This window comes from Cytophagales bacterium (assembly GCA_019456305.1).
GTDB lineage: Bacteria > Bacteroidota > Bacteroidia > Cytophagales > VRUD01 > VRUD01.
In genome coordinates, this window is the sequence record VRUD01000021.1 from 1 (window position 1) to 54,624 (window position 54,624).

The following is a 54,624-nucleotide window of genomic DNA, read 5'->3' on the forward strand; positions in this document are numbered from 1 at the left end:
ACGCAAATATTGACCTGACGATCACCACCAACTTTTCAGACCAGGAAGTTTTCCTGCCTTTTCGTTTTTATGAAGGCCTTGCCCGGACGTTCCATTATTACAAGAGTTACTTCCTCCATCTCCACCCGTTCCGCCAGCGCCACCGGGATTACCTGCCGGAGAAAATCCACCGGCTCCTCCAGCCCTGCAGCAACTGCCATCCGGACTGCCACCCTGTCCATTAATACCAAGCGAGCCATTAGCGCCATCTACGCCACCAACTCCATCAGCGCCCGTACCTGCATCACCGGCAATTACGTTACATCTTACAATATCATAATCCGAACAATTGATCATGTGTATCCCATATACCGACATCCCTGTCCCTGCCGGAGCATCCTGTACCTGTATGGTAAGGTCCTGCATCCGGAAGTTTGAAACCGTATTCAGTTCAAAAGCTGTGATGCGCAACGGTGGGGTTTCAGGATTTGTATTATCCCTGTAAATGATAGTAGGAGCAGCATTGCTTTTAATATCCCAGTTTGTAGGATCATACCCACCTTCAATGGTAGTCGTGTTGGTGATGGAAATTGACTGGGAGATGTTGTAGGTACCCTGCCGCATTTTAATGGTGCTGTTGTTACATTGTGCCAGGTACAGACCTGTCAACAGGTCAGCAGGATTAGTACGTGTGCCATTACCAAAAGGACCCGAACCAGGAATCACCCACACGATATTACATATCGCAGCAGCAGGGGGTGGGTTCATCGTTACAAGGGCATAAGCTGTATCTTTACATCCAAAAGTATTTGTAACCTCTACCGAATAAGTAGTGGTAGAACCAGGAGAAACAATGATAGAAGTGGTAGTTTCGGTTGTGCTCCATAAGTATCCGGTTCCTCCTGAGGCAGTCAGGGTAACCGATGAGCCGTTACATAATACCGGTTCATCCGGAGTTATTGATGCCGTGGGAGTTGGATTTACGTTAATGGTATAAAATTCATGTCTTATACATGTTCCGGTTGCTGATTCTAAAGTGTATGTCGTGGTGGTGGCCGGGCACACATTGATAACGGTGGTTGTTTCACCTGTATTCCAGAGAACAGTATCAACCGAGTCGCCAACGGCAGTTAAAGTAACACATTCACCGGCACATATAGAACTCTGTGAAGCTGTAATAGTTGGGGGTGATGGACCGGGATTTACATAAATGGCATAGGAAAATGTTTGCTGCCCAATGATCGGGCAGGCGTCGTCAGCTACGGTTACGGTTAATAATATAGGCGATGCTCCTGTAACATTTCCATCATCAGGGCTTAAGCAGAAAGTTGCGACAGGATTTGGGGTGCCTTGTCCTGCAACGGTAAAAACTGCCCCGGCAATGCCCAGGTATGAAGCAGTTAAAGTCAAATTATTGGCATCAGGGTCATTGGCGTAAATATTAAAACAGGAAGTTTGGCAGGCCGTGACAGTAATATTGTAAACGGAGGTACTATCCACACCCGTAAGAACCGGAAGCGTATTGGAACAAGTCAAAATAGTAATCTGCATGTCTCTGACAACACTTCCAATAAGCACTCCATTGCGGTATTCTTCAATTAATAGCGCAAATACCCCATCAAATGGTGTAGAAGGTGCATTGGGAGTAAAAGTAATATCTCCCGTTACCGGATCTACTGTAAAAGGTATGCTTACAGGAAGTGGAGCAGTGGCCGTATAGGGACCTAAAAAAGAAACAGGTGTTGATACACTCTGCATAGGAGACACTAATGAATAAACTAATGAATCCCCGTCCGGTTCATAAGCACCGTTATTGAAAGTATATGACTGCCCGTTGCATGCAAACGGAACAGGCAGGTTGCTGAATACAGGGGCAGTATTGCACGGTGCGTCAATGCTATTCAGCATGGCTGCAAAATAAGAACTTTGGGATGAGGGACCGTTTAAATTATCAATGGCGGCATTCCTGCAGCAGGTGCTCCACGCAAAGATCCAGTCACTGCAGACAAATGGCAATATAGTAATTCCCTGGTAGACGTATTCCTCAATGCCTTTATCTGGTCCCCCGCTGCATGAAGAAGTACCCCCACAAGTCGGATCAATTACAGTGGGAGTTCCCGGTATTTTATTTAATGTAAATGCCGTGCCATTGCCACAAGACGAAGTGGGTGTAATGCTCATGGAGCCGGGGGCGTTAATACCATCACAGTCTCTGTAAAATTTTACGGTTACTAAGTAAGTACGGGTTACCGGGTCTAGACACTCGTAGCTGATATCAGCGCCTACGGAATGGGATGCAAAGGTCTTTGAAGCCTCTAACATTAATAATGTCAGCATGACTATTTTGGATACGATAAGTAGCGTTTTCATTTTTATTTATTTTAGAATTATATGAAAAACCATGCTATAAAATGTAAGTTGTAATTCAGTTGTAATTCAGTTGTTATACGATTGTATAACCATTGTATAACCATTGTATGACCATCAAATTACTATTGAATTACTATTGAATTACTACGAGTGACAATATTGTTTAATTCAACAAAGCATAATAACCCTTATTTATGCAACGAAATACTAGCTCAAACTATGGTAAACAGGTATGCTACTTCGCCTCAAAGATATATCTTTTTTGTTAATATTGATAGTTTTTCAAAAGTTTTTTATATTATTATTTATTTTAAATGAACACAAAATAACTGTTAGCAGACATTATTTTATTGTAAATTCACCTGATTATAAATCACCAATAGGGCAAAGATGATACCCGGGATCCAGAAGATTAAAGTTAATAACAGATCTACCCAGAAATTTATTGTAAGACTATTTTCGTATAAATATACCGATAAGGGTGGTAATAAAAAAGCTAATATTACACATAAAATGAATTTATCATCGTATTCAGGCCCGCTTTCTCTCCTTGCAACTTTTATGAGAGTTTTAGCCTGTTTCTTAAACTTTTTCTTTTCTTGTTTAGATAATTCAGGATCCGGTCTATAAGTAATATTTGCATTCGCTTTCACATTTGGAATTGTGGTCTTAATAAATGCAGGAGTTGTAATATCTCGCTTTGAGTTTGTGGTTTCAGAGATTGGTTGAGACAAACTGACTTCCAGAATGGGTTTTTCTATTTTTTGTTTTACAGGATAATGGGCTCTAACACTAAGTTGTGATTGTTTATGAGTATTACAAGCAAAAAGACACATTAGCGCTAAAAATAATAGTGGGATACTAATTAGTGTTTTCATATTCAAAAATAAATTCATTGCAAGCATGATAGTTTTTATCTGTTACCAATGTCATTTCCCTGCCATCAGATCCATCGGATGGCTCCAACCCTCATATCAGCAGAGCTATCTGATGGTATCCACCCCGCCTTGTCATTGTCTATTATCATGGTCATCATCTCATCCCAAACTCTTTGCGTATCCTATCCACGTAGTCCAGCTTCTCCCAGGTAAATGTTTCCACCTTTTTAATTATTTCTTTACCATTGACGTTGAAAGTCAAAGTTTTCTTCTGCGGCTCTCTTCCCATATGGCCATAAGCTGCGGTTTCTGAGTATATGGGTTCTTTCAATTTCAGCCTTTTAATGATGGATGCCGGTTTGAGGTCAAAAATATTTTCTACTTTTTTAGCTATTTCACTGTCTGCGATATTAACTTTTGAAGTGCCAAAAGTATTGAGATACAGCCTCATTGGTTTTGCTACTCCAATAGCATAAGATACCTGCACTTCTATTTCGTCAGCAATTCCTGCAGCGACTAAATTTTTTGCAACATGCCTTACAGCATAAGCAGCAGAACGGTCAACTTTTGATGGGTCTTTTCCTGAAAAGGCGCCTCCACCGTGAGCGCCTTTGCCACCATAAGTGTCAACAATGATCTTACGTCCTGTTAATCCCGTGTCGCCATGCGGTCCGCCAATTACAAACTTACCGGTTGGATTGACGTGGTAAACAATATCATCAGCAAAAAATTTCTTAAATTTATCAGGTACTTTCGCTTTTACTCTTGGAATTAATATCTGTATAACATCAGATTTGATCTTTTTAAGCATTGCTTCTTCCTCGTCAAAGTCATCATGCTGGGTGGATACTACGATGGTCTCAATTTTTACCGGTTTATTATTATCATCATACTGAATCGTAACCTGGGATTTGGAATCTGGCCTTAGGTAGGTCATTTGCCTGCCTTCTTTTCTTATCGCAGCCAGTTCCTTTAGCAGGAGGTGGGAAAGCTCAATAGGCAGAGGCATATAATTATCTGTTTCGTTGGTAGCATATCCGAACATCATGCCCTGGTCACCAGCGCCTTGCTCTTTGTGCAAACCTTTTCCTTCAACCACGCCCTGGTTAATATCTTCGGATTGTTCGTGTATTGCAGAGATCACCCCGCATGAGTCAGCATCAAACTGGTAATCTGATTTGTTGTACCCAATCTTATTGATCACCTCTCTGGCTATTTTTTGTACATCCAGGTAGGCCGTGCTTTTTACCTCACCGCTAAGTACGGTCAGGCCGGTAGTCACCAATGTTTCGCAAGCCACTTTTGAATTTGGGTCCTGGGCAATAAAATTGTCTACTAAAGCATCAGATATCTGGTCAGCGATCTTGTCCGGATGGCCTTCTGAAACTGATTCGGAAGTGTATGAATAAGCCATATTAATTTACGATTTACGATTTACGATTTACGAATTATAATTTACGATTGTCGCAATTTATTCTTAAATTTTGTATTATTAAGTAAGGATCATGTTTTTAAAACTCCGAAAGATAAATTCTTTTTTTTAATAAGAAAAATTTGATACCATATAAAATTAATATGTTTGAGTCCCTTCTAAAAAGTAAAAAATTGAAAAGAAATCGTTTCTCGTCCCGCAATATGCGGGACAAAGTTCGCAAAGGATTGAATATCAATTAGTTAAGTATATAACTTTGCGCTCTTTGCGCCTTTGCGAGAACCAAAAACACTTTTTAGAGTGGACTCATGTTTGCAATATCTAAATTAAAGAATTAATTTTGTGAAAATAAGCTATTAAAAAGTTTGATTGATATATTCCCCCTCCCCCAAAATAAATACTTTAAATGCACTTATCCACTGACTACCTATCGCTTTTCATAGTCTGCGCCATTGCCTGGCTTGTGCCTATGTTAAGCTCACAATTGAAACTTGACAAAATACCTACGGTGGTTGTAGAAATAATTGCCGGCTTTATAATAGGCTCAAACGTGCTAAACATCCTGCCAGATGAACCTTATCTACCCTTTCTCAGCTTAACAGGATTTATCTTTTTGATGTTTTTAAGTGGACTTGAAATTGATGTAAACCAGATATTTTCAACATTCCCAAGAAGAAAAATTACCTATACCCGGTTTTTAAAAAATCCGCTATTAGTTGGGACTACAATATATATTGTAACCCTGGTTTTATCTGTTGCAGCTGCAAAATTGCTTTCAAATTTTGTGGAAATTACGAACATCTGGTATTTCGCCCTGATCATGTCCACTTCATCGGTAGGTATCATAGTGCCTGTGTTAAAAAATCGCGGAGAAATAGGGCAGCATTTCGGACAAATGATCATTTTGGCTGCTGCTGTAGCTGATATCCTGAGCATTTTATTTTTCACCTTTACTGCTTCCTATTTGAAAAACGGATTTCATTTTAAGCTATTTTTAATTTTTATCCTGATCGTAGTATTCTTTCTTTCCTGGAGGATTGGAAAATATTTGGTAAGGATTCTCCCCATCAAACGACTCCTGTATCAACTTGCCCATGCAGCTTCACAAATACGGGTAAGAGGGTCAATACTTTTGATATTGCTCTTTGTCATTGTCTCTCAAAAGATTGATGCAGAAGTGATATTGGGTGCATTTCTGGCAGGAATAATTTTGTCAATATTTACTTCAAAAGACAGATCAACACTTATGATCAAGTTAGATGGGATTGGCTATGGTTTTTTTATTCCTATCTTCTTTATCATGGTGGGAGCAAACCTTGACATAAGTTCTCTTAAATCATTTGACAATTCATTTTTATTCTTAGGATTATTCCTGTTGTCACTCTATTTGGTTAAAGTATTACCCGCTTTTATTTGGACCAGGTTATTTGGATTTAAGAGAACGCTTTCGGGTGGATTGCTCCTATCTTCAAGGTTGAGCCTGATCATAGCTGCTGCTCAAATTGGCTTGCATCTTAACGTAATAACCCCGGCAATCAATGCTTCTATCATTATTATGGCGGTACTTACCTGCTTCTTTTCACCTATCCTCTATTCACAAATGAACCGTGGTAGAAAATTTAAAAATTACCAGGCAATTATAATTGGAGGCAGTAGTGTAGGCGTTTTGCTGGCAAGAAGAATGAATATGCACGGATTCTCTACTCCTATCATTGATTCCAATAAAGAAAAAGTTAAAGAATTATTATCCGAGGGATTTTATGCCATTCTTGGAAACGGAGCCGACAGGCATATTTATGAAAACCTGGACCTGAAACCTGAAAATTATGTGGTAGTGATGACCGATTCGGATAAAAAAAATCAAAGTATTTGCCAGTTACTCCGTAATGATCTGCAGCATGAAAATGTTATTACAAAAGTTAAGAGCGATAAATTAGCCGGCCGCTTAAAAAATCTCAACATTGAGACTTTAGACACTACCCGCATCATGGCGTCTACTATTGAGAACCTGATACTCCGCCCCACCACCTACCATGCCCTGGTTGATAGCTTTGAAACACTCACGGTAGAAGAAATTATAATCACCAATAAAGAGATTGATGGCACACAGGTTAAAGACCTTGCTTTCCACACTGATGGGCAATTGATGCTTGTTAGAAAAAATGATGAAGTGCACATTCCTCATGGAGAAACGTACCTGCATTTAGGTGATATCGTAACTGTTTTTGGTAATGATGAGGCGCTGGAAGATTTTAGGGGGAAGTTTGGGTAAAACGCATGGCCCCGCCAACTGGCGGGGCATAGAGCCCCGCCACAGGCGGGGTAAACATGGTGCATAGCGAAGATCCAGACGCAGCCGGGGGAGCAACCACAGATTAAAAAAAAGTAAAAAGTAAAAAGTAAAAAGTAAAAAGTAAAAAGTAGTATGATTATATGATTAGGAGGCTTTGAAAAACCTGGCTGGAATTCATCGTCAGACCACTAAGCCTGGGTTTGGGGTTGGAAAGTGGTCAGACGAATAGGACCACTAAGCTTGGGTTAAACTTCGGAAATCCCCACCCCCGCAGGCCAGTTGAGATTTCCGAAGGTTAAGCGGAACTACAAGAATGTTTTTTAAAAGAATTATTATTTTTATGATTGTAGATATTTTTTCTTTTAAATTAAACTTAATACAACTTACTGTAATTGAACTACACGAAGCTTTTAAGTAAAAAGTAAAAAGTAAAAAATATGAAAAATCTAAATTCAATTACTTAAAATGAAAAAAACTGCCTCCATATTTTTACTTTTTACTTTTATTCGTGTAGTTCTTTACCCCTAAATCCCCTAAAGGGGACTTGCCTACCCTCAAGCCATTCCCAAGTACTCGGGATAGGAGAGCGTGGGAATTCCCCCTTTAGGGGGTTAGGGGGTAGCGAAGAAAATAAGAAAAACATAAAATTCACTTTAGCTCATGAAAAAAACCCTTTTATCAATTACACTGTGTCTTTTATACACAGCAAATGGTTTAGCTGACAATAAAATTGACAGCTTAAAACATGCCTTCAAAACCGCCAAAGCAGACACCACCAAAATAGTTACCCTCAACCGCCTCTCCGAAGCCCTCTGGCGCACCGGTGAATACGACCAGGCGCTTGACTATGCCAGCCAGGCCCTCAATAAAATTGTCATCGCGTTGCGAGCCAGGGGCAGCCAAGGGGATGGAGCGAAGCAACCCTACAAAACACAACCAGGTGGAGCGAAGCGATCTCCTCAAATGTTAGGTTGGCTCAAAAAAGCAAAAGCCAGCGCTTACCACAATATTGGTGCAATTTACTATCTGCAGGGCAATTACCCCAAAGCCCTTGACCATTTCACCCAGAGCTTAAAGCTCAAAAGGCAGCTCAACGATAAAGCCGGCATTGCCAGCGCTTACAACAATATCGCTGGCATTTACGCGAAGCAAGGCAATTACCCCAAAGCCCTTGACCATCACACCCGAAGCTTAAAGCTCAAAAGGCAGCTCAACGATAAAGCCGGCATTGCCAGCGCTTACAACAATATCGCTAACATTTACTATAAGCAGGGCAATTACCCCAAAGCCCTTGACCTTTACACCCGGAGCTTAAAGCTCTCGAGGCAGCTCAACGATAAAGCCGGCATTGCCCGCGCTTACAACAATATCGCTAACATTTACTATGAGCAGGGCAATTACCCCAAAGCCCTTGACCTTCACACCCGGAGCTTAAAGCTCTCAAGGCAGCTCAACGATAAAGACGGCATTGCCCTCGCTTACAACAATATCGCTGTCATTTACGATGAGCAGGGCAATTACCCCAAAGCCCTTGACCATTACACCCAGAGCTTAAAGCTCTCAAGGCAGCTCAACGATAAAGCCGGCATTGCCCGCGCTTACAGCAATATCGGTACACTTTACACTACGCTTCCCGATAGCGTGCCGGGCATCGGCCGTGATTCAACAGAGCGGCTCTATGAAAGAGCGATGGAATTGCAGCAAAAAAGCCTGAATATAATGAAAGAGATCGGAGCTGCTGGGCTGATGACTCATGCGCTGAATGCCATCGGGGCGCTTTATATGAAGGTTGTAAAGTTGGAAGGTTTGGAGGTTAGAAGGTTGGAAGGTTGGAAGATGGCAGTAAAGTACTATGAGCAATCGGCACAGATAGCAGACTCAATAGGAGCAAAGCCGCAACTGATAGAGGCGTTTGAAAAGTTGGCAGTATGCAGTTGGCAGTTGGCAAGTCAGATGACAGCCGGCAATTGGCAATCTGCAAACAAGAGAGCGGATTTGTTGGAAAAGGCTTACGAATATCATGTAAAGTATGCGAAGGTAAAAGAGGAGGTGTTTAACGAAGATAAGAGAAAAGAGATGGGCCGCCAGGAGATGGCGCATGAGTATGAGCTTGAAAAGATAGACCAGCAGCAAAAAGATAAAGAAGCAGCAGCAGCCAAAGCCACCAAAGACAATATGCAATACATCGCCATGGTCATCGGGGTCTTTGCCATGTTTACCGCAGTTTTCTTTCTTGCCAATATACTCATGCCAGACTGGCTGGTAAATCTTGTAAGCTGGATACCTTTTGTAATGTTGTTTGAGCTTACACTTGTGTATTCAGACCCGTATATAGAAGTCCTCACAGGTGGTCAGCCCTTTTATAAGTTTTTGTTCAATACGAGTATAGCGGTTATACTGTTTTTTGTGCAGCATTACTTCCAGAATAAGCTGAAGCAGCGGATGTACAGGATCAGGAAAATGAAAGTAAAAAGTAAAAAGTAAAAAGAAATCCGTATTATTTGGTAAAATTAATCATTCTGTGAATTTCCGAAGTTTGCTTGTTCCCAAGAAGTTACTTCGGAAATCCCCACCCCCGCAGGCCAGTTGAGATTTCCGAAGGTTAAGCGGAACTACACGAATAAATTTAATTCTCAAATTCCAAGTGAGAAAAACACATAATACAAAGGGAAAGCGCCTTCATTTTTACTTTTTACTTTTTACTTTTTACTTATTTCTTGGGACTTGGGGCTTTTTCTTGCCTCATCTGCGGAAAGAAGATCACATCCTGGATTGAGCTGGAATTGGTCATGATCATGGTCAGCCGGTCTATGCCTATGCCAAGGCCTGCGGTTGGGGGCATGCCGTATTCCAACGCTTTTAAAAAGTCTTCATCAAGCACCATTGCCTCTTCATCTCCTTTTCCGGCAAGCGCTGCCTGATGTTCGAATCGTTTGCGCTGATCTACCGGGTCGTTTAATTCAGAGAAAGCGTTGCACAGTTCTTTTCCATTGCATATTACTTCAAAACGCTCTACCAGCCCCTCTTTGCTCCTGTGCTTCTTTGCAAGGGGTGACATTTCAATAGGATAATCCATGATAAAGGTAGGCTGGATAATGTTTGGCTCGCATTTTCCACTAAAAATCTCATCTATAAGCTTACCCTTACCCATCGTATTATCAACATCAATGCCGAGTTTGTCTGCAGTTTTTTTAAGCCCGGCTTCATCCATAGCTGAAATATCTGTGCCCGTATAATGCTCAATGGCTTCAAACATGGTAAACCGCTTCCAGGGGCGCTCGAAATTTAAAGTGGCAGTAAGCCCGCGCTGTTCCTCGCTGCTGCCACCGCTGCTACTACTGCCACTGCCACCGCTACTCGGATTACCCCCCCGCTGTTCCCCGCTGCTGCCACCGCTGCTACTACTGCCACTGCCACCGCTGCTCGGATTACCAATCCGAGCTACACCATGAAGGTCTATCGCCACCTTTTCTACCATTTCTTCTACAAGATCCATCATCCACAAATAATCTTTATACGCTACATACAGTTCCATTTGCGTGAACTCCGGGTTATGGGATCTGTCCATTCCTTCGTTGCGGAAATCTTTGCCAAACTCATAGACACCGTCAAAGCCGCCTATAATGAGTCGTTTAAGATATAATTCGTTGGCAATGCGCAGGTATAAGGTCATATCTAATGTATTGTGGTGGGTTGTAAAAGGCCTTGCAGCAGCTCCACCATAAAGGGGCTGCAAAATGGGTGTTTCAACTTCAAGATAAGCTTTATCATTCAAAAATTCTCTTATTGAATTGATAAGCCTGGTTCTTTTCACAAATACATCCCGCACATCAGGATTGACAATAAGGTCCACATACCGCTGCCTGTACTTACTTTCAGGGTCGGTGAAAGCGTCATGAACTTTTGCTTCACCTTCCTGGTCAGTTGATTCTTTAATAATGGGCAAAGGCCTGAGCGACTTGCTCAGCACTGTTAATTCTTTCACATGAATTGTGACCTCCCCAACCTGTGTTGTAAATACAAAACCCCTGATGCCGACCAGGTCTCCTATGTCAAGTAATTTTTTAAATACGGTATTGTACAAGCTTTTATCTTCTCCCGGACACAACTCATCCCTTTTTAAGTAGATCTGTATCCTGCCAGTTGCATCCTGGATCTCAGCAAAAGAAGCCGACCCCATGACTCTTCTGCCCATAAGCCGTGCAGCGATGGAGACGTTGCGCATAGCGCCTGGCCCCGCCAGTTGGCGGGGCATAGCGTTTGGCTCAGGACCCCGCCAACTGGCGGGGCTACGCTCTATGCGCTTTACACTTTGCGCTAATATCTCTTCTATGGTTACATTTACCTGGTATGTCTCAGGCGGGTATGGGTTTATGCCCAGTTTTATCAATTCCTCAAGTTCTGCGCGTCTTCTTTGTTGTTGTTCAGTTAATTGCATGGTGACAAAGTAAAGAATATTTTTCTTTAATTTATTAATATTTTATTTATTAAAATTGTACTTTTGTGCAAAACTAAAGGAGACCTTTGAAAAATCTACCAAAACTTGTCACAAAGACACGAAGACACTAAGTTTCACAAAAAATTATTAGTGTACCTTTGAGACTTTGTGGCATAAAATTTTAGAAAATGAATAAAAACATAATCTTCAGGAACGTGCTCATTGCACTATTAGCGTCATCAGGGATGACCGCCTGTGTCACTTCCAAAAAATATGATGATCTGTTGGCAAGAAAAATCAAATTAGATGAAGGCCTGCAAGGTTGTCAATCTGAACTTGAATCTCTGAATGTTAGTAATCAAAAATACAAGGACGAGATCAAAGAATTAAAAGGAGATAACAAGACGTTGAAATTAGATAATATGATCCTTCAAAAAACGCAAATTCTCTATAACGAGCTGAATGATACTTATGAAAAATTACTCAGGAATCATAGCGCATTAGTGTCACACAATACTTCTGAAACCGCCCAACTTTCTAAAGATCTGACTGGCCGGGAACAGGAGCTCCTGGATAGTAAAAGACAGGTCACAGAGCTGGAACATGATTTAAAACTTCGGGAAGAAAGAGTAAACGAGCTTGAAAAGATGATTGCAGATAAGGAAAAAGCTGTTAAAAAATTAAAAGATAAAGTAACTGGTGCACTTTATGGTTTTAAGGATAGAGATCTGTCAATAGAGGTTAAGAATGGTAAAGTTTATGTTACGATGGCACAGAATTTAATGTTCAAATCAGGCAGCTACCAGGTAGATCGTAAAGGGGAGGATGCGCTTCGAAAATTAGCCAGGGTACTCAGAGATCAATATGACATAAACATTATGGTAGAAGGTCATACCGATGATGTAGCAATCTCAGCAGGGACTTCCTGTATGGTAGACAACTGGGATTTAAGTGCGCTCAGGGCAACTGCAATTGTAAGAATACTCGCCAGCGAGGGTATCAACGCCAAAAGGTTGATCTCAGCTGGTAGAGGAGAATATATGCCTGTAGCCACAGGCACCTCTTCGGAAGCAAGAAGAAAAAACAGGAGAACTGAGATCATACTCACGCCCAAGCTGGATGAATTGTTCCGGTTATTGGAAATGAATTAAAGCGCAGAGAGTATAGCCCCGAGTAGTCGGGGTTCAATGCTCTGCCCTCTGCCCCATATCTATTGGTCAACTTCTTATGCTATAAGCAAATCATTTTTAATTTCCGAACAATATTTTAACCACATATAAAAACTTCTGAACTTTATAGACATAGAAAGTGTTTATATCTTGATTTTTAGTTATTTTTGAGTACTATTATTTGCATAATTATTTAAAATTTACTATATATAAAAATTCTACCAAACACCCAGAACCGAATACCAAGAACCCAGTAACTGGAAATAAAATGAAAACGACAAAATATATATTGTCTTTCATCTCTATTGTTGTATTGTATTTACCTATAGCCAATGCTCAATCAAAATTCATCCCTGATAAATATCATTATGACAAGGAATATACTTATGGTTTGAATGTTAACACCAATGGTGGGATTCTTGGGGGATTTACGTTCAAATATGCTAAATTTATTAAACCGGCAAGATATCATTCACTCTCTGTTGAAATTGTGAGTGTTAAGCATCCTAAGGAATTGAAAGATCTGGCACAGGCTACAGGTAACACATATATTCCAAAAAAACAAAACTATTTTTTTGTCATCCGGCCACAGTATGGAAGAGAATTTATCTTATTTAAAAAAAATAAACGAGATGATATTCAGATAGATTTTATTTGCTCATTTGGACCAGCCATTGGAATATTGAAGCCATATTATGTATTATATGACCTGAATGAATGTGATACCTTATTTTGTGAAAACAATGTTCAAAGTGTAGCTTATGTACCTGATTCTAATTATTTAAAACAATATATACATGGCAGTGGCGGATTTTTTAATGGTTTTGATCAGTCTAAGTTTAAATTAGGCGCTAATTTAAAAATATCCTTTAGCGTAGAATTTAGCAGCTACAAAAATAAAGTCAGCGGTATTGAAGCAGGATTTTTGTTGGAAGCGTATCCCTTTGATGAAGCCATAATAATTATGGGACTTCCCAACGAGAATGAAACATTGGATATCAATAAAAATTTCTTTTCATCTGCCTTTATTACAATTTATTATGGGAAAAGATTTCAGGCGCCATTGCCGGACTAAACCCTACGAATTACGAATATTGACCCCTAAATCCCCCTAAAGGGGACTTGCCTGCCCCGGGCCACTACGAATGATCAATGACAAATGATCCCGAGTACCCGGGATCAAATAACAAATGACTAATAATTCTATAGCGATCTCTCCTGAAAAAGAAAACATCACACGGTGTAAACCCAATTGGTTAAGGGTCAAGCTCCCCATAGGAGAGGATTACAGAAAAGTAAGAAGCATCGTAGATCAATATAAGCTTCATACAATTTGTGAAAGCGGCAACTGTCCTAATATGGGTGAATGTTGGGGTGCAGGAACAGCTACATTTATGATCCTGGGAAATATATGCACGCGTAGTTGTTCTTTTTGTGCTGTCGCAACCGGCAAACCGACAGAATATGATGAAAATGAACCTAAAAGAATAGCAGAAGCGATCAAGCTAATGGGTGTAAAGCACTGCGTTATCACCTCAGTTAACAGAGATGAGCTCAAAGATAAGGGTGCTGAAATTTGGTATGAAACGGTCGTTGAGATCAAAAAAGCGTCTCCCCTAACCACTATAGAGACTCTTATCCCCGATGTACAAGCAAACTGGGATGCGCTGAACACCATGATATGTGCAGGGCAGGAAGTAGTGTCTCACAACATGGAGACAGTAAAAAGACTTTACCGAAGTGTTAGACCTCAAGCCGACTATGAAAGAAGCCTTGAACAGATTAAAAGAATCAAAGAATATGGAAAACGAACCAAATCAGGCATGATGCTGGGACTTGGCGAAACTGATGATGAGATCCTGGAAGCTATGGATGACTTAGTCGCCAATAGCTGTGATATACTGACGCTGGGTCAATATCTGCAACCAACTAAAATGCACCACCCCGTGATAGAATTTATACCTCCTGATAAATTTGACCGTTTAAGAGAAACAGGACTTCAAAAAGGCTTGAAATATGTTGAATCAGGCCCCTTAGTTAGATCTTCCTATCATGCTGAAAGGCATGTTTATGTATAATGAGTACAGCGCATAGAGCAGAGCCCCGCCAGCTGGCGGGGTTCAACGCTTTGGCCTTTATTCCTATGCACTGCACCATGCGCTATGCTCATTTACTATTACTTTCTTCCCTTGTTTATATTAATCTATATCAAAAAAATAACATAATCGTTTTTAATCTGTGCCTGCCCCGATTTCTCGGTGGTAATCTGTGAAATCTGAGGTTTAAAACAATAAAAACGTCACCAACATAGTTGCAACAAAAAATATGAGCATCGTAAAGCCATATCCTAAAAACAATAAAAACATTTTCAGCGCTGTTTTAAACCAGCGCTGCTCATATACCTTTTTAAATGCAAATAATGCGTAAACAAATAAGATAAGCAATACGTAGAGTAGAAAAGATTTGGAAAATATAATATAAGCAAGCAAGCTCAAAAAAAGCATCAGGAATGTAAAAGAATGTAAGTGTAACGAAAAAATAAGATGCTCAATATAAAATTTACTCCTTCTGATATAAATTATTTTCAACAATAAGGCAAACAGGGGCAGCAGGAAAAACATCATTATAGAAATATTTTCAACCAGATCATTCATAAAACCTTCGCCTTTTTGCCTGATCAATTTCACTGCTTTATTTGCAAGAAGTAATGTATAGAAATTGCGTTCTATGCCAAGAGTATCCAAAAAAAACCCGGGATCAAAATTCTCATCATTGACCATATTTTCAAGATCACTGAGCTTAAAGTCAATATTGGCAGTATCACCCAAACTCAAAGTCAGTGTATCAGAAACCTGTTTTGTAGTATCACGCTGATCTTCGTCTCCAATACCAACAGCCCAACCCGTTATTTTTCTTGATTTATCATCATCATAAACAGTTTGTTGGCTGTAAATTGGCATACCTTCATTAAATGCAGCTTTTTTACTTTCAAATGTCAGCAAAAAAAAGTATAGTATGCTGATGGTCAGGTAGAGGCGTACTGGTGCGATGTATTCTACGCGCTTACCTTCTATGTAGGCTTTAGTCAGAAAACCCGGTTTGAACAGGAAAGGTACTACACTTTCTGAAAACCTTGAGTCAATTTCGAAATTATCTTTGATAAAATCTTTGAACAACAACCCGAATGAAACCTGTTTATCGGTATTTTCCTGTCCGCACTGTGGACAATAATTTTGTTTTGCCCGAAGCGAACGCCCACAATTCAAACATTTGGCTGATTTTCTTCTCTCTTTTGACATATCATTGATTCATTATCCTGGTTATCTAAACTTTGTAGTTGTAAATTAACATTTTTTTTGATACAATTCTAAATTTACTGAAATATACTACTATCTTTATAAGGTTTACCCTATGAAATCTCTTTCATTTAACAGGTTGACTCTGCTGTTTACATTTCTTTTTTATATGATTTATTCTTGTAATTATTCATCAGCTCAACAGTTAACCCAAACAATAAGAGGCAGAGTAGTCGACCAGCAATCTAAGTATCCCCTGCCAGGTGCAAATGTGATCATACTTAATTCAGAACCTATAAACGGTTCAGCTACTGGTATGGATGGCTATTTCCGCCTTGAAAATGTGCCTTTAGGCAGGCATACCATCCGGGTATCTTACCTGGGGTATAATGAAAGGGTCGTTCCAAATGTATTGGTAACATCGGGTAGAGAGGTTTTTCTCAATGTTGAGCTTGCCGAGCAGGTAATCGTTGGTGAGGAGGTAGTTATAACTGCCAAAAAAGATAAAACAAAGACCAATAACGAAATGACAACCGTGAGCGCCCGCGGGTTTACCATAGAAGAAACTCAGCGCTATGCAGGAAGCTGGAATGACCCTTCACGCATGGCTGCAAATTATGCAGGGGTGATGGCTAATGATGATTCAAGAAACGATATTATTATTAGAGGTAACTCGCCACTCGGATTGCTATGGAAGCTGGAGGGCATTGACATACCCAACCCTAATCACTTCGGCTTATTTGGTACCACAGGCGGGCCGGTGCCTATCCTGAACAATAACAACCTGGATGATTCTGATTTTATGACCGGTGCCTTCCCCGCTGAGTACGGCAATGCCCTTGCCGGTGTCTTTGACCTGCAAATGCGAAGCGGCAATTACGAAAAAAGAGAATATATGGGGCAGGTAGGTTTTAACGGATTTGAGTTCGGTGCCGAAGGACCCTTTGTAAGACAGATTGTAGATCACGGATTACCCGGGAGAAATCCCGCCTATGCTGATACAATCGGGAATAATACCGGGGGTAATCCATCCAGAAAAATTAAAGCATCCTATATGGCAAATTACCGTTATTCTACTCTTGCGGCTTTTGAACCCCTGGGCATCAGCTATGGTACGCTTGCTATTCCACAATACCAGGATATTTCGTTTAAGATAGATGTACCAGGTACCAAATATGGCAGATTTTCCGTTTTTGGTATAGGCGGTTTGAGCTATATTGAACTTTTAGGCGAAGATCTGGAGCCAAACGATCCCTATGGCGATCTGAATGAAAACCTCTATTTTGGCTCTGATATGGGGGTGATCGGACTAACCCACATGGTATTTTTAAATAATTCTGCCTATTCAAAAGTAAGTATTGCTGTTTCGGGTACAAATAATTCCATTGAAAATGATTCCATCCCCAGAGACTCTTTAGATATCGGTGATCCGTTTCCATGGTACAGGAATCATTTCAGCCAGGTAAAATATTCTTTGCATTACCAATTGAATAAAAAATTTAATGCCCGGAATAACCTCAATGGTGGAATTAATTTGAATTTTTACCAGGTAAAGCTTATTGACAGTGTTTTAGTGAATGGACAGCAATTCTTCAGACAGCATGATTTTGAAGGTGAAAGTCTATTCTCACAGGCTTATATACAATGGCAGCACCGGTTTACAGACAATCTGACCTTAAATACAGGTTTGCATTTTCAAAACCTGGAGCATAGTAACTCAACTTTTAAATTTAGATACGCTGTTGAACCCAGGTTGGGTATTAAGTATCAATTCAAACCCAACCAATCTGTCAGCCTGGGATTGGGCATGCACAGCCAGATGCAGCCTCTGCAGATCTATTTTGATGAAGATTCGCTTGGTGAAAAAACCAATATAGGCCTTGACTTCACAAAAAGCGACCACCTGGTAGTTGCCTACGATAACACGTTGAGTGAAAATATAAGGTTAAAAATTGAAGCCTATTACCAGCGCATCAGAAACGTTCCGGTAGAAAGCAAAAGATCTTCTTTTTCTATGCTCAATACAGGGGCTGATTTTGGAATATCTTCACGTGACAGCCTTATTAATAAAGGTACGGGCAGGAATTACGGAGTAGAATTGACCCTGGAAAAATTTTATTCCAATAATTACTATTTCCTGATTACAGCATCACTTTTTGACTCTAAATACAGAGCCAGCGATGACTTACTAAGAAATACGGCTTTTAATGGTAACTTTGCCTTGAATGCCCTTGCAGGTAAAGAGTTTAAAATAAGAAAAAACAATGTACTGGTTTTTGATTCTAAGATAGCCTGGGCAGGAGGGAAACGCCTTACCCCTATTGATACAACTGCTTCAAAAGTTGAAAAAACTACGGTTTTTATTGAAAATAAGGCTTTTTCCGAAAAGCAAAAAAACTACTTTCGCACAGATGCCAGGCTAAGCTACAGGTACAACGGCAAAAAAGTAATGCAGGAAATGGCCCTGGATATTTCCAATATTTTCGGTACCAAAAATATTTTCTCAAAATATTATGACAACAACTCGGGGGAGATCAAAGAGAATTACCAGATCAGGTTTTTTTGGGTGGTGCAGTATAAGATACAGTTTTGAATGTAGTACGGCTTTTAAGTTGCCAGGTTTGTGTAATTTTTTTTATTAAATATAACGGCTTAGGGTTAAAAAACGTGCGGGGTTTAGAACTTCGTACCTGTCCCCAAGCACAAAGGTAGCAAATTGCGATGAACTTTCAAATAGCAGTTACCCCCGCATGTTTTTTTAGCCAATGTAGCAGCATTATGCCCAATTTTTTTACACCGTTAAGCCCTTTAATCAAGGAATTGTTCTCTTGGTTGGGGTGGGGGCTGGCGCACTTTTGGCAAATTTTGGCTTGTATGGAATAAGCGTTCTTTAACGTACAAAAATCACCTTCTTTTGTAATACCTGAGATGGTGTTTCAAGGCGTATTAAATATATTCCATTATTTACACAATTGCCCGAATAATCTAAACAGTCCCATTTTGTTTTATGTTGACCTTGGTTTTGCACTTCATTTTCTATGAGCACTTTTGTAAGTTGCCCATTACTATTATATACTTTAATGCTTACTGATTCGCTTTCCTTCAGAGAATAATTTAAAGTAGTGGAAGAATTAAAAGGGTTTGGATAATTTTCCAATGATAAATCGCTTTCCTCAAAATTTCCTGATGGTTCTGCTATTTTTGTAATACTTTGATATGGCCCAAGCCAAGCGTAATTTACAATAGCATCATTATTATCATTGTTTTGGTCAAATAATATTGTATAGTAGTTGCTTGGATTTGCTGATATCCAACTACTAATATCAAAAGAAGCTAATGTACCGGCATTGTCTGCAACAACTTGACCAACATAATTTCCAAGATTTGCGCTATCCCCATTATACCACATAACATGATTATATGGATTATCAAGAGTCATAATCATTTGTAAGGAAGTTGCGATATAAATATCTATCGTAACAGTACCCGCAACTTGGGAATAACTAAGTGCTGCATTAAGATAAGCAGGTGAAGCAAGGGCATCAGTCCAAGTTAATTCAACCATTGATTCGGCATATCTTTTATCACGAGAAGTATTCGGCATCCACCAATCACTACCCCACGCAATATATTTTATACCTGTAGAAGAAGAACCAAGAAAATTCGGTACTTGGGCTTTTATGTTAAAACATAAAAACACTAATGATAATAAGATAATAAATCTAAGAGACGAAATTTTTTGCGGTATTTCTTTTTCCAACAAGCAGCAAGAGATAACCATTCCGAAAGTTGTTGTCGATAACTTTTTCCCCGATACCAATCCTTGATTGTATCGGGACTTCATTTTTTTTAACATAATTATTTGTTTTTTGTTGCCTTGAGGTTCAAAAGGCGGGTTTATTTAATTTTGAAAATTGGCAACAAAAAAGGGCATGAACCTCATACTTTCATTCAACTAATCGAGGTATCGCTAAACACCCTTGCATGGTTGAAGTCAGACGGAAATTACACACCCCGAAGGGCGCATTTCCTGACTTATCTCCATGCAATTGAAATTAGCGATTTTCGATTAGAGAAACATCAGTAACGCAACTTTTTTGTTATGTTTTACTTTGTCTTTATGTCATATTTTACAGTTTATTTAATAGACAAATACAAATTTTATATCAGGTGATTTGAATTTCGCAATATACAAAATTATTTTATTTCCAAACACTTTCAGTATTTTTTATATCCAGTTTGCCATAGGAATATTATTCCCTTTCGAACGGTATTACTTCTGATGCAGCAGTAATTTTTACTTTAATTCCTTTCCAAAATCGGTTAGGTATTATTTCAAGTAATTTTGCAGGAATGTTTTTAGTATCCAGAACAGCAATTTCAATTATTTTCTCGTTCTTTTCTTTAACAATACCGATTCCTCTTACTTCGGATAACGTAATTATCAGGGATTCCAGTTGTTTTTTTGCCTGTTGTATGGTAGACTTCATAGTTTTAGATGCCATTTTTTAATTACTTTACTAATTGAACTACTATGATTTGCAAGCGTGAATTGGTTGTTGCCTGCGAATAATATTCCTACAAATGAACGATCTTCTATGCTGAAAATTGCTGAGCCGGAATCTCCCGGTTGACTAAATGGGTTTCGGTTCTCAGAAACAATTTGAATTTGGTCCGTAAACACAGCATCAAAAAAGTCGTAACTTACCTTTTGAGTATAATCTAATGACCTAATTCTTCCATGTGTTGTTGCAGTTGTAGCTCCCACCTTAAAAACTCTCTCGTCTATTAATGCTTTTCTATATCTTAGGTCTGATGATAGATAGAAAACGAGCTCTCCATAATTGTCTAATTCCCCAATTGCCAAGTCCACTGAATTTATTTGATTTTTTTTTAAAGGAATATAACCTGTAAGGGTACCAATATCAATTATCTTTCTTTCATCTATTTTATAAATCAGGTCTCCTTCCTTTCCCTGATTGGTATTCGCAAGGACATGATTATTGCTGAAGATAAAAGCTCTTTTATCTTTCTTCGATGATAGAATAAAACTACCTAATGTGCCATATCCACCATAATTTACTAAATCTTGATGACCTACTTTATCTCCAATTCTCAAGCTGGTATATGCTTGAAGTTTTTGAGTCGAGAATACATTTAATTGCCTTGCATTGACGTTTAATTTCTTACTAAGATGTACTTTGAAATATTTACATACAGCATTTGGAATTATTCTATTGTCTAATGTTACTTCAAGGGCATTTTCTACAATTCCAACACCAGTCAGTGAAGTTGAAAGTTCAAATTCGTCAATGTTGCAAGATCCATAAATATTCTGATAGGATTTCTGAAGTGATTCACCCAGAAACCCATTAAAAGAATCAGTAGTGTTACCAAGCAACGATTCTTCAATAATTTCCTTTGCTCTAAATATGGTCGTTGACATAATGCAAAGTTACAACAATTTATGATGTTTTCTCGTTCCTTTTTTGATCATTTACAAAGATATGATTTAAACCAAATCACACCTTTACACATTGTAATTATATGGGTAAAGGTATGATCATACTTTTATTTATACAAATTTTATATCCATTTTTTCTGGTTTATTATTTTTGTTTTACTACTTTTATGACCTAATTAATTGTATCGGAATTTTAATGTTTAAATGAAATTTATATTCAATCTGTTATATGTGCTATTAATGAACAGCTACTGGGCTCTGGTTACTGGGTTCTGGGTTATTTGCTTTCGGTAGGCAGGTTGGTAATTCTTTCTAACATTAATTACTACCATTACCCAGTACCGAGTACCCAGTAACTTTATATTATTTTTACTTTGCTCAATTTTTAGTAATTTCATCCCGAGTACTCGGGATCAACTTGCGAAGTTATGTTCTGTTTTCTTCCGAAGCACTAAAAGTTGTATACCAATGTATTCCCCTAAAATGAAAATTTTGTTGATCGCCTGCCTGATTGGATCGTTGAGTAGCTGTATGACAAAAAGCAGCGAAAATAATCCAATAGGTGAACGGCTTTATTTTAAATTTGAGAAGCCTGTTACAATAGAAAAAATAAAATATGCGCATGGCGGTACCTGGTCAGGCAACTCATTCCAGGCTAATGCAAGACTAAAAGCCTTTAGCTTTGGCCTAAAAGGAGCAATTATTTTAAATAAATACCAGCTTGAAAATGAACCGTTCCCTATTACTATAGACTTAGCGAAGCCCTTAACGGGCAATGAATTTAAGCTTATTATTAACGATACTTATGCTGGTCAATTAAGCAATATCCTTTTTGTTGATGAATTGTCTTTTTTTGATGGAAAGAAGTGGTTCAATTTATACGCTTCAATTGTTCAGGAAAGTAAGCTGATAAGTTTTTACCCGACTATAGCTGCAGATACTGCTTTAATAGATCTGGCATTACTTCGGGGCGCCTTCAGATCCTCAGATCACGATAATGTGCATGATTTTGTTTTTGATATAAAATATGCAACAAAAGACAATTTTATGCACGAGCAGCTCTATGATTGTGACAAATGCCTGCTTAGAAAGCAGGTGGCGATGGCATTTTTAAAAGCCCGGGATCTTTTTAGTAACGATGGATACAGGATTAAAGTTTTTGACTGTTACCGGCCTCTTTCTGTCCAGAAAAAAATGTGGGAAAAAATAAAAGATATACGGTATGTTGCCAATCCATCAACCAGGTTCGGTTCTGCTCATAATCGTGGGATGGCAATAGACATTACCCTGATAGATAGGCAAGGAAGAGAATTAAATATGGGCACCAAATTTGATTTTTTCGGACTTGAAGCACAGCATAACTTTAAAAATTTCCCCCAGGAAGTTTTGAAAAACAGGAGATACCTTAAAGCTACCATGAAAAAAGCCGGATTTCAGCCAATCAGTTCAGAATGGTGGCATTATTCTTATAAGAATAGAGAATTTGATGTGTCAGATGTGAAAATTCCATGTGAGATGTATTAATAATAATCTTTCAATGTAGAAAATTGGAAGCTGCGGATTAATTTATTTTTAGAATTAATCAAAAATACGTAACTTTGAAAATTGATTTAACACTGGAATAACATTATAATCATGGCCGAATTAATCACAATGCCCAAAATGAGTGACACTATGACCGAAGGTGTGATAGTGGCATGGCACAAAAAAACAGGTGATAAAGTTTCATCCGGGGATCTATTGGCTGAAATAGATACCGATAAAGCCACCATGGACCTCGAATCTTACCAGGATGGCACCCTATTGTATATAGGTGTAAAGAAAGGAGAAACGGTGGCAGTGGATGGCATACTGGCTATCATCGGAGAAAAAGGAGAAGATTATAAGCAACTTTTAGCTGCCGGGCAATCTAAAGTTGAAAAGCAGGAACAGGAAATTGAAACTGTTAAAACCAACCAGCTTGAGGGAGATTCAGCGCAGGCAGGCCTGCCTGCCGTCCCGCCAAAGGCGGGATCAGCGAAGGCAGGAAGTCCTGTAAATGAAATTCAAGCTCCTCCCAAAGCAGGGATTGGTCTTTCTCAAAATGTATCGCAGATTGGGCAAACTAACGACAGGGCGCTCAAAGCTTCACCATTGGCAAAGAAGCTGGCTAAGGAAAAAGGATATGACCTATCACTGATCAGGGGGACAGGAGATGATGGCCGTATTACTAAAAGAGATATTGAAGAATTTATTCCTGGTGCCGGCCTGTCCCGTATCCCGGGTACTCTGGATCGGGGTTCAAAAGCGCCCTCCTTTACAATTCCTGAAGTTGTTGGGCAGGAAAGCTATGAAGAAGTTGTCATCACACAAATGAGAAAAGCCATTGCCAGACGGTTATCTGAAAGTAAATACACCTCTCCGCATTATTATCTTACCATGGAAATTGTAATGGATAAGGCAATGGAAGCAAGAAAAAGTATTAACGAAGTTTCACCTCTGAAGATTTCTTTCAACGACATCATTATTAAGTCAGTTGCCGCAGCGATACGGCAAAATCCTAAAGTCAACGCGTCATGGGTTGAAGAGGCAAATGGAGAAACAAAGGCAAGATACAACAAACATATCCATATAGGAGTGGCGGTTGCTGTGGATGACGGGTTAATGGTGCCTGTTATTCGTTTCGCTGATAATAAATCCCTCTCTCATATTGCTGCTGAAGTGAAACAATTAGCTGATAAAGCAAAAAACAAAGCTTTACAGCCCCCGGATTATGAAGGTAATACATTTACCATTTCAAACCTGGGGATGTTTGGTATAGAAGAATTTACTGCCATCATCAATCCTCCCGATGCCTGTATTTTAGCAGTTGGAGGCATTAAGCAAGTTCCTTTAGTGAAAGATGGAGAAATAAAGCCAGGCAATACGATGAAAGTAACACTTTCCTGTGACCACAGAGTCGTGGACGGGGCAACGGGATCGCAGTTTCTTCAAACGTTTAAAAGCTTATTGGAAGATCCTGTTAAAATTTTGGTTTAAAAAATAAACGTATAATATTAACTTAATTAAATCAGTGAAATTCGTGTCAAAAGATCCTGCTAATATCACACTCCCTTCAGAAAAAACAGAAAATATAATCCATAAAAGTTCAGTTGAAAACCAATTACTCCTTTTTAAATCTATTGTGATCAATATGAATGAGGGTGTTTTGATCAGTGAGGCAAATACTTCAGACCGGTCTGAACCCAAAATCATTTATATCAATAATGCATATACAAAAATAACCGGATATTCCTTAGAAGAGCTGGCAGGTCAGTCACTTCAAATTTTAAGAGGACCAAAAACTGACCCGGAAACAGTTAAAAAAATTGATAATGCTTTTTTTAAAGGGCTGCCTCTGCAGGCAGAAATTGTTAATTATCGTAAAGACGGTGCAGAATACTGGATAGAGCTTAACAGTGTTCCTGTAAAAGATGCAAAAGGGTTTCCCATCTACTGGATATCCATTCAGAGAGACATTACAGAGAGGAAGAAAGCAGAAGAAAAAATCAAAAGACTTTACAAAAGAATTCGTGAAAGTATAAATTATGCCAAACGAATTCAGCAATCCATCCTGCCCGGTATGCAATTAATAAGAAAATCTTTTCCGGACTCTTTTATACTTTTCAAACCCAAAGATGTGGTAAGTGGAGATTTTACCTGGTTTTATAAAAAGAACGATGATTACTTTATAGCCGCAGTTGATTGTACAGGTCACGGAGTACCCGGTGCATTTATGTCTATTATAGGTAATGACTTACTGAATGAAATTGTTATTGATAAAAATATTGATGATCCGGCAAAAATCCTGGGTTTTTTAAAAGAAGGTGTAAATCGTACTCTTCATCAATCAGAATTAGATACACAATCGGATGATGGATTGGAAATAGCTTTCTGTAGGATCAATCTTAATAAAAAACAAATAGTATTTAGCGGCTCCCATCGTCCATTATATTTTATACATAACGGGCAATTAACTCAATATAAAGGTGATCTTGTTACCATAGGGGGAAAATCAAGGTTACTCCAAAACAAAAAAGCATCCTTAAATTTGACATCCGAATACAATTCGGATTTCTCGAAATTCGAAATTCAAAATCCGAAACTCGAAATCCGAAATTCGAAATCCGAAATTCGAAACTCGAAACTCGAAATCCGAAAACTGAAGGGCCTCAAATTCTCAAATCATATAATTAAATTTAGAAAAAATGATGCCATTTTTCTTTTTTCAGATGGCTTGCAAGACCAATTCAGCGAAAACGGAGAGTCAAAGTATGGTTCAAAACGTCTTAGAGAAAATATAGTAAACAACCTCCATCTTACTATGGATGAATTATACAATCTGTTCAATAAAGATTTTGAACAATGGAAAGGAAGTAGTAATCAAATTGATGATGTGTTGTTGATAGGGATAAGATTCTAAGTTATTTTAAAATATTCTAAAAAATATCGTTAATTAAATTTTCAACTATGAGTAAAATAAGATCTACTACAGTTCTGGCTGTCATAAAAGATAATGTGGTTGCTATCGGTGGTGACGGGCAGGCAACAATGGGTGAAACCATCGCTAAAAGCAATGTCAATAAGATCCGCAAATTATTTGACGGAAAGATAATAACCGGGTTTGCAGGTTCAACAGCAGACGCATTTACGCTCCTCGATAAATTTGAGGAAAAACTGAAAGCCTATGGCGGAAACATGAAACGTTCTGCTATTGAATTGGCTAAAGATTGGCGTACAGACAGATACTTAAGAAGGCTGGAAGCAATGCTGATCACTGCAAACAACAAAGAATTGCTTGTAATTTCAGGAACAGGTGATGTACTTGAACCCGATAATCAGATAGCCGCTATAGGTTCCGGAAGTATGTACGCCCAGGCTGCAGCCAATGCTCTTAAAAAATTTGCCCCTAAGCTTACTGCAGAGGAAATTGTGAAAGAAAGTCTGAGTATTGCTGCTGATATTTGTATCTATACTAATCATAACCTGGTAATTGAAAAATTGAATTGAGATCTAAATGATAATCTACCACAACCCCAGATGCAGAAAAAGTCGTGAGACACTTCAACTGATAAAAGACAAAGGTGTTACTGTAGAGATTGTTGAATATCTTAATACCTCGCCTTCTGAACTTCAGTTAAAAGATATTCTGAGTAAACTTGGTATGAAAGCCATTGAAATTGTAAGAAAAGGTGAGCCGGTCTTCAAAGAAAATTTTAAAGGAAAGGATTTTAGTGAGGATCAATGGATCAGGATACTGGCTGAAAATCCTATACTTATTGAACGGCCGATAGTGGTTAAAGAAAATGAAGCTGTAATCGGGCGCCCTCCGGAGAATGTTTTGAAGTTATTGTAGACGCAAAGAGCATAAGCGAAAACCGCTACGCGCCTATTTCGCTGACAACGTATCAATAAATTCGTTTCCACCGGGAAAGCCATCCTTATCCTTATCAATAAACTCCATATCTGCTCCTGAGCTGTTTATAGCAGTAAACCAGCGGAATTTTATATCAGACTTCCCGTTTTTTTTCTCAACAACATCAAACCCTTTTACTGTTTTGTTGTTTACATACACACCATTACTTTCACCCAAAAGCTCAATAAAGATTGCATAAGGATTTTGATTATTTACCACAAGTGTATTTGATATTTCAGAATTGAGCTCAACATGCCGAAAACCCTTTATTAATTGTGATTCACCATAATCAGATAAAATGTTAGATGTCATATTTCTCTTGTTCTGGGCTTGCGAATTTGATATTGCTACAATTGCAATAATTACAACAATGATCAACCGTGTGATTTTGTTTTTGGCGTCCATTAAGCAAATATTTTATTATCTAAATTTATACCCATCCTTTCTTAATGCAGTAGGCATTTACAAATATAACGCTAATTATATTATATTTGCAAAAATAATACATCATAATAATAACTACAAGGCAAATATTTAATTAATGAAAAAGATCCTTCTCTCAATTATTGTTACTTATTTAGTTCATTTCAACCTGATCTCCCAGGAAACCTTCCCCCTAAATGGCGTAAAAGACAAAAGACCTGAGATCTATGCTTTTACCAATGCTACTATTTTTGTCGATTATCAGACAGTATTAAAAAATGCTACACTAATTATCAAAGATGGTATTGTAGAATCGGTTGGTGCGAAAATAACGATCCCTAAAGGATACATTGTTACAGATCTAAAAGGAAAATATATTTATCCCTCTTTCCTTGATATTTATACTGGTTATGGAATTCCTCAGCTTAAAAAGAGAAAAAGGTCCAGAAATTCAAAACCTCAGTTTTTATCAAATAAGAAAGGCGCCTATCATTGGAATCAAGCTATAAAACCTGAAATAAACGCCAAAGATCTGTTCGCAGCAGATACCGGTAAAGCCAAACAATTCAGGAATTTAGGTTTTGGAGCAGCGCTTACCCTCCAAAAAGACGGGGTTGTCAGGGGTTCTTCTGTGCTTGTTACTCTTGCTGATGCCAATGAAAATGATGTCATGATCCTGGATATGGCAGCAGCACATTATTCATTTGACAAAGGCTCATCTACCCAGAATTATCCCGGCTCATTGATGGGAACCATAGCGCTTTTGAGACAAACCTGGCTTGACGCCCGGTGGTATAAGCAGCGGAGCAAAAGCAATGCAGAATATAATATTTCTTTAGAAGCATTTAATAACCTTCAAAGCTTGCCACAAATCTTTGATATAGGGGCAAAGCTTGCCCCGCCCCTACAAGTGTTGAGAGCCAACAAAATCGGTGATGAGTTTGGCGTCCAATATATCATGGTAGGATCAGGGCTTGAATATCAACGTATTAATGATATAAAAGCTACAAGAGCTTCGTTTATCATTCCATTGAACTTCCCTTTAGCATATAAAGTAGAAGACCCACTCGATGCAACAAAGATAACGCTGTCGGAAATGAAACATTGGGAATTAGCGCCTGCTAACCCTTCAAAATTAGCAGAACATCAAATACAATTTGCAATTACCACAGCCGGTTTAAAGAATAAGAAAGATTTCTGGAAGAATCTTCGTAAAGCTATAGAATATGGCTTAGATGAGAAGGTAGCGCTCAAGGCATTAACCTATACGCCTGCAAAATTATTGAGGGTTGATGACCAATTAGGGAGCCTTAAAAAAGGCAAGATAGCCAATTTCCTGATCACTGCGTCCAATATTTTTGATAAAGAGAATATCATTTATCAGAATTGGGTCCAGGGCAAAAAATATGAGATCAACGACATTGAACTGACTGATATAAGAGGGACTTATGATCTTACGATCAATGAAAAACCTCCGCTCAAATTAAAAATTACCGGGAAATTGCAAAAACCCGAATTGAACATTCACATAAATGATACAACAAAGATAAAAATTAACTTTTCAAGGAGTAAAGATCAAATCACACTTTATTTTGATGTAGGCCGGAATGGTATTCCGGCAGACATCAAGCAGATTAAAAATGGTGACAGTAAGGGTAATATAAGGCTTAGCGGATGGATTGAAGGTGATATTTTGTCCGGCAAGGGCCAGCTACCTGATGGCTCTTGGATAAAATGGGACGCCAGGCAGACAGAGTCATTTAAGGAGGAACACACCCCTGCCCCCTCTCAAGAGGGGAATAAGAAAGATACTATTGCGGGACAGGGAGCAAATGACAGGGAGCCCGGAGCAGTGATCTATCCATTTACTGCTTATGGTTGGGAAAAGAAACCAAAACAGGAAACGGTTCTGTTCAAAAACGCTACGGTCTGGACAAACGAAAGAGATGGCATTCTGGAAAATACAGATGTATTAATACAAAACGGTAAGATCTCAAAAATTGGCAGGAGCTTAACTCCCCAAAATGCCAGGGTAATTGATGCGACAGGAAAACATTTAACTTCCGGCATCATAGATGAGCATTCACACATTGCAATATACAAAGGCGTGAATGAAGGAACACAAGCTGTTTCGGCAGAGGTTCGCATAGGAGATGTTATCAATTCAGAAGATGTAAATATTTACCGCCAACTGGCAGGGGGTGTTACTGCCGTGCAGCTTTTGCACGGTTCGGCAAATCCCATCGGTGGTCAATCTGCCCTGATAAAATTACGCTGGGGTGCGTTACCTTCAGCTATGAAAATTAAGGATGCTGATGGATTTATCAAATTTGCGCTCGGTGAAAATGTAAAGCAGTCTAACTGGGGCAATAACAGAAAATCCCGTTTCCCTCAAACCAGGATGGGCGTAGAGCAGGTTTATTTTGATGCCTTTACAAGAGCAAAAGAGTATAAGCAGGCAACCAAAAAATATAATTCATTGTCTGGGAAAGAAAAGGCAAGAACTATGCCCCCCAGGAAAGACCTGGAATTAGAGGCTTTGTCAGAGATATTAGATAGTAAACGCTTTATTACCTGCCATTCTTACCGGCAATCTGAGATCAACATGCTCATGAAAGTAGCTGATTCTATGGGTTTTAGGGTGAACACTTTTACACATATTTTGGAAGGATATAAGGTTGCAGACAAAATGAAGGCGCATGGCGCAGGAGCTTCAACATTTTCAGACTGGTGGGCATACAAATATGAAGTTATAGAAGCTGTTCCATACAATGGCGCCTTAATGCACCAGGTTGGCATTGTTACAGCTTATAACTCCGATGATGCCGAAATGGGCAGGCGGCTCAACCAGGAAGCAGCAAAAGCGGTCAAATATGGCGGGCTTTCAGAAGAGGAAGCCTGGAAGTTCGTAACATTAAATCCTGCTAAATTATTACATTTGGATAATAATATGGGAAGCATTAAAGCAGGGAAAGATGCCGACCTGGTGATCTGGTCTGACAACCCGCTTTCCATATACGCAAAAGCAGAAAAAACCTTTGTGGATGGCATTTGCTACTTTGACATGGAGCAAGACAAGCGATTGCGGGATGAAATAAAAAAGGAAAGAATGCGGCTGATCCAGAAAATGCTGGAGAAGAAGAAAGGGGAGAATATGCAGGAGGCGAAGAAGAAGAGAGAGGATATCTATCGGTGTGGAGATTAGTACTTAGTTGCAAAAGTAATAGTTATTATGACACAACAAAGCATAATAACCCTTATTTATGCAACTAAGTATTAGTCCTTACCAGTTGTGCCACTACTCCAACACTGCAAAACCTGCAGAATGGGGCACGACTTACATTTATGCTTTTAAAATCCAAAAGAAAAAATTAAAAAAGCCCGATTGCAGAGATTTTTATTTGATTTTCTGCCCGCCCACAGCCAGCACATTAAAATTTTGCTTTGAGAGTGTTTAATTTTATAAGGTAAAGTAAAATTTGAATGAGTTTGCTTTTGCCAACCCGCTTAATTAAATTCGATTGTTAATAAAAAATTTAAAAATATGTTTTGTATTTCAAAAAACATATCTATTTTTGGGACAAAATTTGTCCTGAATTATTATTTCAATGCAAAAAAAGGAAACATTCGGAGAGTATATTAGAAAACTTAGAGAAGAAAGCGGGCTACCTATCAGAAAGATAGCTGCAGAACTTGACATTGACCCATCAACTTTAAGCAAGATTGAAAGGAACGCAAGGTCGGCAAACAAAGACCTTATTAAGAATATTGCCAAAATATTTAAAGTTAGTGAGAAAGAATTGCTACTTTATTATTACAGTGATAAGATTGTTTATGAACTACGTGATGAAGATATTGGAATTGAGGCATTGAAAGTTGCAGAGCAAAGAATCAAATACATCATAAAGACCAGAAAATAAACAATTCTAAAAATGGAAATACTACATAAAATAGTACCAAACGCTGAAATCGATATTCCTATGTCAACTCGATACTTTGACAAGTTGGAATTTTATGAAAAGGAAAAAGGCAAGTGGTATCTGAAAAGTTTTGACAGTGAGGAGAAAGAAAAGCTGGTTCTTAATGAAGAAACCGGAAAGAAAGCCCCGGAAGAAATTGTGAGGCAGTTATTTCTATATGAACTAATCCAAAAATACGGCTATCCCAAAGAAAGAATTAAGATTGAGCAAAAGGTGGTAATGGGTCGGGACGAGAAGAAAAGAGCCGACATTGTAGTATATCAAAATGATAATGCTACACCTTGGATAATTTCAGAAGTTAAAGCACCGCATCAAAAAAATAATATCCAGCAACTTAAAGGATACTTAAATGCCGAAGGCTCGCCTATTGGAGCAGGATATAACGGAAAGAACCTTAGTATTTATGCACGTCCTTATCCTAAAGAGTTTGATGTTTTGAGGGATTTACCTTTTGAGCATGAATATCAAACTGCAAAAGATGATGATAACCTCATCCGGAAAATCAAGGAATTAATATCAGACAGAAAATGGACTTTAGATGAACTAAACAAGATTAACAAGGAAAAGCACTTTGACCTGAAAGCCATCATTGAAGAATTAGAAGAACTGGTATTGGCAAATTCAGGAGCCGACAGTTTTGACGAAATATTCAAACTGATTTACACCAAACTTTATGACGAGTTTGAAGCAGAAAATAGGGAAAATCAAACTCTATCTTTTCGGGATTACTCCAATCCTAAAATTACCCACGACCGAATTTCACAACTCTTTGAAGAATCCAAAGACCAATGGAAAGACATTTTTGAAGTATCAGACCGCATCAAACTAACGCCTGAACATCTTGAAATCTGCATTGGCAAACTAACAGAAGTAAAGCTCTATGGAGCCAATCTCAGAATTATTGATGAAGCATTTGAGTATTTAGTACCTGAAGTATCCAAAAGCAAGAAAGGTCAATATTTCACTCCGAGAATTGTAATTGACACCTGTGTTAAAATGCTCAATCCTACAAGAAAAGAATACATTTTAGACCCTGCTTGTGGAAGTGCCGGATTTTTAGTACACGCAATGGAATATATCTGGGACAAATATAAAATGGAGTCCTATAAAGTAAAAGCCAATTACGCAAACAAATACTTGTGGGGTGTTGACTTTGAAGAAAAAGCCACCAAAATAAGCAAAGCGTTGATGTTGATTGCGGGTGACGGCAAAACACACATTTACAAGCAAAACACTTTGGAATATTCCAAATGGAGCGAAAGTTTTAAAGTTGATTTGAAAAGAGAAGCCCTATTAGATAATGAAAACCCAAAAAACCTGACTTTTGATATTATTATGAGTAATCCTCCTTTTGCCTGAGATATTAAGGAAAAGGCAATAATCAATCAATACTTTGACCTGTTAGGATTACGGTACACTTTCAATATGGAAACAGGGAACATTAAATCAGTTCTGAAAAGTTTTGCTGAAGAATTTGACCTGGAATTCAAAAATGATGCAGAAAACATTATAAAAGATAAGATAAAAGAAATCAATCAGGATGGGGACATTGATTTGGAAAATAACGAAGATGTAAACAATGCCATTCAGGAAATTGCCTCATTGATGATACAAGTGGTTGACAGAGGAGACGTAAAAGAAAACTTACTAATACCAAGATTAAAAGTAGTAATCCGCTACAAAAAGAATGAAAGCAAATGGAATAAAGTTGATAGGCACATTCTTTTTATTCAGCGAATTATAGAAATGCTCAAAGAAGGCGGAAGAGCTGTAATTGTATTACCACAGGGCATTTTCAACAATTCCAATGAAAAATATGTTCGCAAATTCATAACAGAAAAAGCCAGAATTTTGGGAGTTGTTGGCTTGCATGGTAATAGTTTCAAACCCCATACTGGAACCAAAACCAGCTTGCTGTTTCTTAGAAAATTCACACAGGAAGAAATACGAAAAGCACAAAATCATACTGACTATCCCATCTTTTTTGCTGTTTCAAAAATAAGTTTTAAAGATAATTCAGGTATTTATCTCTACGCAAAGGATGAAGAAGGAAACAAGCTGCTGGATGACGATGGAAACCCAATTTATCAAACCGATTTGTACCATATAGCAGATGCGTTCAAAGATTGGGGTTTAAAGCAATTGGACAGAGGAGACCAAATGTATGAGTATTTGAAAAATTAAGCATGAAAATTCAGAAATACAAAGACATAGAATACTCTGAAGTACGATTTAACGAGCTATACGGTGATATGCGGGTTGATGCCCAATATTATGACCCATTTTTCATCAGAAATGAGCGCATAATAAAAAAGAAACCCACTAAGTACGTAAGCAGCTTTATGCACCAACCCCAATATGGCATTTCAATTGCAATGAATGAGGTCGGTATCGGATACAAAATGTTGAAAATGGATGATATTGTCGGCATCTTCGCCAGCGATGAAAATGCCAAATATGCCGACATCACAGAAGAAACCTTTGAAAATTTTGAACTCAAGAAGTTTGACGTATTATTCAATAGAGTTAATTCTGATGAGTTTGTTGGTAGAACAGGTATTTACTTATTGGATGGAGAACACACATTTGCCTCTTATTTGGTGCGTATCACATCCGACAAGACCTACGCCAATTGCTACCTGACTATTTTCTTAAACTGCAAATACGGATATAACTGTCTCCAAAGGGTAAAGCGCAGGGCAGTCAATCAGGCAAACATTAACGCACAGGAATTAAAAGCTCTGGAAATTCCTTTCCCATCTGATAAGCTACAAAAGCAAATAGAAAAACTGGTTGTTGAAGCATACAACCAAAAGCTACATTCTCAAACCATCTACCAGGAAGCTGAAACTACACTGCTAAAAGAATTGTGTTTGGATGATTGGCAACCGAAAACAGTAAAATTTAAAATAAAAAACGTTGAATACGAAACTGAGGATGCAATTACTGAAATTGACTTATACCAAGCATTACAAGCTGATAGAATTGATCCAGAGTACTGGGAACAAAAGTATTTGGAATTAGAATGTTATTTAAAAAGTCAACGACATTGCTATTTTGGAAATATCTTGAGCATAAGAAGAGGCGATTATATTGATACTTCATACTATAATGAATTTGAAGGTAATCCCTATCTAAGAATTAAAGAGCTTTCACTCGATGTTATTATTAACAAAAAAGAAATAATCTATTTGGAAGATTTTACTGGTTTAGAGGAACAGCATTTAAAGAATGAAGATTTCATATTTGCAGCAATTGGGGCTACATTGGGCAAAATAAATCTAATTAGGCAAGATTTGGATAGTTCTTATTACTCTAATAACACCGCAAGATTTAGATATATAATGAATGCTTATAAAAAGAAAGTTTTACCAAATTTTCTCATCATCTACTTTCAATCCTTTTTATGGCAGATGCAAATAACAAGAAGACAGAAACAAACAGCGCAAGCAAAGATTAACGACCGCGATATTAGAACCACTATAATTCCATTAGTCAAGGGTTCAATTCAATCTAAAATTGATAATTTGGTTAAAGAAAGTTTGGAAGCGATTAAAAAAAGCAAACAACTATTAGAAACCGCCAAAAGAGCTGTTGAAATATTTATTGAAGAAGATGAGCAACAAGCAAATAAATTCATTGATAAATCATTAAAAACATAAAACTATGTGGCACGTTTATAGAGCAATTAACCGAACAAAAAAAGAGATTTATCACGGAGTTTCAGAAGACCCTAAAGCTCGAAAAGAAGGAGCACATTGCAAGGGTTATACCAAGGCAATAAATCATTGGGATTGCGATAAAGATAAAATCAGATGGTATAAACTTACAAGTCATTTAACCCAAAATAAAGCATCTAATGTTGCACATAACCATGAAGTAGCTTATAAGTATCATAAGAAGGGGGTACAAAAACATTAAAACAGGTGGTATCTGATTTTTTTTGCATAAATTACTTGTTGGAATAACATACACCGAGAATAAGATTGACAATTTGGTGTATGGACTTTAGGGGTTGAGCAAAGAGGAAATTGAAATTGTAGTATGGAGCTAATGGATATAAAAGGAATCATATCAAAAAAAGTGTCATTTCAACCAAATGCTTGGAGTTCCATTGAAAAAGAAATCAGTATTGAGGAAGTCATTAAGGATACTAAAAGGGGGAGATATGCTGAAGAAGTAAATAAACTTAGATGGTATCTGCATAACGATGAAAAAGATAAATACGACATTCACAAAAAGAGACTTCCGGGTGTTACGTTTTGTGCTAATTTCAATGGTAACAGAAAAAAGGAATTAATCAGGACTTATCATAACCTTGTTGTACTTGATATTGACAAATTAGAGAATAAAGAATTAAGGAGAGTAAAAAACTTGCTTGAAAATGATAAGTATGCTTTTACATTTTGGGTATCTCCTTCGGAATACGGCATAAAAGGGTTGATATATTTAGAATACAAGTTTGAAATTAAAAAATACGGAATAGACCTTGCCCACAGACACGCCTTTGAGCAAATAACGGAGTATTTTAAAGATAAATATTCAATTGACCTTGACACAAGCGGCAGTGATACCACACGACTGTGTTTTTTATCTTATGACTCTGATTTATTGTTTAAGACCTCAATTATTCCCTTTCCTATTGTTGAACCCAATGAAGATACTTCACCATTATTCAATCAACCAAGTGAACCTAAAAAAAAGGTAACAAAAATACGGTATAGTAGCTCAAAAGATGTACTGAATAACCCCAAGGGAAAAAACAATCAAAGGGACAGAAGAACCCTTGTCAATATTATCAAGTTTCTGAAAAAGGAGAACATATCAATAACCAGCACTTATGAGAACTGGTATCGTGTAGCATACGCAATTGCAAATTCATTCACTCATGATATAGGCGAAAAATACTTTTTGAGTTTATGTGAATTAGATGGAGTAAATCATGATGAAAACCAAAGTAAAAACATGCTGTTATACTGTTATCAAAATAGTAATGGCAATATAAAATTTAAAACAATAGTGTTTTTGGCAACAATTAAGGGATATAAAATTAAGGGGAATAGTACCTAAACGGCATCATGCAAGTATTTTGCGTGTTTGGTCGTTAAATTTCGACTGCCACAAAGTTCACTTTGGCCAAGTGGGTAGTATGGAAAAAGGCTATGACTTTGTCAGTATTATGGTTAAACCAATACAGGTACTCCCTTCCCCTTTTTTACTTTCAAAGGTATGTTTGATAAATACTTTACAGATGGCAAGATAATTTATTACCTGTGCAAAATAAGGGCGAAGTATGCTAAACAAAGAAATAAGCAACACCTCCTACACTTGTTGTCAGAAGACTCGAAATTAAATCATCATCTCAATAAAAATAATGAAGAAATATTCCTTCGGAAAATATTGCCATCCCGAAGAAAATGGAACAAGCTCGGCAAAGAATATAGATATAAGAATAAATCGCAAAAAATTAACTCGATTGAATACAATGAAAAGTGCATATTCAAAACTATAAAGCACTACCAAAAAACGAACCCGGGAGAGCCATTTTTAATTGAACTGAATAAATTTATCTCTGAAATAAGAGATTCGGTAAATGACCCTGATTATCAAATAAAAACACCAAGAATATATCCCAGGTTAAAAGAAAAGAAAGGAGCTAATAAAAACGCTTGTCGCCCGATTTCACTTTTTGATTTAAAAGACAAAATCATTATTAGCCAGACAAACAAATATTTGACGGAAATATTTGATGCCGAGTTTTACAAATACTCTCATGCTTTCAGAGCACCAATTAAAAACCCAGGTAAGAAAAAGGAACTAATTACGCATCATAATTCCATTGACGCAATACTGAAATATAAATCACAATACAAAGGGAAACGGTTATGGGTAGCAGAATGCGATATGAAAAAATTTTATGACTCGGTAAATCATTCCGTAATTAAAAAACAATTTAATAAGTTGGTATCTCGGGTAAACCGGAAAAACAGTCAGCCTATTGATACAAGGGCGATAAAAGTTTTTAAAAAATATTTGGAAACGTACAATTTTGTCAAAGATGTCATTCCTAAAAATAAGGATGATGAATATTGGAAAAGTCACAAACTATCAAAGGAACATAGCTTTGGTTGGGTGGAAAGTGATTTCCTAAAGCTTGGATACTATAAAAGAATTAAAAATACCAAAATAGGAATCCCACAGGGTGGGGCACTTTCAGGATTAATTGCAAACCTCGTATTAGATTATGCAGATAATAAAGTAACAAAGGAAGCAGACAATCGGCTCTTATATATTCGTTTTTGCGATGATATGATTGTTATGAATCCAAGCAAGAAAGCATGTAAAGAAGCTGTTTATCGTTACGAAAGTGTCTTGAAGGAACTGAAGTTAGTACCACACCAGTTTAAAAATGGTTTAAAAAATAAGCCAGGTTCATTTTGGCATAAAAGCACCAAGTCCAAAGAGCCTTATAAATGGACAGCAGCATACAGAAATGATGAGAACTTTCCTTGGATAGGTTTTGTAGGGTACGAAGTCCATTATAGCGGCCACGTCAGGATTAGAAAAAGTTCCATGAGAAAAGAATTACAAAAACAAAAGGAAGTTGTATATAAGATTAATAGCGCCATTAGAGATGATAACAAAAGAGTTCGGAATGGAACGGTGTTAGAATCGGCCATAAATAGATTAACAGGAATGTCAATAGGCAGAGTACAGATGTGGAACCATAAAAAGATAGAACATGAAATGTGCTGGGTAAACGGTTTCCAAAAGCTAAATAATAATCCATTTTTAAAAAGACAATTGAAACAACTTGATAAAAACAGAAATCATCAAATGGCGTTATTGAAGAAATCTGTTGCTGAACATATAGATGAGGATTTTGAAGAAGAAGTACCGAGACCTCAAAGAAAACTCGTTTATTATGGCAAGCCTTATAGTTATTACTATCACGTAGTTGAAAAGAAAAACACCTTGTCTTAGTTGGGCATCAGAAACTTAAAGGAAGGTATTGTAATGAAATATCGGAATAGCAAAGCAACAACTCCTTGTATAAGCTTAAACAGGAAAAGCCAACCGCAGTTTTGCACATTGCCATCCTCGTACCTGCGGTGGCAAAGAGCAAAACCCCTCCGCATGACTTTTCGGTAGATAGAAACAGTAGTAGAAAATCAAATAAAAATCTCCCCTCCCTTGCTTTTTTAATTTTTTCTTAAACAAACATTCTGTTCGACAGACAAATAAGCATTTCCGTTTAACAGAAACATTTGTCTCCGATAGAGACAGGCGGGCTACAGTAGGTAACTGTCTATATGCCATTGCGGTTAACGAGAATATTCGTACTTTAGTGCTTTCAATAAGCGGTTGGTTTCGGGGTCGGGGATGTTGTTCTTAATCCGCAACGTATCATAGCCGCAAACCGTTAGTTTCAATCGAGAAAAGCAAACACTTTATTAAGCTTGAAAGCATCAGATTTATTCATTAAAGCGTTAGAAAACGAAGGTGTGGAATACATCTTCGGAATTCCGGGAGAAGAGAATCTTGATTTTTTGGATTCGTTGAAAGATTCCAAAATTAAATTTATACTCACCCGGCACGAACAAGGGGCCGGGTTTATGGCTGCAACTTAAACAATAATGACCCCCGAAAAACTCAAAGAAATAATACAACAGGGCGAAGGCATTGAAGTAGAGTTTAAAACCTCGCGGTCTCAACTTAGCGAAAATGCCTTTGAATCCGTTTGCGCCTTTCTGAACAGGCAGGGCGGTCATTTGATTTTGGGAGTGAAGAATGACGGAACGGCTCAGGGAGTGGATGATGGGCGGGTGCAGGATGTTATCAACAGCATCGTTACCAATGCCAACAACCCGCAAAAGCTGAACCCTACCTTTTACCTGTCTCCGCAAGTGATGGATTTTGAGGGTAAGAAGGTAATTTATCTGTATGTACCCGCAAACTCACAGGTACACAGCACCGCAGGAAGAATATTTGACCGCAACGAAGATGGCGACTTTGACATTACCAATAAGCCGGAACAAGTAACGCAACTTTACCTGCGAAAGCAAAACTCCTATTCCGAAAACAAGGTATTCCCCTACGTTGAGCTATCCGATTTTAAGCAGGAGCTATTTACCCGTGTACGTGCATTGGCGAGAAGCGAAAATACGGAACACGCTTGGCTTGAAATGAGCGATGAGGAAATACTCCGCTCTGCGAATTTATACCAAAAAGACCCGATAACCAGCAAGGAGGGCTATACATTGGCTGCGGTGCTGTTATTGGGCAACGACCAAACCATTATAGCTGCCCTGCCCCACCATAAAACCGATGCCATTCTCAGGGTGGAAAACCTTGACCGATATGACGACAGGGACGACATACGCACCAACCTTATTGAGAGCTATGACCGTTTAATGGCTTTCATCAAAAAGCATCTGCAGGATAAATTTTATCAGGAAGGGGTACAGCGCATCAGCATACGGGATAGGATTTTCCGTGAAGTGGTTAGTAATCTCTTAATCCACAGGGAATTTACCAACGCTTTTCCCGCCAAACTCATTATCGAGAAAGACAGGGTACTAACTGAAAACTGGAATCGTCCTCACGGTGCAGGGGCGATTGACCCTGCCAACTTTTCGCCATTTCCCAAAAATCCGAATATTGCCAAGTTCTTCAAGGAAATAGGCAGGGTGGATGAATTGGGGTCGGGAATACGCAATACCTTCAAATACTGTGGCATCTACACTGCCGGAACAAAACCGGAATTTATCGAAGGTGATGTATTTAAAACGATTATTCCTTTAAAGGCGGAAAAAGCTACTACCCAAAAGACTACCCAAAAGACTACCCAAATAACTACCCAAAACACACCGGAAAGGATTATTGAGTTGCTTACAGAGAATCCTGCTTTAAGTAGAAAAGAATTAGCTGATATTCTGGGAGATATTACAGAGGATGGCGTAAAATACCATCTTGAAAAGCTAAAAGAAGAAGGTAAAATAGAACGGATTGGCAGGACAAGGGGATATTGGAAAGTAATGCAGTAAGCTAAAAAACACATCAGGCATTATCGTAATATCCCCGTTGCTTTGCACATTGCCCCCCTCGTTCCTGCGGTGGCAAAGAGCAAAACCCCTCCACACGACTTTTCGGTAGATAGAAACAGTAGTAGAAAATCAAATAAAAATCTCCCCTCCCTTGCTTTTTTAATTTTTTCTTAAACAAACATTCTGTTCGACAGACAAATAAGCATTTCCGTTTAACAGAAACATTTGTCTCCGATAGAGACAGGCGGGCTACAGTAGGTAACTGTCTATATGCCATTGCGGTTAACGAGAATATTCGTACTTTAGTGCTTTCAATAAGCGGTTGGTTTCGGGGTCGGGGATGTTGTTCTTAATCCGCAACGTATCATAGCCGCAAACCGTTAGTTTCAATCGAGAAAAGCAAACACTTTATTAAGCTTGAAAGCATCAGATTTATTCATTAAAGCGTTAGAAAACGAAGGTGTGGAATACATCTTCGGAATTCCGGGAGAAGAGAATCTTGATTTTTTGGATTCGTTGAAAGATTCCAAAATTAAATTTATACTCACCCGGCACGAACAAGGGGCCGGGTTTATGGCTGCAACTTATGGAAGGTTAACCGGAAAGCCAGGTGTTTGTCTATCTACGCTCGGCCCGGGGGCAACTAACTTTACCACCCCTGCAGCATACGCTCAATTAGGTGCAATGCCCATGATGATGATCACCGGCCAAAAACCCATTAAAAAATCCAAACAGGGTCGTTTTCAGATTATAGATATTATTGATTTGTTTCGTCCCATTACCAAATACACCCGCCAAATAGTAAATGGAAACAACATTCCGGCAATGGTTAGAGAAGCTTTCCGTCTCGCAATGGAAGAACGACCCGGTGCTGTGCATTTAGAATTGCCTGAAGATATTGCTACCGAAGATTGTGATGAAAGAATTTTTAATACGGTAGGTTTCAGGAGGCCCGATGCCAATGAACTGGCAATTCAGGAAGCAGCAAAAATGATTGAAAATGCCAAAATGCCTTTGTTGCTAATTGGCGCAGGGGCCAATAGAAAAAGAACAAGCAAGGCATTAACTGACTTTATTGAACAAACCAGCATCCCATTTTTCAATACCCAAATGGGAAAAGGTGTTGTAGATGAGCGCCATCCCCGGTATTTAGGGACTGCTGCGTTATCTGATAATGATTTTATACACTGCGCTATCAATAGAGCCGATTTGATTATAAACATTGGACATGATGTAATCGAAAAGCCACCGTTTTTTATGGAAGAAGGCGGAGCCAAAGTCATTCATCTTAACTTTTTTCCGGCACAAGTAGATGAAATTTATTTCCCCCAGCTAAATGTGATAGGAGATATTGCTACTTCAGTAGAACAAATTGCATCACACATCACCGATAAAAGCAATTGGGATTTATCTTATTATCAAAGAATAAAAGAAGAGGTTGAAAGTCATTTAACCAAATATTCAGAAGACAGCCGTTTTCCTATCTTACCACAACGGTTAGTGCACATAATCAGGGAAGAATTACCTGATGACGGCATTGTAACTTTAGATAATGGAGTTTACAAAATTTGGTTTGCCCGGAACTATAAATCCTACCAACCCAATACATTGCTGTTAGACAATGCCCTGGCAACTATGGGAGCAGGCATGGCTTCAGCTATGTGTGCGAAACTAATTTATCCCAATAAAAAAGTGATCTCTGTATGTGGCGATGGTGGATTTATGATGAATTCGCAGGAATTGGAAACAGCAGTTCGTTTGGGATTGAATTTAGTGGTGATTATTTTAAACGATAGCGCTTACGGAATGATAAAATGGAAACAGGAAGAAATGGGGTTTGATAATTTCGGATTGGATTATAAAAATCCTGATTTCGTTATATACGCTGAAAGCTATGGCGCAATTGGTCATAAGCCAACAAGTGATGAAGACTTTAGGAAAGTATTAACCACTTGTTTAGATATGGATGGAGTTCACGTTATTGATTTATCCGTAGATTATTCACTAAATCATTCCATTTTAAATGTATTGTTAAAAGAAAAAACGTGTATCCTTTAAATATTGAAATAAACAACTATGCTACAAGTAACATCGCCTTACGATTTAAGCCTTATTAAAGAAATCCCATTAGTAGGGAAAGCAGAAGTGGAGAAAGCGCTCACCACTGCCTACGGTTTATTTCTTGACCAATCAAAATGGATTCCGGCACACGAGCGGATTGCCATTTTAGAGCGTACAGCAGAAATAATGAAAACCCAAATTGCAGCGCTAACCAAAACTGCTGCCCGGGAAGGCGGAAAACCCTATTTAGATTCTAAGGTCGAGGTTTTACGTGCAATCAATGGAGTGAAAATTGCCGCGGAACATATTGGGCAATTAAAAGGAGAACAAATTCCGATGGGTTTAACAAAAGCATCTGAAAACCGATTAGCTTTTACTACACGAGAGCCCATAGGGGTTGTTTCATCTATTAGCGCGTTCAATCATCCGCTCAATTTAATTGTTCATCAAACGGCAACTGCAATTGCAGCAGGATGTCCTGTAATAATTAAACCTGCCCTAACAACTCCTTTATCATGTTTGGCTTTTGTGGAAATACTTTCAGAAGCAGGATTGCCGGAAGGATGGTGCCAGGCAATTGTTTGTGAAAATGATGCAGCAGAACAATTGGTTACTGACCCAAGAGTAAATTATTTCTCTTTTATCGGTTCTGCAAAAGTTGGATGGTATTTACGTTCCAAATTATCTTCCGGAACACGATGCGCACTAGAACATGGTGGTGCCGCTCCCGTAATTGTAGAGAAAGATGCTGTTTTTAATGAAATGTTACCCGCTCTTTTAAAAGGGGGTTTCTATCATGCCGGACAAGTTTGTGTTTCCGTGCAGCGGGTTTTTGTTCATGAAAGTATTTGCGAAGAAGTTGCCAATCGGTTAGCAGAAATGGCACGTCAATTAATAGTCGGAGACCCAATGGATGAAAAAACAGAAGTTGGTCCGCTTATCTTGCCCGGAGAAGTTGACAGAGTGGAAGAATGGGTGAATGAAGCCGTTGATGGCGGGACAAAACTATTGTGCGGAGGAAAGCGAATCTCTGACACTTGTTATGAACCAACAGTCCTCTTAAATCCACCGACAAATGTTCGGGTATCAACACAGGAAATTTTTGGCCCGGTAGTCTGTGTTTATTCTTATTCAGACAGAAATAAGGCCATTGAAATTGCCAATAGTCTGGACGTTCATTTTCAGGCCTCTGTTTTTACCAAAAATATAGACGTAGCGCTTGACTGTGTAAAAAAACTTAATGCAACGGCTGTTATGGTAAACGACCATACTGCTTTTCGGGTGGATTGGATGCCCTTTGGAGGAAGAGATACTTCAGGTATTGGCATGGGAGGAATTCAATACTCCATGCAAGAAATGACAAGAGAAAAATTAATGGTGATAAAAGTAAAAGCCTAAAACTATTTATTCAAATGATTACAGTTTCGGATTTAAGAATTCAATTTGGTAAGAGAGTGTTGTTCCAGGATGTAAATATGAAATTTACAGCGGGAAATTGTTATGGAGTGATAGGAGCAAACGGTTCGGGAAAATCGACACTTTTAAAGGCAATTTCGGGAGAAATTGATACTGCTTCCGGACATATTATTTTGGGGTCTGGCGAAAGACTTTCTGTTTTAAGCCAGGATCACTTTGTCTTTGACGAATATTCAGTACTTAATACTGTTATCAAAGGGCACTCACAACTGTGGGATATCATACAAGAAAAAGATGCACTATATGCTAAACCCGATTTTTCTGATAAAGATGGTATTAAAACAGCCGTATTAGAAGAAAAATTCGCAGATATGGAAGGTTGGAATGCCGAAAGCGATGCTGCAACTTTGTTGAGCGATTTGGGAATAAAGGAAGAATTTCATTCTACTTTAATGAAAGATATGAGCGGGAAGAAAAAAGTAAGAGTTTTGTTGGCCCAGGCTCTTTATGGCAAGCCTGATAATTTATTGCTTGATGAGCCTACAAACGACCTTGACCTCGAAACTGTAATGTGGTTAGAGAATTATCTATCGAATTATGAAAATACTGTTTTAGTTGTATCCCACGACAGGCATTTTCTCGATGCAATAAGTACGCATACTGTTGATATTGATTTTCGGGAAATACAAATGTTTGCAGGAAATTACAGCTTTTGGTATCAAAGTAGCCAGTTAGCATTAAAACAGCAGCAAATGCAAAATAAAAAAACGGAAGAAAAGCGTAAGGAATTACAAGTATTTATTGCACGTTTTAGTGCAAATGCTGCTAAATCCAAACAGGCAACAAGTCGTAAAAAAATACTTGAAAATCTTAATATTGAAGATATTAAGCCTTCAACAAGAAAATATCCGGGCATTATTTTTAGTCCTGAGCGTGAAGTAGGCAATAAAATTCTTGAAGTTAGCGGCTTAAGTGCAAGTATTGATGGTAAAGTTTTGTTTAAGGATGTAGATTTTTATGCAAACAAAGGCGATAAAATTATATTCTTATCGAAAGACCCTAGAGCAATGACTGCTTTTTTTGAGATAATAAACGCTAAACAAAAAGCTGATGCAGGTACATATGAATGGGGACAAACTATTACCTCCGCATATTTACCTTTCGATAATTCAGAATTTTTTAGATCCAGGTTAAATCTATTCGATTGGCTTTGCCAGTTTACTACCGATACAACAGAACTTTATATTCGGGGTTATTTAGGAAAAATGTTATTTACCGGAGAAGATATTTATAAAAAAGTTGATGTTTTATCCGGGGGAGAGAAAATGCGTTGTATGATTTCTAAGATGATGCTTGTAAATGCCAATGCATTGGTGTTGGATACACCTACAAATCATCTCGATCTTGAGTCTATCCAGGCATTCAATAATAATTTAATTAAGTACCCGGGAAATATTTTTATGTCATCTCACGACCACGAGTTTATTCAAACAGTTTGTAACAGAATTATTGAACTTACTCCTAAGGGTATTATTGATAAAGTTATGGATTACGATGAATATATTGCGGATGAAAAATTAATGGTTTAAGAGAAAAAAGGTGCAAATAGCAGGAAAAGGAAACACTACGTGTTATATAGTTTATGATTATTCAAATAAATTTGATATATTTGCAAAGCAAATAGAACAGATATATACAAAGTTAAATAAATTATTTCACATATAAATCCAATTAAAATAAAACTACCATGGAACCTACAATAACTTACGTTACATTGATAGCAGGATTAGTTACCATTACCTGGTTTATTAGGGATGTGAGAAAACAAAACAGTAAATCGCTTAAATCAATAGACCAAACTCAGACGAGGCAAAGTGAAATATTGCTGAAAATAGAGGAAGGGCAAAGAAAGGGATTTGAAGTATTAGATCAAGGACAAATAACATTAGCAAAAATTCTTGAAAGAGTAGAAAAAAGCAGTGAAGCAACAGCTAGGATCCTTGAAAGAATAGAAAAAAAGTAAATTTTGAAACATTAATAAAAGATAAGGAAGAAGATTAAAATGGAGTACACATGGATTGAATTAATTGTTGGTTTTCTTGGTATAGCATTTTTGGTAGGTATTACCAGGTATTTCATCTGGGACTATCGTAAACATATCAAAAAATTGTTTCCTGATTTAGATGAGGAAGATAATTAAAATAATTCTTATATTTGCACTATGACTACATCTCAAACATACCATATGAAATGTACAGACACGGTGCACCGTGTCTCAACCACGCCCTCCTGAAACCCGCATGGGAGCAGAGAGAAGGATTCACCATTTCAACCTTAAAGACCATTTCAACCTTAAAGACCATTTAAAATGTTTAAAAACAGTATTTTTCTAATTATACAAACATTATTTGTCCTGCAATTATACGCCCAGGTACCTACCCCCGCAAAAGAACAAACAAAGCCAATGATCCTTACAGGAGGCACCGCCCATCTTGGCAATGGCAAGGTCATAGAAAACGCGGCAGTAGGATTTGAAAGAGGGAAAATTACAATTGTGGCAGACGCTGCCAAACTTCAAATTGACAAAAGCAAGTTTGAAGTTATTGACGTCACCGGCAAACATCTGTATCCCGGCTTTATAGCGCCCAACACAACACTGGGGTTAAGAGATATTGACCAGGTGAGGGCAACGCTTGATTTTGATGAGGTAGGCGATATTATTCCAAACGTACGTACAATAATTGCCTATAATACGGACTCGGAAATTATCCCAACGGTGCGGAGCAATGGCGTTTTATTAGCGCAGCCTACTCCAAAAGGTGGGCTTATTTCAGGCACTTCATCCATCGTTGAACTGGACGGCTGGAACTGGGAAGATGCAGCCTACCGGATAGATGACGGCATTCATTTGCAGTGGCCGAAAATGTTTACCAGTTCGGGCTGGTGGGCAGAACCAGGGCCTATAAAGAAAAACAAGAAGCGGGGCATGCAACTGGCTAAGCTTGAAAAATTTTTCCAGGATGCTGTGTCATATTACAAATCCAGACATGACATGTCTTCTGGAGTAAATTTGAAATTAGAATCAATGAAGGGTTTGTTTGATGGTAAAAAGACGCTGTTCATGCACACCAATTACAGCAAGGAAATTATTGAAAGCATCAAATTCGCTAAAAAATACGGTGTAAAGAAGATCGTCATTGTTGGCGGAAAAGATGCCTGGATGGTGGCTGATTTTTTAAAACAAATGGATATAGCGGTCATATTGTTTAGGATCCATTCCCTGCCTCCCAATAAAGATGATGATATAGACCTGTCTTATAAGATGCCTTATATACTTCATCAAAAGGGTGTTCTGTTCTGTCTTAATTATATGGGCGGTATGGAGGCAATGGGTCAGCGCAACCTGCCTTTTATTGCCGGTACTGCTGCGGCTTATGGGCTCACCAAGGAAGAAGCATTGATGCTGATCACCTCCAATACGGCTAAAATATTGGGCATTGACAAGCGTGTTGGCACAATTGAAGAAGGAAAAGACGCCACCCTCATCGTTTCAACCGGGGATGTATTAGATATCCGCACCAACAACATTGAGTATGCTTTCATCAGGGGCAAAAAAATTGATCTTGATAATAAGCAGAAGCGGCTTTACAGGAAGTTTAAGGAGAAATATATAAAATAATTTTAGTGGAGAATACCGGATTCGAACCGGTGACCCCCACGCTGCCAGCGTGATGCTCTAGCCAACTGAGCTAATTCCCCGGGAATAAATCTTGCAAATATAGCAACTAATTTTTACTAAAACATCTGTTCATGAGAAAGCGCTTATTTCCAATAGCGATCATCACATGTATGATAATACAAGCAGACGCACAGAATGAGTTGAAATTAGAGAAGAAGTATAATATTAGAGGCAATACAGGGATCAAGGGATATGACCCCGTGGCTTATTTTGTTAGTGATAAAGCGCAAAAGGGCTCGAAGAAGATTCAATATACCCATGATGGAATTATATACCGGTTTACTTCAGAGAGCAATAAACAATTGTTTATAGGCGATCCTGAAAAATACCTACCTGCTTATGGAGGATTTTGTGCCTATGGGGTAGGGCATGATGGTAAGAGATTTAATGTGAATCCAAAGGCATTCAAAATTATTGATGGGAAGAATTATTTGTTTTGGAGACGGTTTATTTATGATGCCATTAAAAGATGGGATAAAGATGAGGAGCAATTAAAAATAAATGCTGACCGGAATTGGAAGAAACTGTAGGAGCCCCCCTAAATCCCCCCAAAGGGGGGACTATTCCATCGCTTTTGCCAGCCCCTTTCCCTTTGGGAAGTGTGGTGGGAAAGTCCCCCCTTTGGGGGGATTTAGGGGGGCTGTTAGGGGGGCTCCAATACTCAATCAAAACGGTCTTATCGCTTTCACAAAAATTTCAAGCCAATATTTTGTAAACAAGCCGGCTTCTATTACACCACGACTGGTTGAGGCATGAATAAATTTTGCGTTATTATTATCCCTGACTTCAGTAACTAATCCAACGTGTGTGATCCTTTTGCTGTTTTTGCGAGCAGAAAAGAATACAATATCACCAGGTTTGATGTTTGTAATATTTACTTTTTTACCTGTCTCTTTCAGTTGAACTGAAGTGCGGGGCAGCTCTATATCTGCAGCCTTATATGAGACCCATACCAATCCTGAGCAATCCATTCCGGCTCTTGTAGTTCCGCCATATTTATAACCGGTGCCAATGTAAGAACGGGCGGTTTCTATTACTTTATTGATTTTTTCTGACGATTTATAAGATGATATTTTTATCTTTTTTTCACCTGGTGCACTTTTGCCGGAAATCGTAGATGGACTTTTACAGGCAAAAGTTAAAAACAATAGTAACAGGAAAATGAAAAATTGAAATAAATTCATAATTTTATACGAACTTAATCAATTAAATATGGAATTCAATAAACCTGCCCCTAAAATTATAGACAAGTTTAAAGAAATTGTTGGCAAGCAGTATGTTTTTACAGATGAGGAGCAACTTTTTGACTATTCCCATGATGAAACCGGAGACCTGTCCTTTCTGCCTGACGTGGTGATAAAACCACGTACATCACAAGAGATCAGTGAAATATTAAAAATTTGTAACGAACATAAAATTGCCGTGACACCCCGGGGAGCGGGTACAGGCTTGAGCGGAGGAGCATTGCCGGTACACGGTGGTATTTCTCTCTCTATTGAACGATTTAATAAGATCATTCATATAGATGAACAAAATTTCCAGGCAATGGTGGAGCCAGGCGTTATTACACAGGTATTTCAGGAAGCCGTTATTGAGAAGGGATTATTTTACCCACCCGACCCGGCCAGCAGGGGCTCATGTTTCCTGGGGGGAAATGTAGCTGAAAATTCCGGAGGCCCGAAAGCTGTGAAATATGGTGTAGTTAAAGATTATGTGTTGAACCTGGAAGTCGTATTGCCCAATGGAGCAATTATCTGGACAGGCGCCAATGTGCTTAAGAATGCTACCGGCTATAACCTTACCCAACTGATGGTGGGAAGTGAAGGTACATTGGGAATTATTACCAAAATAGTATTTAAGCTCATTCCCCATCCTAAACAAGATCTATTGATGTTGGTGCCTTTCCGTTCGGCTGAAAAAGCATGCCAGGCCGTTGCTGCGATTATGCAGTCAGGTATAACACCTTCAGGGCTCGAATTTATGGAACGTGACGCTATTATGTGGTCATTGAGATATGTAAAAATTGAAAACATTCCCACAAAAGATCACATACAAGCCTGGTTATTAATAGAAGTAGATGGTAATGAGCTCGAAATGTTATTTAAGGATTGTGAAAAAATTACAGAAGTAGTTGAGCAATTTGATGCCGGTGAAGTTTTATTTGCTGATACATCAGGCCAGAAAGAGGAATTGTGGAAAGTGAGACGCTGTATTGCAGAAGCTGTGAAGTCACGTTCTGATTACATTGATGAAGATACGGTTGTTCCCCGTGCCAAGCTCCCTATGCTGTTAAAAGGCGTCAAGGAAATTGGTAAAAAGTATCAATTTAATACCGTATGCTATGGACATGCCGGTGACGGTAACTTACACGTTAATATATTGAGGGAAAACATAAGTCAGCAGGATTGGAAGCAAAAAGTGCCTGAAGGCATACGTGAGATTTTCCAACTATGCAAATCTTTAGGCGGTACGATCTCAGGAGAACACGGTATAGGTTATATACAAAAGCCATATATCAATATCGCTTTAGATGATGTGCAGCTTGGTTTGATGCGCGGGATCAAAGAGCTGTTTGATCCAAAAGGGGTATTGAATCCGGGGAAGATATTTTGATTGGGGTAACGGTTTGCCGCTAAATACAGTGCGGATTTTAATCCTTCGTTCCTGTTTGTCAGCACATAATCGCAAATATACCAATTTTTCTTTATTTAAGATTTTCAAGATCGTTTAAATCTTTCAATCTGCCACTTGTTTTTTTATCAGTAAAACTAAAAGTTTTTTGTAGTCTTTGTCTATTACCATTGCTATCTGTTAGATATAAATTCCTGAGATATTCAAGGGCAGCAATTCTTTCTTCAGGTGTTTTTGTCTTCCAAAAGGCAAAATCTGAATTTTTATCTTTTAAAGAAAAGAAAACGATTTGTTTCTTTTTAGATTTCATTAACGTCCATGGCTATGTGCAGTTGCGGTTTAATTGCTTCGTACTTTTCCCCACTACAAAGATAAATAAAAAGTACAAACACTTGATGTTATTACGTCCACCGCAATTGCATATAGCCGATGTTAGCAACTGTAGCCTCCTTTCTACTATCTTTCAAAAACATTTTTCTTTCTCTTTTTTTATTCTGTTTTCTTGCCTAACGAAAAGTAGGGCAGGCAGGTTTTTCTTTTTCGGGAGGGGCAGCTATGCTCTTTTGCAATTTTGGGCTGTGGGTGGGCTTGAGCGAATTGCAAATGTGCATAGCTGCGAAGCGTATAATTGGTGATTAATTATTTTACCTTTATGTAGATATTGGAAAATAGGTAGTCGTATTTTACTTTACTGATAGTGATATTATTACGATTAACAACACCATTTATTGAATAGAACTTATCCAAAGAGTACTTATTCAACTTGATAGAAGAAACTCTTTCCGTGATCTCAGATTCGTTTAATGTAATGATATTTGGCTGAACCTTTGCCTGATGTATTAGAGAATTTAGTGCATCATCCGTAAGGTCAGTTATTGGCCTTATCCCATTCTCCACAACATACAAATCAAATCTGGCACCTGATCTATTTATTAGAAGATATATAAACGAATTAAGATTGGTTGCGTTGATATGTTTGATAATTTGCGAAGCGACTTTTAGTTTTCTTAGTTTTTGGTTTGTTGATTTGAAATTTTTAATCGCGTCCGTATTGTAGCTCAACTCTTCTATTCTTCGAGACCAATAGTTCTCCGCACCTTTAACAACTTCCTTTAAAAAGCGAGTTTTATACTCCTTACTGATATCGATTCCATATGCCTTCCTACCCATGTTACTTGCCAAAGCTATAGCTGAACCCGAGCCTGCAAAGGGATCCAACACGATATCACCTTTATTGGATGCAATAGATATGATTTTTTCAGCCAAGGCAAATGGAATGGGACAAAAATGGTCTTGTTTTCCATTACCCCACCCCCTGATTGGAGTTGTGTAATGCCACACATTGCTTGGAGCTTTACCACTAGGATTGTATCTCTCCGGGAATGAAAGCCACCATTTTTTCAGATCATTTATTTCACGAACACGGTCAATATTAAAAGTATATTTTTGACCCTTCTTAAAGAATAGAATATATTCAAATTGATTTTTGAACCTTCCTTTAGAATTCCAAGGCAAGTTCTTTTCTTTATCCCAAATTATCACTTCTTTTAAGTTCCATGTTTCCCCGTAAAGTTCTTGAAGTTTTCTATGTAGGTCAAAAGGGAGTGGTCTTATTTCGCCCTTTTTTTTGATAGTGTCTATAATTAGCCAGAACGTTGCGTTTTCATTCGCAAGTTCGTAGCACTGTTGAAAAACTCCTGCCACATCTTGAAGATATTCTTCATAGTTACTAGTGCCAAAACCGATTTGATCTTTCATCCCTTCGTAATCAAGCATGTCAAAGTATGGAGGAGAAGATATAATAAGATCAAGTGAAGGAATGCGGTAACGCTTTACTAAACTTGTCAAGTTTCGAGAGTTTCCAATGTAATATTTTGCCAATCCATTCATATTACTCCTTCGTAATATTGAGGGTAGTATTTATAAAATTGTACGTAAGACTTAATATCGGCTAACGATAGTTCTATCTTTAGGTTAAGCTCTTTAGAAACAAAGATTTTTTCCTTATCACTATTTGAATCATAATTCTTGTCACTTAATTTTGATTCTACATTACTAATTTCATTTTGTAGCATTTGAATCTTTGAATCCAAATAATGTTTCTCTTTATAAGTAATAAGTGGAATGTCAATATCTATAATCTCATCATTTATCCTTATGAACTGATTCTGCAAGATAGGAGTATTTTTAGGTTTGCAAAAAATACCTCCCAAAGTATACATTTTTGCACGATCAGAATATGTGAAACTAAATAGCTTATTAAAAGCTAGTTTCTCATATAACATTCTTTCCTTGAAAATGTTAATACATATGTGTTCAAGAAGTTTGGGGTAAAGAAGTGGCTCAAAAAATATTTCTTTTTTGTATTCGGGTTCAATATACTCACTGAACTGATCATTAAAAGCAATTTTTTCATCTTCGTCAAGTTCACCTTGAGCATCAATAGTAAAAACTAACAGGTCATTTCCCTTACAATGTTGGCTAAGAATCCCGAAATCTTCTAATACAATATCATTAAGTTCCAGATCATAGTCCATCCAAATTATACTATTGCTATTCCATGATCGACTGGATAAATATTTAGTAGAACGTTGATTATGAAATTGAATAAAGTCATAAGGTTTATTAAACTCAAATCTTTTTGGTGTGATTTTGTCATCAATAGAAATAAGTTTTTCTAAGTCCAAAAATTTGTGGAATAAAATGAAATCATAGTAGTAAATTGATCCCATTCCAATGTATTCATGGTCTTGAAGATTGTTAAAACCACTATATCCTTTAAGTTCCTGAAGTATTTCAATGATGATTTTTCTCTCTATCTGTTTCCTTGGCCGAAATAGATAATTGACTTTTTCAAAACTGGGTATTGTTTCTTTTGCAATCGCCATTATTTAATCTCTTTGAGTTTTACGTAATAATCGAATGACTCAATGCCTACCTGTCCATTGGTTGTTGCTTTCATGTGTCGTTTTACTTTTTCAACTAGTTCTTTGGGCTTTTGATAATTAATTATTGTTGTTGTTTTAGCCTTTTTAATTGGAGCAACAAATTCTATATTTTCGTTCCCAAGTTCTTCTAATGAGACTTTTCCTGTTTCTTCACTGTCATCTTTGATACTTTTTTCGAGACTATCACTACGTGATTTCTCATCTTTATATTTTGTCGAAAGATGGTCAATGACAGGTCTAGCTGTTTTAACCATTTCCTTGAGAACATGATTATAAATTTTGCTTTCTTCGTTTAATCCATTTTTGGAAGTATTTAAAGGGAGCATAGAGGGGTCATCAGCTTCTAAAAATACAAATCCTCTAAAATCATTATATATGGGGTGGTAATCTGGCAGCATCCCCTTACCAGCTTCCCAACCAGTAGCTGGCGTAGTGTCATCAACTAAAATTAGGCGATCATTAGTAAATATATTCCAGCCTCTTCTTCCTGAATGTTTTGCTTCAGTTCTTCCATGTTTTGGCTCTATACCACATATTATGTCAATACTCACATCTCCATATTGTTCCTTATATCGAGCTGGCTTGTATCTATCATCAGAGATGAACTCAATATTAAATGGTTCAATTTTTCCCCCATTTAAATAAATGGTTACATATTGTTCAATGATTCTTGTATACACTATATGAATTAATCTTTTTAATCGATCAAGGAATACATTGCTATCAAACTTCAATTTAATTTCTTCATTTAAATCTGTTATACTTATTCTAGTATAATTTTTCTTATTGTTTGGTTTTGATTTAACTGAATTTATTTCAAAATCCCAAACCTTATCCTTTTTCCATTCGTCTACATCAATATAGATCGTATTGGTGTATTTGCCATCATCAGTGATTATTTCAATTTTCTTACCTATTTTAAAGATTGAACGCTTCATTCCAATACCGTATAATCCAATCGATTTTTTTTCTCGCTTCAGTTCATCAACTCCGAATATGAATACGCGTTCTTTGAGTAATTCTTTTTCAATTCCTCCACAGGTATCATAAATCTCAAACTTGTTCTTATTAATAGTTAGCTTAATTTCTTTGCGGTTTGATATTTCATGACGTTTATAGCTGTCAATGGAATTATCCAACAAATCCATAATACAATCTTTTACATCAATATCTTGAGTCAAAATATCTATAAAAAAAGTTTTTGTCGTATATGATTTAGCTACTTCTTTGGCCATAGGTATGTAGTTTTATTTGAGATTTCAAAGATAATGCATTAATTCAATTTTTATCGGTAGGCAAACTGCAAGCTCTTTCAAATTTTGCTTTACCATTAAAAAGGGTGAACACTTCAAAGCAAAATTTGAATGTGCTTGCCTGCGTTGGCAAGAAAAACCTGCCTGCCCGGATTCTTTTGTACTAATGTCTTTTTATAGTCGTCTGTCATTTTTTATTTTTTTTGTCCCCCGCTTATAAAGAGCACTACAGTGTCAAGGGGGCTATTGTTGCTAACCAGAAGAATTAAATATAAAAGATGATGTTTATAAGTTAGTTTATGGGCATCTCTAAAAACTACATATTTTTTAAAACACACCCCTTGCCCCTCTTGATAGAGGGGAATGTATGGTG

The 54,624-nt window shown here is 37.9% G+C and carries 41 protein-coding genes, 1 tRNA gene and 1 pseudogene; 28 read left to right on the forward strand and 15 right to left on the reverse strand.

What is annotated here, in order from left to right:
- Nucleotides 1-21 precede the first annotated feature (21 nt).
- From FVQ77_06205 to FVQ77_06215, 3 genes are all read right to left on the reverse strand, one after another.
- Entirely contained in the window at nt 22-2,349 is a 2,328-nt protein-coding gene (locus FVQ77_06205; GenBank protein ID MBW8049920.1) for a hypothetical protein, read from the reverse strand.
- Nucleotides 2,350-2,696: 347 nt separating this feature from the next.
- Nucleotides 2,697-3,185 carry a YqaE/Pmp3 family membrane protein gene (locus FVQ77_06210; GenBank protein MBW8049921.1) on the reverse strand — a complete coding sequence of 163 codons (489 nt, stop codon included), beginning with the start codon at nt 3,183-3,185 and terminating at the stop codon, nt 2,697-2,699.
- Between the two features lie 196 nt (nt 3,186-3,381).
- Nucleotides 3,382-4,641: a methionine adenosyltransferase gene (locus FVQ77_06215; GenBank protein ID MBW8049922.1), complete on the reverse strand. Its 1,260-nt coding sequence runs from the start codon at nt 4,639-4,641 to the stop codon at nt 3,382-3,384.
- Nucleotides 4,642-5,065: 424 nt separating this feature from the next.
- On the opposite strand from FVQ77_06215, the gene FVQ77_06220 reads away from it, so the two are divergent.
- The gene (locus FVQ77_06220) at nt 5,066-6,931 is read left to right on the forward strand and encodes a hypothetical protein (GenBank protein MBW8049923.1); all 1,866 of its coding nucleotides are present in this window, start codon (nt 5,066-5,068) and stop codon (nt 6,929-6,931) included.
- Nucleotides 6,932-7,612: 681 nt separating this feature from the next.
- Entirely contained in the window at nt 7,613-9,436 is a 1,824-nt protein-coding gene (locus FVQ77_06225; GenBank protein MBW8049924.1) for a tetratricopeptide repeat protein, read from the forward strand.
- Nucleotides 9,437-9,662: 226 nt separating this feature from the next.
- Here FVQ77_06225 and lysS read toward each other — a convergent pair whose 3' ends face one another.
- On the reverse strand, nt 9,663-11,390 hold the full coding sequence (lysS, locus tag FVQ77_06230) for a lysine--tRNA ligase (GenBank protein MBW8049925.1): 1,728 nt from the start codon (nt 11,388-11,390) through the stop codon (nt 9,663-9,665).
- A 200-nt stretch (nt 11,391-11,590) separates the two neighbouring features.
- Between lysS and FVQ77_06235 the strand changes: the two genes are divergently transcribed.
- From FVQ77_06235 to lipA, 3 genes are all read left to right on the forward strand, one after another.
- Nucleotides 11,591-12,541 carry an OmpA family protein gene (locus tag FVQ77_06235; GenBank protein ID MBW8049926.1) on the forward strand — a complete coding sequence of 317 codons (951 nt, stop codon included), beginning with the start codon at nt 11,591-11,593 and terminating at the stop codon, nt 12,539-12,541.
- Nucleotides 12,542-12,827: 286 nt separating this feature from the next.
- Nucleotides 12,828-13,634, forward strand: coding sequence for a hypothetical protein (locus FVQ77_06240; GenBank protein MBW8049927.1), 807 nt, complete (start codon nt 12,828-12,830; stop codon nt 13,632-13,634).
- A gap of 115 nt (nt 13,635-13,749) precedes the next feature.
- The gene (gene lipA / locus FVQ77_06245; GenBank protein ID MBW8049928.1) at nt 13,750-14,637 is read left to right on the forward strand and encodes a lipoyl synthase; all 888 of its coding nucleotides are present in this window, start codon (nt 13,750-13,752) and stop codon (nt 14,635-14,637) included.
- Between the two features lie 204 nt (nt 14,638-14,841).
- Here lipA and FVQ77_06250 read toward each other — a convergent pair whose 3' ends face one another.
- A complete protein-coding gene (locus FVQ77_06250) occupies nt 14,842-15,858 on the reverse strand; it encodes a DUF3667 domain-containing protein (GenBank protein ID MBW8049929.1) in 1,017 nt (338 codons plus the stop codon).
- A gap of 112 nt (nt 15,859-15,970) precedes the next feature.
- Here FVQ77_06250 and FVQ77_06255 point away from each other — a divergent pair, with 112 nt between their 5' ends.
- Nucleotides 15,971-18,448: a TonB-dependent receptor gene (locus FVQ77_06255; protein MBW8049930.1), complete on the forward strand. Its 2,478-nt coding sequence runs from the start codon at nt 15,971-15,973 to the stop codon at nt 18,446-18,448.
- Nucleotides 18,449-18,745: 297 nt separating this feature from the next.
- Here FVQ77_06255 and FVQ77_06260 read toward each other — a convergent pair whose 3' ends face one another.
- From FVQ77_06260 to FVQ77_06270, 3 genes are all read right to left on the reverse strand, one after another.
- Nucleotides 18,746-19,711, reverse strand: coding sequence for a T9SS type A sorting domain-containing protein (locus FVQ77_06260; GenBank protein MBW8049931.1), 966 nt, complete (start codon nt 19,709-19,711; stop codon nt 18,746-18,748).
- Between the two features lie 397 nt (nt 19,712-20,108).
- Complete coding sequence (locus FVQ77_06265) at nt 20,109-20,360, reverse strand: hypothetical protein (GenBank protein ID MBW8049932.1); 252 nt, start codon at nt 20,358-20,360, stop codon at nt 20,109-20,111.
- Entirely contained in the window at nt 20,342-21,301 is a 960-nt protein-coding gene (locus tag FVQ77_06270; protein ID MBW8049933.1) for a hypothetical protein, read from the reverse strand. The genes FVQ77_06265 and FVQ77_06270 overlap by 19 nt, the downstream gene beginning before the upstream one ends.
- A 486-nt stretch (nt 21,302-21,787) precedes the next feature.
- Between FVQ77_06270 and FVQ77_06275 the strand changes: the two genes are divergently transcribed.
- The 5 genes from FVQ77_06275 to arsC all read left to right on the forward strand — a co-directional run bounded on the left by FVQ77_06275 (nt 21,788) and on the right by arsC (nt 26,693).
- Nucleotides 21,788-22,843 (forward strand): hypothetical protein, encoded by a 1,056-nt coding sequence (locus FVQ77_06275; GenBank protein ID MBW8049934.1) that lies wholly within the window; start codon nt 21,788-21,790, stop codon nt 22,841-22,843.
- 111 nt (nt 22,844-22,954) lie between these two features.
- On the forward strand, nt 22,955-24,337 hold the full coding sequence (locus FVQ77_06280; GenBank protein ID MBW8049935.1) for a pyruvate dehydrogenase complex dihydrolipoamide acetyltransferase: 1,383 nt from the start codon (nt 22,955-22,957) through the stop codon (nt 24,335-24,337).
- A gap of 43 nt (nt 24,338-24,380) precedes the next feature.
- Entirely contained in the window at nt 24,381-25,760 is a 1,380-nt protein-coding gene (locus FVQ77_06285) for a PAS domain S-box protein (GenBank protein ID MBW8049936.1), read from the forward strand.
- Nucleotides 25,761-25,807: 47 nt separating this feature from the next.
- On the forward strand, nt 25,808-26,347 hold the full coding sequence (gene hslV / locus FVQ77_06290; protein ID MBW8049937.1) for an ATP-dependent protease subunit HslV: 540 nt from the start codon (nt 25,808-25,810) through the stop codon (nt 26,345-26,347).
- A 7-nt stretch (nt 26,348-26,354) separates the two neighbouring features.
- Entirely contained in the window at nt 26,355-26,693 is a 339-nt protein-coding gene (gene arsC, locus FVQ77_06295) for an arsenate reductase (glutaredoxin) (GenBank protein MBW8049938.1), read from the forward strand.
- 33 nt (nt 26,694-26,726) lie between these two features.
- On the opposite strand, the gene FVQ77_06300 is transcribed toward arsC, so the two are convergent.
- Entirely contained in the window at nt 26,727-27,158 is a 432-nt protein-coding gene (locus FVQ77_06300; GenBank protein ID MBW8049939.1) for a hypothetical protein, read from the reverse strand.
- Between the two features lie 136 nt (nt 27,159-27,294).
- On the opposite strand from FVQ77_06300, the gene FVQ77_06305 reads away from it, so the two are divergent.
- The 15 genes and pseudogenes from FVQ77_06305 (at nt 27,295) to FVQ77_06375 (ending at nt 47,359) form a co-directional block, all read left to right on the forward strand.
- Nucleotides 27,295-30,381 carry an amidohydrolase family protein gene (locus FVQ77_06305; GenBank protein ID MBW8049940.1) on the forward strand — a complete coding sequence of 1,029 codons (3,087 nt, stop codon included), beginning with the start codon at nt 27,295-27,297 and terminating at the stop codon, nt 30,379-30,381.
- Nucleotides 30,382-30,784: 403 nt separating this feature from the next.
- Nucleotides 30,785-31,096, forward strand: a complete 312-nt coding sequence (locus FVQ77_06310; protein ID MBW8049941.1) for a helix-turn-helix transcriptional regulator — start codon at nt 30,785-30,787, stop codon at nt 31,094-31,096.
- Nucleotides 31,097-31,108: 12 nt separating this feature from the next.
- Complete coding sequence (locus FVQ77_06315; GenBank protein MBW8049942.1) at nt 31,109-32,515, forward strand: N-6 DNA methylase; 1,407 nt, start codon at nt 31,109-31,111, stop codon at nt 32,513-32,515.
- Between the two features lie 66 nt (nt 32,516-32,581).
- Nucleotides 32,582-33,340, forward strand: coding sequence for an N-6 DNA methylase (locus tag FVQ77_06320; protein MBW8049943.1), 759 nt, complete (start codon nt 32,582-32,584; stop codon nt 33,338-33,340).
- 2 nt (nt 33,341-33,342) lie between these two features.
- Nucleotides 33,343-34,818, forward strand: a complete 1,476-nt coding sequence (locus FVQ77_06325; GenBank protein MBW8049944.1) for a hypothetical protein — start codon at nt 33,343-33,345, stop codon at nt 34,816-34,818.
- A 4-nt stretch (nt 34,819-34,822) separates the two neighbouring features.
- A complete protein-coding gene (locus tag FVQ77_06330; protein ID MBW8049945.1) occupies nt 34,823-35,077 on the forward strand; it encodes a hypothetical protein in 255 nt (84 codons plus the stop codon).
- A 123-nt stretch (nt 35,078-35,200) separates the two neighbouring features.
- On the forward strand, nt 35,201-36,226 hold the full coding sequence (locus FVQ77_06335; protein MBW8049946.1) for a hypothetical protein: 1,026 nt from the start codon (nt 35,201-35,203) through the stop codon (nt 36,224-36,226).
- A gap of 159 nt (nt 36,227-36,385) precedes the next feature.
- The gene (locus FVQ77_06340; protein MBW8049947.1) at nt 36,386-38,140 is read left to right on the forward strand and encodes a hypothetical protein; all 1,755 of its coding nucleotides are present in this window, start codon (nt 36,386-36,388) and stop codon (nt 38,138-38,140) included.
- A 476-nt stretch (nt 38,141-38,616) separates the two neighbouring features.
- Nucleotides 38,617-38,784 (forward strand): annotated as a pseudogene (locus FVQ77_06345) (acetolactate synthase large subunit).
- A gap of 9 nt (nt 38,785-38,793) precedes the next feature.
- The gene (locus tag FVQ77_06350; GenBank protein MBW8049948.1) at nt 38,794-40,203 is read left to right on the forward strand and encodes a winged helix-turn-helix transcriptional regulator; all 1,410 of its coding nucleotides are present in this window, start codon (nt 38,794-38,796) and stop codon (nt 40,201-40,203) included.
- Between the two features lie 417 nt (nt 40,204-40,620).
- A complete protein-coding gene (locus FVQ77_06355; protein ID MBW8049949.1) occupies nt 40,621-42,261 on the forward strand; it encodes an acetolactate synthase large subunit in 1,641 nt (546 codons plus the stop codon).
- 18 nt (nt 42,262-42,279) lie between these two features.
- Nucleotides 42,280-43,662 carry an aldehyde dehydrogenase family protein gene (locus tag FVQ77_06360; GenBank protein ID MBW8049950.1) on the forward strand — a complete coding sequence of 461 codons (1,383 nt, stop codon included), beginning with the start codon at nt 42,280-42,282 and terminating at the stop codon, nt 43,660-43,662.
- A 14-nt stretch (nt 43,663-43,676) separates the two neighbouring features.
- Nucleotides 43,677-45,269 (forward strand): ATP-binding cassette domain-containing protein, encoded by a 1,593-nt coding sequence (locus FVQ77_06365; protein ID MBW8049951.1) that lies wholly within the window; start codon nt 43,677-43,679, stop codon nt 45,267-45,269.
- 158 nt (nt 45,270-45,427) lie between these two features.
- A complete protein-coding gene (locus FVQ77_06370; GenBank protein MBW8049952.1) occupies nt 45,428-45,703 on the forward strand; it encodes a hypothetical protein in 276 nt (91 codons plus the stop codon).
- Between the two features lie 345 nt (nt 45,704-46,048).
- Nucleotides 46,049-47,359: an amidohydrolase family protein gene (locus tag FVQ77_06375; protein ID MBW8049953.1), complete on the forward strand. Its 1,311-nt coding sequence runs from the start codon at nt 46,049-46,051 to the stop codon at nt 47,357-47,359.
- A 6-nt stretch (nt 47,360-47,365) separates the two neighbouring features.
- On the opposite strand, the gene FVQ77_06380 is transcribed toward FVQ77_06375, so the two are convergent.
- Nucleotides 47,366-47,439: transfer RNA gene (locus FVQ77_06380), tRNA-Ala, on the reverse strand.
- 51 nt (nt 47,440-47,490) lie between these two features.
- Between FVQ77_06380 and FVQ77_06385 the strand changes: the two genes are divergently transcribed.
- On the forward strand, nt 47,491-47,949 hold the full coding sequence (locus FVQ77_06385) for a YHS domain protein (protein MBW8049954.1): 459 nt from the start codon (nt 47,491-47,493) through the stop codon (nt 47,947-47,949).
- A 135-nt stretch (nt 47,950-48,084) separates the two neighbouring features.
- Here FVQ77_06385 and FVQ77_06390 read toward each other — a convergent pair whose 3' ends face one another.
- Nucleotides 48,085-48,603, reverse strand: coding sequence for an NlpC/P60 family protein (locus FVQ77_06390; GenBank protein MBW8049955.1), 519 nt, complete (start codon nt 48,601-48,603; stop codon nt 48,085-48,087).
- A gap of 28 nt (nt 48,604-48,631) precedes the next feature.
- Between FVQ77_06390 and FVQ77_06395 the strand changes: the two genes are divergently transcribed.
- A complete protein-coding gene (locus FVQ77_06395; GenBank protein MBW8049956.1) occupies nt 48,632-50,032 on the forward strand; it encodes an FAD-binding protein in 1,401 nt (466 codons plus the stop codon).
- A gap of 91 nt (nt 50,033-50,123) precedes the next feature.
- Here FVQ77_06395 and FVQ77_06400 read toward each other — a convergent pair whose 3' ends face one another.
- The 4 genes from FVQ77_06400 to FVQ77_06415 form a co-directional block, all read right to left on the reverse strand.
- Nucleotides 50,124-50,360 carry a hypothetical protein gene (locus tag FVQ77_06400; protein ID MBW8049957.1) on the reverse strand — a complete coding sequence of 79 codons (237 nt, stop codon included), beginning with the start codon at nt 50,358-50,360 and terminating at the stop codon, nt 50,124-50,126.
- A gap of 329 nt (nt 50,361-50,689) precedes the next feature.
- A complete protein-coding gene (locus FVQ77_06405; GenBank protein ID MBW8049958.1) occupies nt 50,690-51,940 on the reverse strand; it encodes a site-specific DNA-methyltransferase in 1,251 nt (416 codons plus the stop codon).
- Complete coding sequence (locus FVQ77_06410) at nt 51,937-52,938, reverse strand: hypothetical protein (protein ID MBW8049959.1); 1,002 nt, start codon at nt 52,936-52,938, stop codon at nt 51,937-51,939. Before FVQ77_06410 ends, FVQ77_06405 begins: the two co-directional genes overlap by 4 nt.
- A complete protein-coding gene (locus tag FVQ77_06415; GenBank protein MBW8049960.1) occupies nt 52,938-54,233 on the reverse strand; it encodes a hypothetical protein in 1,296 nt (431 codons plus the stop codon). The genes FVQ77_06410 and FVQ77_06415 overlap by 1 nt, the downstream gene beginning before the upstream one ends.
- Nucleotides 54,234-54,624: the final 391 nt, after the last annotated feature.

Coding starts and splice junctions, on each gene's coding strand:
- FVQ77_06205 (MBW8049920.1), bottom strand. CDS start 2,349: ATGAAAACGCTACTTATCGTATCCAAAATAGTCATGCTGACATTATTA.
- FVQ77_06210 (MBW8049921.1), bottom strand. CDS start 3,185: ATGTGTCTTTTTGCTTGTAATACTCATAAACAATCACAACTTAGTGTT.
- FVQ77_06215 (MBW8049922.1), bottom strand. CDS start 4,641: ATGGCTTATTCATACACTTCCGAATCAGTTTCAGAAGGCCATCCGGAC.
- FVQ77_06220 (MBW8049923.1), top strand. CDS start 5,066: ATGCACTTATCCACTGACTACCTATCGCTTTTCATAGTCTGCGCCATT.
- FVQ77_06225 (MBW8049924.1), top strand. CDS start 7,613: ATGAAAAAAACCCTTTTATCAATTACACTGTGTCTTTTATACACAGCA.
- lysS (MBW8049925.1), bottom strand. CDS start 11,390: ATGCAATTAACTGAACAACAACAAAGAAGACGCGCAGAACTTGAGGAA.
- FVQ77_06240 (MBW8049927.1), top strand. CDS start 12,828: ATGAAAACGACAAAATATATATTGTCTTTCATCTCTATTGTTGTATTG.
- lipA (MBW8049928.1), top strand. CDS start 13,750: ATGACTAATAATTCTATAGCGATCTCTCCTGAAAAAGAAAACATCACA.
- FVQ77_06250 (MBW8049929.1), bottom strand. CDS start 15,858: ATGTCAAAAGAGAGAAGAAAATCAGCCAAATGTTTGAATTGTGGGCGT.
- FVQ77_06255 (MBW8049930.1), top strand. CDS start 15,971: ATGAAATCTCTTTCATTTAACAGGTTGACTCTGCTGTTTACATTTCTT.
- FVQ77_06260 (MBW8049931.1), bottom strand. CDS start 19,711: ATGTTAAAAAAAATGAAGTCCCGATACAATCAAGGATTGGTATCGGGG.
- FVQ77_06265 (MBW8049932.1), bottom strand. CDS start 20,360: ATGGCATCTAAAACTATGAAGTCTACCATACAACAGGCAAAAAAACAA.
- FVQ77_06270 (MBW8049933.1), bottom strand. CDS start 21,301: ATGTCAACGACCATATTTAGAGCAAAGGAAATTATTGAAGAATCGTTG.
- FVQ77_06275 (MBW8049934.1), top strand. CDS start 21,788: ATGTATTCCCCTAAAATGAAAATTTTGTTGATCGCCTGCCTGATTGGA.
- FVQ77_06280 (MBW8049935.1), top strand. CDS start 22,955: ATGGCCGAATTAATCACAATGCCCAAAATGAGTGACACTATGACCGAA.
- hslV (MBW8049937.1), top strand. CDS start 25,808: ATGAGTAAAATAAGATCTACTACAGTTCTGGCTGTCATAAAAGATAAT.
- arsC (MBW8049938.1), top strand. CDS start 26,355: ATGATAATCTACCACAACCCCAGATGCAGAAAAAGTCGTGAGACACTT.
- FVQ77_06300 (MBW8049939.1), bottom strand. CDS start 27,158: ATGGACGCCAAAAACAAAATCACACGGTTGATCATTGTTGTAATTATT.
- FVQ77_06305 (MBW8049940.1), top strand. CDS start 27,295: ATGAAAAAGATCCTTCTCTCAATTATTGTTACTTATTTAGTTCATTTC.
- FVQ77_06310 (MBW8049941.1), top strand. CDS start 30,785: ATGCAAAAAAAGGAAACATTCGGAGAGTATATTAGAAAACTTAGAGAA.
- FVQ77_06315 (MBW8049942.1), top strand. CDS start 31,109: ATGGAAATACTACATAAAATAGTACCAAACGCTGAAATCGATATTCCT.
- FVQ77_06320 (MBW8049943.1), top strand. CDS start 32,582: ATGGAAACAGGGAACATTAAATCAGTTCTGAAAAGTTTTGCTGAAGAA.
- FVQ77_06325 (MBW8049944.1), top strand. CDS start 33,343: ATGAAAATTCAGAAATACAAAGACATAGAATACTCTGAAGTACGATTT.
- FVQ77_06330 (MBW8049945.1), top strand. CDS start 34,823: ATGTGGCACGTTTATAGAGCAATTAACCGAACAAAAAAAGAGATTTAT.
- FVQ77_06335 (MBW8049946.1), top strand. CDS start 35,201: ATGGAGCTAATGGATATAAAAGGAATCATATCAAAAAAAGTGTCATTT.
- FVQ77_06340 (MBW8049947.1), top strand. CDS start 36,386: ATGTTTGATAAATACTTTACAGATGGCAAGATAATTTATTACCTGTGC.
- FVQ77_06350 (MBW8049948.1), top strand. CDS start 38,794: ATGACCCCCGAAAAACTCAAAGAAATAATACAACAGGGCGAAGGCATT.
- FVQ77_06360 (MBW8049950.1), top strand. CDS start 42,280: ATGCTACAAGTAACATCGCCTTACGATTTAAGCCTTATTAAAGAAATC.
- FVQ77_06365 (MBW8049951.1), top strand. CDS start 43,677: ATGATTACAGTTTCGGATTTAAGAATTCAATTTGGTAAGAGAGTGTTG.
- FVQ77_06370 (MBW8049952.1), top strand. CDS start 45,428: ATGGAACCTACAATAACTTACGTTACATTGATAGCAGGATTAGTTACC.
- FVQ77_06375 (MBW8049953.1), top strand. CDS start 46,049: ATGTTTAAAAACAGTATTTTTCTAATTATACAAACATTATTTGTCCTG.
- FVQ77_06385 (MBW8049954.1), top strand. CDS start 47,491: ATGAGAAAGCGCTTATTTCCAATAGCGATCATCACATGTATGATAATA.
- FVQ77_06390 (MBW8049955.1), bottom strand. CDS start 48,603: ATGAATTTATTTCAATTTTTCATTTTCCTGTTACTATTGTTTTTAACT.
- FVQ77_06395 (MBW8049956.1), top strand. CDS start 48,632: ATGGAATTCAATAAACCTGCCCCTAAAATTATAGACAAGTTTAAAGAA.
- FVQ77_06400 (MBW8049957.1), bottom strand. CDS start 50,360: ATGAAATCTAAAAAGAAACAAATCGTTTTCTTTTCTTTAAAAGATAAA.
- FVQ77_06405 (MBW8049958.1), bottom strand. CDS start 51,940: ATGAATGGATTGGCAAAATATTACATTGGAAACTCTCGAAACTTGACA.
- FVQ77_06410 (MBW8049959.1), bottom strand. CDS start 52,938: ATGGCGATTGCAAAAGAAACAATACCCAGTTTTGAAAAAGTCAATTAT.
- FVQ77_06415 (MBW8049960.1), bottom strand. CDS start 54,233: ATGGCCAAAGAAGTAGCTAAATCATATACGACAAAAACTTTTTTTATA.